The sequence below is a fragment of the Streptomyces sp. NPDC086554 genome (assembly GCF_040686095.1).
Taxonomy (GTDB): Bacteria; Actinomycetota; Actinomycetes; order Streptomycetales; family Streptomycetaceae; genus Streptomyces.
In genome coordinates this window covers 1-57,671 of record NZ_JBFBJK010000026.1, presented here as the reverse complement: position 1 = coordinate 57,671, position 57,671 = coordinate 1, and the positions used below count along the sequence as shown (strand labels likewise).

The 57,671-nt window shown below is 67.7% G+C and carries 43 protein-coding genes and 6 pseudogenes (1 of these 49 running past the window's edge); 21 read left to right on the top strand and 28 right to left on the bottom strand.

The genetic code is table 11. The annotated features are described in order from the left end of the window. A protein-coding gene (locus AB0O76_RS34390; protein WP_365499568.1) for a putative Ig domain-containing protein crosses the window boundary here: on the top strand, positions 1-945 show its 3' portion. It extends 219 nt beyond the left edge of the window; only the last 945 of its 1,164 coding nucleotides appear in the window; its start codon lies off the left edge, out of view; its stop codon occupies positions 943-945. 380 nt (positions 946-1,325) lie between these two features. On the opposite strand, the pseudogene AB0O76_RS34385 reads toward AB0O76_RS34390, so the two are convergent. From AB0O76_RS34385 to AB0O76_RS34375, 3 genes and pseudogenes are all read right to left on the bottom strand, one after another. Then, positions 1,326-1,436: pseudogene (locus AB0O76_RS34385) on the bottom strand (pirin family protein); the annotation flags it as partial. Positions 1,437-1,982: 546 nt separating this feature from the next. After that, positions 1,983-3,614: a M4 family metallopeptidase gene (locus tag AB0O76_RS34380; protein WP_365499565.1), complete on the bottom strand. Its 1,632-nt coding sequence runs from the start codon at positions 3,612-3,614 to the stop codon at positions 1,983-1,985. A 311-nt stretch (positions 3,615-3,925) separates the two neighbouring features. After that, a pseudogene (locus AB0O76_RS34375) lies at positions 3,926-4,484 on the bottom strand (proprotein convertase P-domain-containing protein); the annotation flags it as partial. Between the two features lie 911 nt (positions 4,485-5,395). On the opposite strand from AB0O76_RS34375, the pseudogene AB0O76_RS34370 reads away from it, so the two are divergent. Further along, positions 5,396-6,166: pseudogene (locus AB0O76_RS34370) on the top strand (transposase). Between the two features lie 60 nt (positions 6,167-6,226). Here the strand turns inward: AB0O76_RS34370 and AB0O76_RS34365 are convergent. Continuing rightward, a pseudogene (locus AB0O76_RS34365) lies at positions 6,227-6,687 on the bottom strand (class I SAM-dependent methyltransferase); the annotation flags it as partial. A 341-nt stretch (positions 6,688-7,028) separates the two neighbouring features. After that, positions 7,029-10,313: a toxin glutamine deamidase domain-containing protein gene (locus AB0O76_RS34360; protein ID WP_365499709.1), complete on the bottom strand. Its 3,285-nt coding sequence runs from the start codon at positions 10,311-10,313 to the stop codon at positions 7,029-7,031. Between the two features lie 277 nt (positions 10,314-10,590). Between AB0O76_RS34360 and AB0O76_RS34355 the strand changes: the two genes are divergently transcribed. Further along, positions 10,591-10,962, top strand: coding sequence for a 4'-phosphopantetheinyl transferase superfamily protein (locus tag AB0O76_RS34355; RefSeq protein ID WP_365499562.1), 372 nt, complete (start codon positions 10,591-10,593; stop codon positions 10,960-10,962). A gap of 26 nt (positions 10,963-10,988) precedes the next feature. Here the strand turns inward: AB0O76_RS34355 and AB0O76_RS34350 are convergent, their stop codons facing one another. The 15 genes from AB0O76_RS34350 to AB0O76_RS34280 all read right to left on the bottom strand — a co-directional run bounded on the left by AB0O76_RS34350 (position 10,989) and on the right by AB0O76_RS34280 (position 28,190). Next, positions 10,989-12,881 (bottom strand): BTAD domain-containing putative transcriptional regulator, encoded by a 1,893-nt coding sequence (locus AB0O76_RS34350; RefSeq protein WP_365499559.1) that lies wholly within the window; start codon positions 12,879-12,881, stop codon positions 10,989-10,991. A 151-nt stretch (positions 12,882-13,032) separates the two neighbouring features. Next, positions 13,033-13,491: an NUDIX domain-containing protein gene (locus tag AB0O76_RS34345; RefSeq protein ID WP_365499556.1), complete on the bottom strand. Its 459-nt coding sequence runs from the start codon at positions 13,489-13,491 to the stop codon at positions 13,033-13,035. A 3-nt stretch (positions 13,492-13,494) separates the two neighbouring features. Continuing rightward, positions 13,495-14,094: a hypothetical protein gene (locus tag AB0O76_RS34340; protein WP_365499554.1), complete on the bottom strand. Its 600-nt coding sequence runs from the start codon at positions 14,092-14,094 to the stop codon at positions 13,495-13,497. Continuing rightward, positions 14,087-15,832, bottom strand: a complete 1,746-nt coding sequence (locus AB0O76_RS34335) for an asparagine synthetase B (RefSeq protein ID WP_365499551.1) — start codon at positions 15,830-15,832, stop codon at positions 14,087-14,089. The genes AB0O76_RS34340 and AB0O76_RS34335 overlap by 8 nt, the downstream gene beginning before the upstream one ends. 11 nt (positions 15,833-15,843) lie before the next feature. Next, a complete protein-coding gene (locus AB0O76_RS34330) occupies positions 15,844-17,244 on the bottom strand; it encodes a hypothetical protein (RefSeq protein ID WP_365499548.1) in 1,401 nt (466 codons plus the stop codon). Continuing rightward, complete coding sequence (locus AB0O76_RS34325; RefSeq protein ID WP_365499546.1) at positions 17,237-18,301, bottom strand: TauD/TfdA family dioxygenase; 1,065 nt, start codon at positions 18,299-18,301, stop codon at positions 17,237-17,239. The genes AB0O76_RS34330 and AB0O76_RS34325 overlap by 8 nt, the downstream gene beginning before the upstream one ends. Continuing rightward, positions 18,298-19,359, bottom strand: coding sequence for an SDR family oxidoreductase (locus AB0O76_RS34320; RefSeq protein WP_365499543.1), 1,062 nt, complete (start codon positions 19,357-19,359; stop codon positions 18,298-18,300). Before AB0O76_RS34320 ends, AB0O76_RS34325 begins: the two co-directional genes overlap by 4 nt. After that, the gene (locus tag AB0O76_RS34315; protein ID WP_365499540.1) at positions 19,356-20,957 is read right to left on the bottom strand and encodes a condensation domain-containing protein; all 1,602 of its coding nucleotides are present in this window, start codon (positions 20,955-20,957) and stop codon (positions 19,356-19,358) included. Before AB0O76_RS34315 ends, AB0O76_RS34320 begins: the two co-directional genes overlap by 4 nt. 49 nt (positions 20,958-21,006) lie before the next feature. Beyond that, positions 21,007-21,873, bottom strand: coding sequence for a hypothetical protein (locus AB0O76_RS34310; protein WP_365499537.1), 867 nt, complete (start codon positions 21,871-21,873; stop codon positions 21,007-21,009). 2 nt (positions 21,874-21,875) lie between these two features. Beyond that, complete coding sequence (locus tag AB0O76_RS34305) at positions 21,876-23,117, bottom strand: MFS transporter (protein WP_365499534.1); 1,242 nt, start codon at positions 23,115-23,117, stop codon at positions 21,876-21,878. Then, entirely contained in the window at positions 23,114-23,878 is a 765-nt protein-coding gene (locus AB0O76_RS34300; protein WP_365499531.1) for a phytanoyl-CoA dioxygenase family protein, read from the bottom strand. Before AB0O76_RS34300 ends, AB0O76_RS34305 begins: the two co-directional genes overlap by 4 nt. 2 nt (positions 23,879-23,880) lie before the next feature. Continuing rightward, complete coding sequence (locus tag AB0O76_RS34295; RefSeq protein WP_365499528.1) at positions 23,881-25,368, bottom strand: class I adenylate-forming enzyme family protein; 1,488 nt, start codon at positions 25,366-25,368, stop codon at positions 23,881-23,883. Next, positions 25,365-26,435: a DUF2332 domain-containing protein gene (locus tag AB0O76_RS34290; RefSeq protein WP_365499525.1), complete on the bottom strand. Its 1,071-nt coding sequence runs from the start codon at positions 26,433-26,435 to the stop codon at positions 25,365-25,367. Before AB0O76_RS34290 ends, AB0O76_RS34295 begins: the two co-directional genes overlap by 4 nt. Then, positions 26,432-26,674 (bottom strand): phosphopantetheine-binding protein, encoded by a 243-nt coding sequence (locus tag AB0O76_RS34285; RefSeq protein ID WP_365499522.1) that lies wholly within the window; start codon positions 26,672-26,674, stop codon positions 26,432-26,434. Before AB0O76_RS34285 ends, AB0O76_RS34290 begins: the two co-directional genes overlap by 4 nt. Before the next feature lie 322 nt (positions 26,675-26,996). Next, positions 26,997-28,190 carry an ATP-grasp domain-containing protein gene (locus AB0O76_RS34280; protein WP_365499519.1) on the bottom strand — a complete coding sequence of 398 codons (1,194 nt, stop codon included), beginning with the start codon at positions 28,188-28,190 and terminating at the stop codon, positions 26,997-26,999. 588 nt (positions 28,191-28,778) lie between these two features. On the opposite strand from AB0O76_RS34280, the gene AB0O76_RS34275 reads away from it, so the two are divergent. The 11 genes from AB0O76_RS34275 to AB0O76_RS34225 all read left to right on the top strand — a co-directional run bounded on the left by AB0O76_RS34275 (position 28,779) and on the right by AB0O76_RS34225 (position 40,381). Beyond that, the gene (locus AB0O76_RS34275) at positions 28,779-29,825 is read left to right on the top strand and encodes a hypothetical protein (protein ID WP_365499516.1); all 1,047 of its coding nucleotides are present in this window, start codon (positions 28,779-28,781) and stop codon (positions 29,823-29,825) included. A gap of 65 nt (positions 29,826-29,890) precedes the next feature. Further along, positions 29,891-30,706 carry a cupin domain-containing protein gene (locus AB0O76_RS34270; protein ID WP_365499513.1) on the top strand — a complete coding sequence of 272 codons (816 nt, stop codon included), beginning with the start codon at positions 29,891-29,893 and terminating at the stop codon, positions 30,704-30,706. 75 nt (positions 30,707-30,781) lie between these two features. After that, positions 30,782-30,967 carry a tautomerase family protein gene (locus tag AB0O76_RS34265; protein ID WP_365499510.1) on the top strand — a complete coding sequence of 62 codons (186 nt, stop codon included), beginning with the start codon at positions 30,782-30,784 and terminating at the stop codon, positions 30,965-30,967. A 63-nt stretch (positions 30,968-31,030) separates the two neighbouring features. Continuing rightward, positions 31,031-31,822: a cupin domain-containing protein gene (locus AB0O76_RS34260; RefSeq protein WP_365499507.1), complete on the top strand. Its 792-nt coding sequence runs from the start codon at positions 31,031-31,033 to the stop codon at positions 31,820-31,822. Positions 31,823-31,829: 7 nt separating this feature from the next. Beyond that, a complete protein-coding gene (gene asnB, locus AB0O76_RS34255; protein ID WP_365499504.1) occupies positions 31,830-33,656 on the top strand; it encodes an asparagine synthase (glutamine-hydrolyzing) in 1,827 nt (608 codons plus the stop codon). Positions 33,657-33,697: 41 nt separating this feature from the next. Next, positions 33,698-34,705 carry a PrpF domain-containing protein gene (locus tag AB0O76_RS34250; protein WP_365499501.1) on the top strand — a complete coding sequence of 336 codons (1,008 nt, stop codon included), beginning with the start codon at positions 33,698-33,700 and terminating at the stop codon, positions 34,703-34,705. A 59-nt stretch (positions 34,706-34,764) separates the two neighbouring features. After that, complete coding sequence (locus tag AB0O76_RS34245) at positions 34,765-35,916, top strand: acyl-CoA dehydrogenase family protein (protein WP_365499498.1); 1,152 nt, start codon at positions 34,765-34,767, stop codon at positions 35,914-35,916. Further along, on the top strand, positions 35,904-37,319 hold the full coding sequence (locus AB0O76_RS34240; protein ID WP_365499495.1) for a dihydroorotase family protein: 1,416 nt from the start codon (positions 35,904-35,906) through the stop codon (positions 37,317-37,319). The genes AB0O76_RS34245 and AB0O76_RS34240 overlap by 13 nt, the downstream gene beginning before the upstream one ends. Positions 37,320-37,368: 49 nt before the next feature. Beyond that, a complete protein-coding gene (locus tag AB0O76_RS34235) occupies positions 37,369-38,616 on the top strand; it encodes an MFS transporter (RefSeq protein ID WP_365499492.1) in 1,248 nt (415 codons plus the stop codon). A 629-nt stretch (positions 38,617-39,245) separates the two neighbouring features. Next, the gene (locus tag AB0O76_RS34230) at positions 39,246-39,794 is read left to right on the top strand and encodes a helix-turn-helix domain-containing protein (RefSeq protein WP_365499489.1); all 549 of its coding nucleotides are present in this window, start codon (positions 39,246-39,248) and stop codon (positions 39,792-39,794) included. Next, complete coding sequence (locus AB0O76_RS34225) at positions 39,758-40,381, top strand: transposase (protein ID WP_365499486.1); 624 nt, start codon at positions 39,758-39,760, stop codon at positions 40,379-40,381. Before AB0O76_RS34230 ends, AB0O76_RS34225 begins: the two co-directional genes overlap by 37 nt. A gap of 23 nt (positions 40,382-40,404) precedes the next feature. Here AB0O76_RS34225 and AB0O76_RS34220 read toward each other — a convergent pair whose 3' ends face one another. From AB0O76_RS34220 to AB0O76_RS34210, 3 genes and pseudogenes are all read right to left on the bottom strand, one after another. Next, the gene (locus AB0O76_RS34220) at positions 40,405-41,118 is read right to left on the bottom strand and encodes an AAA family ATPase (RefSeq protein WP_365499483.1); all 714 of its coding nucleotides are present in this window, start codon (positions 41,116-41,118) and stop codon (positions 40,405-40,407) included. 148 nt (positions 41,119-41,266) lie between these two features. Further along, positions 41,267-41,416 (bottom strand): annotated as a pseudogene (locus AB0O76_RS34215) (TIGR03842 family LLM class F420-dependent oxidoreductase); the annotation flags it as partial. A gap of 2 nt (positions 41,417-41,418) precedes the next feature. Continuing rightward, positions 41,419-41,760 (bottom strand): annotated as a pseudogene (locus AB0O76_RS34210) (dihydropyrimidinase); the annotation flags it as partial. Between the two features lie 1,213 nt (positions 41,761-42,973). Between AB0O76_RS34210 and AB0O76_RS34205 the strand changes: the two are divergent. Further along, positions 42,974-43,360 (top strand): hypothetical protein, encoded by a 387-nt coding sequence (locus tag AB0O76_RS34205; protein WP_365499480.1) that lies wholly within the window; start codon positions 42,974-42,976, stop codon positions 43,358-43,360. Between the two features lie 22 nt (positions 43,361-43,382). Here the strand turns inward: AB0O76_RS34205 and AB0O76_RS34200 are convergent, their stop codons facing one another. From AB0O76_RS34200 to AB0O76_RS34180, 5 genes are all read right to left on the bottom strand, one after another. Then, positions 43,383-44,528, bottom strand: coding sequence for a Wadjet anti-phage system protein JetD domain-containing protein (locus AB0O76_RS34200; RefSeq protein WP_365499477.1), 1,146 nt, complete (start codon positions 44,526-44,528; stop codon positions 43,383-43,385). Between the two features lie 115 nt (positions 44,529-44,643). Continuing rightward, the gene (locus tag AB0O76_RS34195) at positions 44,644-48,849 is read right to left on the bottom strand and encodes a TIGR02680 family protein (RefSeq protein WP_365499474.1); all 4,206 of its coding nucleotides are present in this window, start codon (positions 48,847-48,849) and stop codon (positions 44,644-44,646) included. Then, positions 48,846-50,060 (bottom strand): TIGR02678 family protein, encoded by a 1,215-nt coding sequence (locus tag AB0O76_RS34190; RefSeq protein ID WP_365499471.1) that lies wholly within the window; start codon positions 50,058-50,060, stop codon positions 48,846-48,848. Before AB0O76_RS34190 ends, AB0O76_RS34195 begins: the two co-directional genes overlap by 4 nt. After that, positions 50,057-51,661, bottom strand: coding sequence for a TIGR02677 family protein (locus tag AB0O76_RS34185; RefSeq protein ID WP_365499468.1), 1,605 nt, complete (start codon positions 51,659-51,661; stop codon positions 50,057-50,059). The genes AB0O76_RS34190 and AB0O76_RS34185 overlap by 4 nt, the downstream gene beginning before the upstream one ends. 232 nt (positions 51,662-51,893) lie before the next feature. After that, the gene (locus AB0O76_RS34180) at positions 51,894-52,256 is read right to left on the bottom strand and encodes a hypothetical protein (RefSeq protein WP_365499465.1); all 363 of its coding nucleotides are present in this window, start codon (positions 52,254-52,256) and stop codon (positions 51,894-51,896) included. 57 nt (positions 52,257-52,313) lie between these two features. On the opposite strand from AB0O76_RS34180, the gene AB0O76_RS34175 reads away from it, so the two are divergent. From AB0O76_RS34175 to AB0O76_RS34150, 6 genes are all read left to right on the top strand, one after another. Next, the gene (locus AB0O76_RS34175) at positions 52,314-53,474 is read left to right on the top strand and encodes a hypothetical protein (protein WP_365499706.1); all 1,161 of its coding nucleotides are present in this window, start codon (positions 52,314-52,316) and stop codon (positions 53,472-53,474) included. A gap of 151 nt (positions 53,475-53,625) precedes the next feature. After that, positions 53,626-54,033, top strand: coding sequence for a DUF6193 family natural product biosynthesis protein (locus tag AB0O76_RS34170; protein WP_365499462.1), 408 nt, complete (start codon positions 53,626-53,628; stop codon positions 54,031-54,033). Between the two features lie 162 nt (positions 54,034-54,195). Beyond that, a complete protein-coding gene (locus AB0O76_RS34165; protein ID WP_365499459.1) occupies positions 54,196-55,353 on the top strand; it encodes a site-specific integrase in 1,158 nt (385 codons plus the stop codon). A gap of 916 nt (positions 55,354-56,269) precedes the next feature. Further along, complete coding sequence (locus tag AB0O76_RS34160; protein ID WP_365499457.1) at positions 56,270-56,866, top strand: hypothetical protein; 597 nt, start codon at positions 56,270-56,272, stop codon at positions 56,864-56,866. Positions 56,867-56,870: 4 nt separating this feature from the next. Next, entirely contained in the window at positions 56,871-57,140 is a 270-nt protein-coding gene (locus tag AB0O76_RS34155) for a hypothetical protein (protein ID WP_365499454.1), read from the top strand. Then, positions 57,071-57,671 (top strand): hypothetical protein (locus AB0O76_RS34150; RefSeq protein WP_365499451.1); only part of this gene is annotated, 601 nt, incomplete at its 3' end. The genes AB0O76_RS34155 and AB0O76_RS34150, both read left to right, overlap by 70 nt.

The following is a 57,671-nucleotide window of genomic DNA, read 5'->3' as shown; positions in this document are numbered from 1 at the left end:
GTCTTCGCCGTCGACTGCAGTGGCGCCACCGGCGTCCTGAAGGCGACGTACAGCCTCAGCGGCGCGACCAACACCGACTGGGAGGGGCTGGCCGTCGGAAAGGACGCGCAGGGCCGCCCCGTGATCCAGGTCGGCGACATCGGCGACAATTTCAGCGGCCGCGCCGAGCTCACCGTCTACAGCTTCCCCGAGCCCGACCAGCTCGCGAATGCCACGGTGACGCCCACCGCCTTGCGCTTCGCCTACTCCGACGGCAGACACGACGCCGAGTCGCTCCTCGCCGATCCGACGACCGGTCAGCTGTACGTCGCCAGCAAGCTGATCGGAGCCGCCGGTCAGCTCTACAAGGCCCCGCTGCCACCCCAGCCCGGCCAGGTGAACACGCTCGCCCCGGTCCGTCCGGGGCCGGTCTTCACCACGGACGGCGCCTTCTCCCCCACCGGCAAGTCCTACGCACTGCGCAGCGGCGGCCCACTGGGTGCCAACACGGCGTACATCTACGACGCCACCGGCACGAAGCTCGCCGAGGTAGCGCTGCCCTCGCAGCCGCAGGGCGAGACCCTCACGTACGCCAACTGCTCGACGCTGCTGGTCGGTTCGGAGAACGACACCCAACTGTGGCGCGTCCCGCTGCCGCCGGAAGCCGCACCGGGCTGCGGCGGCACCACTCCCCCGCCGGGCGGGGACCTGAAGGTGCCCAACCCCGGTACGCAGACCTGCAAGTTCAACCAGAGCTGCACGATCCAGATCACCGCCACCGGCGGCAAACCACCCGTCAGCTATAGCGCTTCCGGGCTGCCCTTCGGCCTGAGCATCGACACCGCCACCGGCCGGATCACCGGCAAGCCCTGGCAGACCGGCACACTCCAGATAACCGCCAGGGCAACGGACTCCACAACAGCCTCCGCCACCACCGCGTTCCCCCTCACCATCAACTGGTTCTAGCGCCGCCGAGCCGGTCCGCCTCCCGGCCGCCGCCGCGAGAACGGCGTCGAGCAGGCCGAGCAGGGCCAGGACGGTGCGGGGCTTCGGCCTGGGCCTGGACTACGCACTCCTGTTTGGCCTGAGATGACCGCCAGACCCCGCGGAGAGCGGGCCAACGGCCCTACACAAGCAGCGCAGGATAGCCGTTGATCGTCGGGTTCACCCTTGGCGGACGTCGACCCGGGACGGCCCCTCCGGCGCCCGGGCAGGCGCGGCCACGGATCACTTCGAAGCACGGGGGACCCTCAGCATGACGGGCGGAGGGGCGCGAAGCCCAAGCAACGTCCATAACCGCAAGTAACGTACCCATCCGCGCAGGTTCAGGGGCACCGGCGGCGGTTCGGGGCGGGCAAGCGGACGCCTGTACAGCCGTGGACTTCGCCGAAGCGGGTGCCCTCCATCCAGTCCTTGCGTGCCACTTCGATTTCCTGCTGGGAACGGCCCACGAAGTTCCCTTGAACAGCAGGACACGGCTCACGATCTCGGCTTCGTGAGCAGGTTCGGGGCTGCCAGTGCGTTCGGCGATGAGGCCGGCGAGACAGCGGCCGGTGTAGCAAGCGCCCACGTCGAAGCCGCCTCAAGTCGGTTGCCTGGAGGATCTGTTCCACTCCAGGCCCCGCTGATCCCTGCCCGGGCGACGCACACAAGCTGGACAACACCGCGTCGTGCCGCTGTCCGATGCCTGGAATCCCTGCGCTTCGTCGCGGCTGGCAGACCAGCGGGACGCTATGCGAACGAACTCGGTGATCCGCGACCCCTGCAGGCGGTGTACCCCTCGTTCTCCGGTGACCGGTTCACCTACGTCGCAGACCGTGCAGCGAAGAAGATGCGCTGGCCGGTACGGATCCTCCCGGTGCACCGACTCCTGGCCGACGGAGTCGAGTTGAGGCTGGTGGCGGTGCCTTTCGAGGGCACGGGAAAGCAGGGGGGCTGATGCGGTGAACGCGACAGGGGCGGCGTCCGTTTCGGACGCCGCCCCTTACGTGACTGACCGCGGGTTACTTGACGTTGACGCCGGTCCAGGCAGCGGCCACGCGCTTGTACTCGGTGGAATTTGCGCCGTACAGGTCCTTCGCGGCGCGCAGCGTGCCCTTGCGGGCCGCCTTGTAGTCGGTGGTCGACGTGAAGTACGTCGTCAAGGCCTTGAACCAGATCTTCTCGGCCTTGCCGCGCCCGATGCCCAGCACCTTGGAGCCGTCGGCGGTCGGCGAGTCGTACTGGACGCCGTTGATCCGCTTCTTGCCGCTGCCCTCGGACAGCAGGTAGAAGAAGTGGTTGGCGATGCCCGAGGAGTAGTGGACGTCGACGTTGCCGGCGTTCGCGTTCCACTTGTCCAGGGAGCCGCCGTCCTTGCTCGGCTTGTCCATGTAACGCAGCGGGGTGCCGTCGCCGTTGATGTCGATCTTCTCGCCGATGAGGTAGTCGCCGACGTCCTTGGGGTTCTTGGCCTTGAACTCCACGGCAGTGGCGAAGATGTCGGAGGTGGCCTCGTTCAGACCGCCGGACTCGCCGCTGTACTCCATGTTGCCGGTCGCCGAGGTGACACCGTGCGTCATCTCGTGGGCCGCGACATCGATCGAGGTGAGGGGCTTCTTGTTGCCCTCGCCGTCGCCGTACGTCATGCAGAAGCAGCTGTCGTCCCAGAAGGCGTTGACGTAGTTGTTGCTGAAGTGGACCCGCGAGCTCGCGCCCTTGCCGTCACCGTTGATGCCGCTGCGGCCGTGCACCGACTTGTAGTAGTCCCAGGTGAGCTGGGCGCCGTAGGCGGCGTCGACGGCGGCGGTCTGCGCGCTCGAAGGCTTGCCGTTGCCCCAGACGTCGTTGGCGTCCTTGAAGAGCTTGCCGGCGCCGCTCTCCGCGTGCTTCAGGTCGAAGGTGCGGTGGCCGCCGCGGGCCTTGTCGGTCAGCTCATAGCCGCTCGTGCCCTTCTTGGAGCCGACCGTGACCTTGCCGCTGTACTGGCTGTTGCCGGTGCCGTTCTCGATGGCCTGGTACTGGTACAGCTTCTTCCCGCTCGCGGCGTCCGTGATGATGTGGAGCCTGCTGGGCGTGCCGTCCTTCTGCGTGCCGGTGACGACCGTTTCGTACGCGAGGACGGGCTTGCCGGTGGCGGCCCAGATCACCTTGCGCGGGGACTGCGCGTCGGCCTTGGCGGTCTTCGCCTTGGCGGCGGTGGACTCGGCGGACTTGGCGACGGAGCCCTCGGTGAGCTTCGCGTCGGTGGAAGCGACCTTCACGGAGGCCTCGGTGGCCTTGGTGACGCTCTTCACCTCGCCGCTCTCGGCGGTGTGCACCACGAGGTCGCCGCCGAGGACGGGCAGGCCGTCGTAGGTGCGCTCATAGCGGGTGTGGGTGGTGCCGTCGGCGTCCCTGACGACGTCGCGGACGACGAGCTTCTCCTTGGCGCCGAGGCCGATCCGCTCGGCGGTCGCCGATCTCTCGACGCTCGCGTCCTGGAGGAGGTCCGCGCGGGCCGACACCGAGAGGGTGATGGGTGAGCCGGACGGCTCGGTGTCCTTGTCCGGCTGGGCGGAGGCGCCGGTGGTCAGTCCGGCGGTGAGCAGCGCTCCGGCGGCGACGGCGGTGGCGATCGCGAGCGTCGAACGCTTACGGGATATATCAGAGGTCACGCGGGCTCCATCTGTGGGGGCCCGGGAGGCATGGAGGGCCGCCCGGAGCAGAAAAAGACGCGATGCGGGCGTGCAGCGTGTTGCTGTACGTGCAGCGTGTTGCGGGGAAGGGTGTCATTTCAACCAGGTACATGTCAGCATTTTGGCTGGATGTTGGCCGGATATGGTCCGTTGAGCGATGGTCGACATACGCAATGCGAACAGATCGTGAACGCGGTCGGCATCGGCAACGCGCATGCCACGCCGAAGAGTTGATTACCCGCGGCGGCGATGTACCTCGGTGAAGGCGGAGCCTCTGTGCAGGGTGAGGCTTACGGGTAGGTCACGTCTCGACTGTTGATGTAGCCCGTGTCCTGCGCGGTCCTGTCCTGCACCTTCAGCTTCCAGGTGCCATTGGCGGCTTCGGACGAGGTGTTGACCGTGTAGGTCTCCTTGACGTTGTCCGCGGAGTCCGAACTGCCGGTCGGCTTCAGCGGTTAGACCGTGCCGTCGGGGGCCCCAGGTCGACCTGGAGGTCACCGCGCCAGGTGTGCACGATGTCGACGCCGGCCTTGAGGACGCTCGGCGCGTTGCCGGTGCGGCCCGTGTCGTTGACCGCCGAGGCGACCGCGGCGCTGGCGTCCAGAATGGCGAGGTCCGCGGCAACCTCGAAGGTCTTGCCGCCGGGCTCCTCCCCGCCGGGGCGGGCACCGACGTTCACGGCGGCCCAGGCGTGCGAGACCGCCTTGCCTTCGGTGCTGGGCGTTCCGTACAGCTCACCGGCCAACGCGAGCGTCCCGGTGCGGGCCGCCGCGTAGTGGTCGTGGTGGTGAACTTCGTGGTGAACGCCTTGAATTAGATCAGCAACGCCTTGTCCCTACCGATGCCGGTGCTTTCAAGGGAGGCTCCTTGCGGAGAGCCCGCTTGTCATGCACCAGGGCAGTCACGCTTCCGGTCTGGGCCGTACAGGATCTCCTCAACCTCCTCCAGCCTCGTGACGAAGCGACAGCGGCCCCGGAGCTGTGGTGAGTGAGCCAGCGGACATGTGCGCCGACCCGTTGCCGCCAGACCATTTCCTGGTCGCGACCGCCGCCGCAACACAGATCATTCTGAGGATCGTCGGAGCTGGATGCTCGTACAACGTGTCAACAGCCCTCTATCAATAAGGTCGTCCCAAAACACCAGGACGGTGGGGCTACTTGCCACGGGAACGGCACCGGCCTGCGTCTGCGGGATCCCCGGTCCGGAGTGCCGATGGGCTCCTGCATGTGAGGGGGCTCGGTGGGCACGCACGACTCCGCTGGTCACATGGGCAGTGACACTGCAATCGCCGGTAGCGGTCCACACCTGCCGTTGCCGATGAAGGCGTCGCTGCATTCCAGGGACCCGGGTCGTCTGCCTAACGATCGGTGCCCCTGACGCCGCTGGTTGGACGTGGAGCCAAACAGCCGTCCCGGGGCCACACCCGACGGTCGCACGCTGCTCATGTGCAGCACGGCGGCTCGCCCGATAGCCAGCCCGGTCTCGATCATTCCCAGAACCTCCCAGCCCATCCCATGACTGACCGGACCAAGATCCGGACCATTTTCGGATCAGCCCAGGCAAAGTATCCGCACCAACTACCGTTTCCGCTGGTCAGCATGGGTGCAACTGGTGTACCACCAGCAGACGAAGAACGTTCTGGTTTCATACAGCCCAAAGAAACTTGGGTTCTTCTAGAGACTCAAGTCGGCTGCCTGGAGGCACCGTTACGCTCTAAGAGTTGTCCCGTAACTGCTGGTCACAGATGAGATGATCTTGATGTGGCTGGTGTGATCACGGCGTCGGAGCCGTCCTGGATAGCCCCGTTCACCGGGCTGAGCCCGCGTCAGTTCAACAAGTTGATCAGCGCGTTGCGGCGCGAGGGCGCGGACCCGGTCCGCAAGGGCCGGCCGTGGAGCCTGCCGCTGGAGGACCGGGTCCTGCTGGTCGCCGCGTACTGGCGCACCAACCTCACCCTGCGCCAGCTCGCCCCGCTGTTCGGGGTGTCGAAGTCGGCCGCCGACCGCATCATCGGCCACTTCGGGCCGTTACTCGCGCTCCAGCCCCGCAAGCGATTCCGCAAGGACACCGTGCTGATCGTGGACGGAACCCTGGTGCCCACCCGCGACCACGCCATCGCCGAGCAGTCGAAGAACTACCGGTATTCCACCAACCACCAGGTCGTCATCGACGCCGACACCCGGCTCGTCGTCGCCGTCGGCCGGCCGCTGCCCGGCAACCGCAACGACTGCAAGGCTTGGGAACTGTCCGGCGCCAAGGACGCCGTCGGCAAACCCACGGTGATCGCGGACGGCGGCTACCGCGGCACCGGCCTGGTCATCCCGCACCGCCGCGAACGCGGCCAGACCGAACTCCCGGCCTGAAAGGAGGAGCACAACGCTTCCCACCGCAAGGTCCGCGCCCGCGTCGAGCACGCCTTCGCCCGCATGAAGAGCTGGAAGATCCTGCGCGACTGCCGCCTGAAAGGCGACGGCGTCCACCACGCCATGCTCGGCATCGCCCGCCTGCACAACCTCGTTCTCGCCGGGTGACGGGGAAACGAACAGGACATCCACCACGTCAAAGATCATTTACGGGACATCCCTTAGGGATCAGACTGGGCGGCGCGCGAGGAGGATTCCACCGAGCGTGCTCTCGGCTGAGGTGAGCGTTCTGCGGGTCCCGACGGTGAAGCCGGCGTCGTTGAGCCAGGTGGTCATTTGGGCGAGCCGACGGCGGTGGACGTAGACCTCATCGGATGACCTCCGTAGCCGTGCGTCTTCAGCCGCGACTCGTCGCCGACGTGGAAGCCGAGGAGCAGCGGGCCACCAGGTCGCAGCACTCGCCGGAAGTGTGCAAGCACCATACCGATCTCGTCGTCCGGGATGTGGATCAGCGAGTACCAGGCGACCAGGCCGGCCATCGAGCCATCGGGCAGGTCAAGGTCCGTCATCGAGCCGAGCTCGAACCCCAGGCCGGGATGTTTCCGCCGAGCAGCGTCCAGCATCCCGGGCGACAGGTCGATCCCGAACGCCTCCATGCCCAGTTCCCGCAAGTGGACCGTGATCCTCCCCTACATTGAAGAGGCTTACCTGAACCCGAGAAAGCCACAAAGACTGACTGGTCTCAGTTTTCGCGAAACACTTCAGGTTCAAATATCCAGTTCAATAACTTCACCAAGTGAAAGGAATCGGCACTCACCCGTCTCGAGGTCCACCCTTACCGGAGTACAACCGATAACCATGGCTTCCAACTTCCCCGCGCGAATAAACTCCTCACTATTACACGGAGCGATAAGGCATCCATCCCGAGAAACCACATTCCTCACATCGATGACCAGCGGGACCTCTGACCCGCCATCCATTTCGAGAAATTCTTCGGCCAAGCGAAGCGCCTCAGAGTGGTTAATCATATTTACCTCGTCCTCATGAACTGAAAATTTCGCCATTTCTTAATATGCGATCCGGCGTGGCCGGTTTGACCATCCAGGAAGACCACATCTCCGCCCACATTTGCAATGTTGAAAGCGTGGCCATTTGCACCTCTAATCCCGATCAAAATCCCTCGCGCACCGGGGCCACCTCTAGCTATTTCCTCGACTATCGAACTCAAGTTAGAGGTCTTAAAGCGCTTTCCAGGATAGAACTTCTCTAGCGGAGCTAGCCCGCCAGCCGGAATGAGTCTGGCCGACGCCGGAGCTCCCGACAGTGTCGAGTCCACCGCGAGGGCACAGGCGCGGCAGTTCGTAGGTCCCTTCAGCGGATTGATGAGCTTGACGAGCTCGGGGGTCTCCGGCGTCTTGTAGGACAGTCCTCTAAGCGTGACCCCTCCGCCGCCTGCACCCCAGCGCAGGTTTCCGACTGCCGCAGCCAGGCTCTCGGAACTTGCTGCAGGAACCTTCGGGCCGGGCATAAGGAAGAGCCCGAACTGCCCGATCCCACCGAGACATTGGAACGTTCCGTCTGCGATGTCCCCATGCTGGTAGGAGGTGACACCCCGCCGCATCGGGCCCACACCAGTGAACTCGTCGATGCATCCGCTCCAGCCGGAACGGCCATTTGACTGTGCGTAGTTGGAGCCGCTCTCGCAGGAGTCCACCCACGAGTCTCCGATCTTATCGAAGACCGGGGAGAGCGGAATCCATTCAGTGCCTGGGATGTCTGTGGTCCAGCAGCTCTTGTCGCCACTGCCCGGGATCCACCAGCAGGTGCCAGCGGGGTCGTATCGGTGTGTCGGCCCGTTCCCGGTGTAGGTGTACGAGGAGTCGGCTGGCGCCTCCTGACCAGGCGTGAGCGGGTCCCGGCCGGTGAATCGTCCCTGTGCGGGATCGTACGTTCGCGCCCGCATGTTGTAGCCAAGGGCATCGGCCAGACCAGCGTCTTCGCCACCGACTGGTTCCTTGTACTGGCCGGCGTAGCCGAAGTTGTTGTTCGGCTGGTTGGTGTCAACGCCCGGCCCTCCGGTACCGAAGGCGCTCGTGTAGTCGTATGTCTTGGCCGAGGCACCGGTGGCCGTGGTCAAGTCGGTGATGGAGCCGACGAGGTCGCGGTGGTAGTAGTACGCCGCGTCCGCTCCGGCGACCGTGCGGTGCTCGGATTCGATCTCGTCGTACGGGTTGTACTGGTAGTCGGCGTACAGGGCTCCGGTGGAGGTGTACTCGGCCGCGAGCTGCGGGAGTTCACCGTTGATGTCCCAAGCGAGAGTGACGCCAGTCTTGGTGCGCTTGGTTCGGTTGCCGTCCGCGTCGTAGGTGAAGCCCCATGTCTTGCCGGACGCGGTCATGGTGCTGAGGCGGTTGTTGGCGTCGTAGGCGTAGGTGCGGGCGCCAGCCTTGGTCTGGTTGCCGTCCGCGTCGTAGCCGTAGTCGGTGGTGGTGGAGCCGGTGACCGACTTGGTCAGCTGATCGGCATCGTCGTAGCTGTAGGTGGTGGTGCCTTTGGTGTTTGTGCGGCTCTTCCGGTTTCCGACCTTGTCGTAGGTGTACTTGGTGGTCGAGGCGTCTGTCGGGCAGGTGTCTGCCTTCGTGGGTGACGTGCATTCCGTGTCGAGGCGGCCGGCTTTGTCGTAGGTGTAGTACTGCGATTCGGCGGTGGACTTCCGCTGGGAGTCGATCCGCTTGGGCTGGCCGGCGGGGTCGAGGACGGCGCGCCAGCCTGTCAGCGTGGTGTCGCCCTTGACGCTGGCGATGTCGGTCAGGCGCCCTGCCGCGTCAAAGGAGCGCGTTTCGGTGTAGCCGTTGCTGCCGGGCAGTTGAGTACTCGTGAGTCTGCCGGCCGGGTCGTACTTGTACGTGCTGGTCGCTCCGGCGGTGACGGCCGTCTGGCGATTGCCTTCGTCGTCGTATGTGAACGTCGTGGCACGGCCGTGCGGAAGGGTCCGGTTCGTGAGTTGGCCCGCGTCGTCGTAGCTGTAGGCGAACCCCTTCGCCTGGCCGGGAACCGAGGCGGTCTTGAGGCGGTTGGCCGCGTCGTAGGTGAAGGTCCGGGTACCTGTGCCGTCGGTGACTTCCTTGCGGTTGCCGACGCTGTCGAAGACGGTGGTCACGTCCGGGGTGTCGTCGGAGTAGGTCGTCTTCGTCGGCCGTCCGAGGGCGTCGTGCGTGGTGGTGGAGACGGTGCCGCGCGCGTTGGTGGCCGTCTCCCGGTTGCCGTCTGCGTCGTAGCCATAGCTGACGGAGCGGTTCAGCGGGTCGGTTACTGACTTCAGCCGTTGTGCCGCGTCGTAGTCGTACGTGGTCGTGTGCTGGTTGTCGTCGACGCGTGTCTTGATGTTGCCCGCGGTGTCGTATGTGTATGACGTCGCTCCATCGTCTGGAGCGGTCACGGATTTGATGCGGCCCAGCGAGTTGTACTCGGTCTTGGTTGTCTCGTTGTTCTGGTTGGTGGCGGCGATTTGCTGCCCGAGTGCGTTGTACTCGAACTTCTGCGTGTTCCCGAGCGGATCAGTGGTCTGCTTGAGGTTTCCGGCGACGTCGTACGCGTGCTTGGTGGTGTACTTTGCCGGGTCGGATCCGGCCTCGTTGCCGCGGGCGTCAACCTCAGTCTCTACGCGGCCGTCCTCGTCGTAGGTCCAGGTCAGCTTGTGCCCCAGGGGCGATGTGACGCTGGCGCGGTTGCCGTCGGCGTCGTAGCCGTAGGTGGTGATCTTGCCCAGCGGGTTCTTGACCGTCTTGACGAGGTCGGCCGGCGTGTAGGTGAACGACGTGACCTTCTGCAGCGGGTCGGTCATCTCGCTGACGTTTCCGTTGCTGTCGTACTTGGTCGTGGTGGTCCGCTTGAGGGGGTCGGTGACCAGCGTCGGCCTGTTGAGCGAGTCGTACTCGGTGGTCGTCAACGCGCCTGTGGGACCGACCGTCTTGGTCAGGTTTCCGTTCTTGTCGTAGCCATAAGTCGTGGTGTGCTTCGCCGGATCCGCACCCGCGACGTTGCCTCGCGGGCTCGTCGTCGACGCCAGTCGATCGGCAGCGTCGTAGGCGTATGTGGTCTTGCCGCCGGACGGGTCGGTCACGGACTTGATGTTTCCGACGGCGTCATACTCCGTGAGCGCGACAGCGCCCCCAGGGAAGGTGCTCTCGGTGACGCGGTTGAACTTGTCGTACTTGTAGCTGCTCACGCGCCCCGCGGCGTCGGTGACCTTCGTCTGGTTGCCGTTGTCGTACTCGTAGGTCGTCGTCTTGCTGGCAGGGTGTGACCCTCGCAGGTCAAGGGGCGTTTCGCCGCTTCCCCTGCGGCCTCACGCCCTATCGCGATACTGCCCGGACGTGCACGTATCCGCGGTTCAGGTGCCATGCTCCAGCGGCTCGCGCCCCCTGGGCCGTTGCCGTCGTTCGAGGGCTGCTCCGGTGCGGTGGCGAGCGTGTCCTTGAAGCGGCGGAACGCCCCCGAGCCCTGGATCGCGGTGCGGAGGAAGCGGGCGAGGTCCTGGTCCTGGTCCTGGAGAGCGTGGATGAAGTCCTGCATGTCACGGTAGGCCTCGCGTGATCCTGTGGCCGGGACCGACAGCCAGCGATTGTCGTGCTGCGGTGAGCGCGTCGCCGCACCGCTGCAGTACTTGGGATGAAAGTGCTCTGTGTGGGAGTCGATCTGGTCGATGTGGCGGAGATGCGGCAGGTCCTCGCCCGCCAGCCGCGTTTCGCGGGCCGGGTCTTCACCCCCGCCGAGCGCGCATACTGCGACATCCCCAGGATTCCGCGGAACGCTACGCCGTACGGTTCGCCGCAAAGGAAGCGGTGCTGAAAGCGCTCGGTGTGGGCCTTTCCGGTGCGGCTCTGACGAAAATCGAGGTGGTGCGCGCCCCGTCCGGCAGCCCGGCCCTCCGGCTGACCGGGCGTGCCGCGCCCTCAACGTAGGTCATCTCCACACTGCGAGGGGATCCTCACCTGGCGAGTTCCTCGTCGCCGCGCAGCTGGGCGCGTCGACTCAGCGAATGGACCAGGCCGTAGGCGCGCTTGGCCGCCTCTTGCAGGATGTCGTGGGAGTCTTCGGCGGCGGCGCGTTCCAGACCGAAAGCGAGCGTGAGTTTGTGCACGCGAAACCATGCTTGGTCACCGGCGACGCGAGCGACGGTGACGAAGTGCGTATCGAGGAGGGGGTCGAGGCGGTCTTCCGCCTCGGCCAGGCTGAGATCCTCGAGCGCTGCGACGGCCTGGAGCGGGAACTCGGCGATACCCAGATAGCAGAGCTTGCGCAGGGTGGCCCGCGCCCCAGCGGGGAGCTGGACATAGCTGAGCGCCAGGGTGTCGCGCACGCCGCGTCCGCCGACCTCGAACTCATCGAGGCGGATGCCGTCATGGGCGAGCCGTTCTGCGACCTGGGAGAAGCGCTGGTTCGGCCGGGCGGCCATCCGTGCGCCGAGCGTGTCCAGAGCGAGCATGGAGCCGGCACACATCTGCAGGACCCGCCGCACCTCCTCTGGTTCGGTCCGCACCCGGGAGCGGCCCACATGGGATTCAAGCAAGGAGAGTGACTCACCGGCCGAGATCTGCTGTATGGGGATCCGGTGCGTCGCCTGCGGGAGCCCACACAGGGCGGTGCGGGCCGTGATGAGCACGGCGCACCGCGGTTCCGAGGGAAGCAGCAACTCGACCTGGGTCGCGGCGCTAACGTTGTCAAGGACGATGAGTAGGCGCCTGCCGGCGGTCCACGAGCGGAAGCGGACGGCTCGCTCCTGCGGCGTGCCCGGGATCTCCGCAGCACCGAGACCGAGGTCGCCGAGGAACCGGCCGAGGATCTCATGCGTGGTGGCCGCCCCGGACCCGGCTGCGTGGAAGGCGGCGAAGAGCTGCCCGTCGGGGTAGTCGACGGCTGCCCGGTGCGCCGCCTCCACCGCGATGGTGGACTTCCCGAAGCCCGGCGGTCCTGTCATGACGACAATGGGCGGGCAATCCCGTGGCCCGTTTCCGGCGAGTGCGGCTGCCGTCGCCGCGACGTCTGCCTGCCGCGCGGTGCCCGAGGGGCGGGCGGGGAGCTGGCGAGGGGCGAGTGCCGGGGATGGCCGCGCCTCGGCGGCCGGGGCGAGTGCGGGATCGTGGTTGAGAATCTGTTCGTGGAGTCGCTCCAGCTCGGGGCTCGGAGACAGGCCCATCTCATCGGCCAGGAGAGTACGCAGCCGAGTGAACTCCGCAAGTGCCCGGTCGATTCGGCCCGCCCGGTAGAGCGCGAGCAGCTGCAGGCGGCGGAACCGCTCGGCGAGGGGATCACTCTCCAGGGCGGCCTCGATGACGGGGATGGCCAGGGCCGCCTGCCCCAGCTGCAGCTGGGACTCGACCCAATCCTCCAACGCGCAGCGATGCAGCCCCTCATACCAGTTGATGACGCTGTGGATCCCGGCGACCACCGGGTCGGGAACGGTGAGGTCCCCCCATAACCTCACGGCGCGGCTGAGCGTCCGTTCGCCCTCCCGCCATCGGCCGTCCTGTATCTCAGTGCGCCCTGCATGGCAGCCCTGCTCGAACTCGGCGAGGTCCAGGGCTGCCGTGGCAGAGAGCGTGAGCCGGTAGCCGCCGTTGACGCTGTCGACTGCCGCTGCGCCTGGCTTGAGCGCCTTGCGGATCACGCTGACGTGGGCGCGTAGCTGCGCGCCTGCGCTCCGGGGTGGAGTTCCTTCGTAGATACCGTTGATCAACTGGTCCTTGGGGACGACCTCGCCCCGCCGCAGGGCCAGGATGCGCAGCACGTAGCCCGGCAGTTTGCAGGACAGGTCGAGGCTGCGGTCTGGTCGGTCGATGCGGACGGCCCCCAACACTGCAAGCCGAAGATCCCCCGTCACGTGCAATACCTCCGTCCCCAGTGGTGTTGCTGGGGACAAAGATAGTTGAACTAGCAAGCCAGGACCAGGAGTTGTGGATCAGTACATAGTCGAGCTGGTCGGTGAGCAGGACGACGCCGGTCGGCGCCTGGTGGTGCGCAACGGCCGCCATCTACCCTGCCGCACGCGACTTGGCGTACGCCTCGATAATGGTGCGCTCTTGGTCGAAGAGGTCGCCGGGCAGGCGGCTGACGTCGAAGTAGGAGAGTTCCAGAACCTCGCCGCGATCGGGGCGGACCTCACTCGGCAGGAGTGGCGCCGAATAGACGATCGTGACCTTGAAGATTTCGTCTCCGTTGGGGTACTTGTAGTAGAAATCCTTCCCGGAGAAGATGCCGACCAGTTCCAGCTCGCCAACCTCGATATTGGTCTCCTCGCGGACCTCTCGCCGTGCCGTGTCCGTGATGGTCTCACCAGGCTCCATGTGGCCGCCGGGCAGACTCCACTCACCCGTGTCGGTGCGCCGGGTGAGGAGGATCTTCCCGTCGTCCCTTTCCACGATGACGAGTGCGCCGGGAAGAAGCAGCGGCCTGGTTCCCACCAGGCCGCGCATTTCCTTGATGTAGTCCATGGCTCAACTCTCTTTGTTCGTAACGTAGGCCAAGGCGATTCGCGCAACTTCTTCGGTGAACTCGTGCCCCAGTTCGGGCAGCACGATATGGCGGGCGAGCCGACCATATCCCGCGTCCAGATCCGCGCGGACCGCGTCGTGCCGCACGAACCGGTCGCGCCCTCCGGTCACGACCAGGACGTCAGGTACCGCGTGCCCGGTATCCGGAGCCGGTATCCGGCCGCAGACCAGCACGGCTCGCCCGCAGAGCGACGAGCCGGCCACCGCCATGGCGGCCACCGAGGCTCCCTGAGAGAACCCCACGACACCGGTATGCCGCGCCGACACCCGGTGGCGCTGCTGCATCCGCGCGATGTACTCGGCCACGGCAGGGGCGGCCCGGCGGGACCGCTCCGCGATCACCGAGGGCTGCGAGGAGATTTCGAACCAGGCCCGCCCCTCCCGGGCGAACCTGGGTGTGCACGGCCCGTCCGGGCCGGCGACCACCGTTCGGGTGTCCTGGCCCTCGCTGCCGCCTGCGGCCGCGGTCAGGACTCCGGCGATCCCCGCCCCCGTCCCGCCGTATCCGTGCAGCGCGACGATCAGTCGGCGGTGCCTAGGCACTGACCGCCACCTCGCTCCTGTCCGCGGAGTCGTCCAGCCAGTTGAGCCACTCCACGGTGGACAACAGCGCGAACGCCAGGGTGCAGGCCGCCGCGTCACCGGCGGCCAGGCGCTCACGCAACTGCAGCATTCCTGAAGGCCGTACGCCCAGGCGCTGGTGCAGCGACTCGGTGGCGTCGGCCAGAGTCCGGTCCACCCGCGGCAGCAGGCCGCCCCGCAGCCACTGGCGGACGGGGGCGCGGAAGGGCAGCTTCGGCTGCGCGCGGTAGGACGGCGGGAGCAGGTCCGCGAACGCCTCGCGCAGCACTGCCTTCGTCTGGCTGCCGCGCACCAGCGAACGCGCCGGGTACCGCCTGGAGAGTTCGGCGACTCCACCGTGCAGGAAGGGCGTTCTGCCTTCGATGCCCTCAGCCATCAACAGATGGTCGGTGCGGCGCAGCAGCGGTTCGAGGCTGTGTTCGTACTCGTGCTCCCGTACCACATCGACGACGGTGGGCTCGATGCCGTGGCGTTGGGCGGCGGCCTCCTGCGATCGGCCTATCGCTCTCCTCAGTTCTCCGGTGGCGGCGGCACACGCGTCTCTTCCGAGCAGTGCGGTGACGAGCTCAAGGCGCTCGTACGGGAGGTAGAAGTCGACGGGATCGGTGAACTCACCGGCGTAGAGCGCCCGGTAGCGGTGGTAGCCGGCGAACAGCTCGTCTGCTCCTTCGCCGACCAGCAGCACCGTGATCCCCTGGGCTCTGGCCAGTTTCGCCAGCGCCCGGTACATCGGCAGACTCGACATGGCCACCGGTTCGCCGAGCGACCGGACCGCGGCCGGCAGCCCGGTGAGCAGGTCGGCCGGGCCGAACGAGATCGAGCGGTGCTGCCAGGTTCCGATGACGCCATCGGAGAGACCCAGGTCGCTGAGGTCGCGGACCCCGTCACCGGTGTCCTCGGGCAGGACGCTGACCGTGGGCAGATCGCGGATGCCGCGCCGCGCGAGCAGCCGGGCCACCAGGGTGGAGTCCAAGCCACCGCTGACGGCGAGGCCCACCCGGCGATCGGTCAGCAGCATCCGGTCGACAGCCGTCTCAAGGGCGGTCCGCAGCTCCGCCGCCTCGGGTACGCCGGGGGCACAGGGCGTCGGACGGGTCAGGACCGACTGGGTGATCCGCCCGTCGCGCAGCGTCAGCCGCTCTCCTGGCCTGACCGCTCTGATCCCCTCGAAGAACGATCCGCCGTCGACGACTCGGCGCCCACTGAGCAGGAACTGCGCGAACGCCGCGAGCCTGACCGGAGCCCGGCCGAAGACATCCACCAGTGGCCCCACCTCGGAAGCGAGCGCAACGCCGTCCGGTGATTCGCGCAGGTAGAGAGGTTTGATGCCCAGCGGGTCGCGCACGGCCCACAGCGTCCCGTCAGGGAGCCCGCCGACCACCGCGTACATCCCGTCCACCGCCGCTGCCGCGTCCGGCTCGCCGGCACGCCGCGCCTCTTCGAAACCGCCCTCTGGCACCAGGCCGTCGGCACGGTAGACCTCCCCGTTGAACGCGAAGACGACACCTGGCCCGGCGAAGGGCACGGAATCCCGCTGTCTGCTCCGTACCCGGAGCCGGGCCATCCCCAAGGCCGCGGTTCCGTGGCCGACGAGGCCGAGGCCGTCCGGTCCGCGATGCCGTAGCTGCTCGAGGACCCCGGCGGCGACTTCGCTTGCCGACCACTCCCCCGCGTGCGGTCTCAGCGAGACACCCACCACGCCGCACACGGTCAGTCCCCGCTGCCGAAGGACGGCGGGTCGAGGAGACTGCTGTTGTAGTCGCCGGCCAGCACATGGTTGAGGTAGGTGCCGGAACCGGCGACCACTTGGTAGCTGTGCCGCACGCCCGCGGGGATGAACACCGAGGCCGGACTGAGCACTCGGAACGACTCCTCACCCAGGTGCACGTCCACTTCGAGCCCCTGGTAGTTCTCCTGGGTGCCGAGGAAGACGAACAGGCTGTCGCAGTGGTGCACATGGCCATCGACATGCCCGGCGCCATAGCTGTCGAGTTCGGGGATGCGGCGGGCGATGCAGTACTGGCCGGCGCCGGAGACGAACCTCTCGTCCACCAGGACGAACCTGTCGCCGGGTCCCGCGCGGTGGTGCCGCAGTTCCGTCGCGGACACGATCGGCGGCTTGACGATCCACTCGGCCGGAGTCCTCGGCAGTTCGTCACCGCCGATGACCCGTTCGGCTCCGAACAGTTCAGGAGCGATCCACTCGTAGGAGGCAGGATCGCGATCCACCGCCATGAGATGGAGTCTGGATACGTGGCGGAATACGTTCTTGCCCACGACGGGCCGTCGGTCATCCGGCGCCGACCGGGAGTAGGCGCCGACGCGACGGCTGAGGTCGCGCAGCCGCTGACCGTTCGCACACGTGCGGGTGCCCCGGTGGTCCAGGTTGGCGAGGAGCGCGCCCAGATCAACGATTCCGGCCCGCTCTCCGAGCCCGTTGACCGAGGTGGAAATCCAGGTGGCGCCGGCGTCGATGGCTGCGAGTGCGTTGGCGAGGGCGAGACCTCTGTCATCGTGCAGATGCACCTCGATCTCGGCGTCAAGGCCGCTCGACAGCAGCCTCCGCACGAGTTCGCCGGTTCTCCCCGGTTCCAGCACCCCTATGGTGTCGGCGATACCGATCCGGTCAGCGCCCGCTTTGATCGCTCTGGTGTACGTCTCCACCAGTAGGTCGAAGTCGGTACGGCTGCTGTCCTCGACGGTGAACCGCACCTGCAGGCCCAATTGACGTGCGTATCCGACGGACTCGTCGATTTTGCGGTGCACGTCGTCTCTGCTGTAGCCGGGGAGCCTGCTGTTGAGTGAAATGTCGTTGACCCCGAGGAAAATACCCACCCAGTCGGCACCGGTCTTGGCCACCGCATCGACGTCGTTGTTGTTCGCCCTGGCGTGTGCGAGAACAGGCACCGCACCGCTGGCTTCCACTACCGCTGCCACCCGAAGCTGCTCATGGTGGCCGATCGCGGGGTGCCCGCATTCCACCGTGTCGACGCCGCACGCTATGAGAGATCGAGCCACTTCCACGCTCTGCTCTGTGGTGAAGGTGCCGTTGGCAGCCTGCATTCCTTCACGCAGCGTGGCGTCGATGATGCGCACCGGCCGGTCATTCATGGTCGCCCCTCTCCGTTACCCAAGTCAGACCAGCACCCGTTGCACACACCCCGCCCCGGTACGCGCCGCCGGTGGTACTGCCGTACATGTCGGCGTATTCGGGCGGCAGGGCAGGACTGCCCGCAAAAGCGAGCCACAACCGCAGAAGCAACCTGCCCTCGTCAGGGCCGGCGGCATCACGGAACGCACTCCTGGCGTGCAGGATGTGGAAGTTGTTGATCCATTGAATGTCACCTGGCTGCAGTTCCATCTGCAGCGCCACTCCCTGCCGGTGGAGCAGTTCGTCCATGAAATCCATGGCAGCAACCTGCTCGGCGGTCAGCCGCGGTGCCCGCGCATGACGCTGGGAACCCTCGACGAAACGCCGCACATAGCGGGCTGAGAAATCCCCTGCGAACTGGCTGAACACCGGAAGTTCACACCAGTCGGGACGACCGGCAGGTGCCTCGCCTCGCTGGTCGTGCGGGAACGCCTGATACAGCACCGCCAGCAGGTCGGGACGTTCGCGCAGTATGAGGTTGTGGAGGGCTTTGCTCGACACCAGTTGACTGTGTCCGCCCTCGACGGCGGCACGGATGCACAGCAGCCCGATGACGTCCGTACGGTCGGCGTGGAAGGCGAGGGCGCTGGAACTGTGGTGGCCACGCTGGGTGGGAACTGCGATCTTCGCCCCTTGATCCTCGACCCGGGCGATGAAATTCCCCGCGCGTGTCTGCGAAACGGGCGCGCCGATCAACCTGCCGAACAGCCAGTACGCCGCTTCCACCAGTTCGAACTCGGCATCCACCGGGAAACCGGTGAGCTGGACGAAGCCGGGGAAACCGGCGAGACGCCGGTGTACCTGCCCGACCAGGGAACGCGTTGCGGGACCGGCCAGGGGAGGCGATGCGTCGGGGTTCTTCTCCGCCGCCTTGTCAACGAAATCGCGGGCCAGCACGAGCAGTTCGTCCGCGACTTGCCGCGGAATGGGAAGGCGCCACTGTTCGGGGTCAGCGGAGAGGTCCGCTCCGAGCCAGTCGCCCGCTACTGCTGTCGGTGCGGTGCGTATGTCGGTCATACGCCACTTCCCGCACGGCAATCAGTCGTGACGCCCGGATACCGGCGGCCGGACCGGCACTGTCCAGCCGGATCACCGCGCTGGACGGATGCGGAAACGGACAGAAGGTCGCTGTAGCGCTCATGGGCGTAATCGGCGTACTCGCCTGCGGTGAGTGAATCTCTTATCTCTCTGATGCCATCGACGACCCTCAGGTCCGCGTGAAACCCGATGCGCTTCTCCATGCGGTCGAAGCTGACCCGGTAATCACGTACGTCGGTGACGCCATCCAGCGTGACGAGTTCGGATCCCGGCACCTCGGCCGCGATCTGCCGACCGATGTCACCGAGTTGGTAGCAGTCCGCGGCGGAGCCGCAGTTGTACACGTGCGGTACGGAGGGTGTGTCGCCTGCTTCCACGGCCATCTGCAGCGCCTTCGCCGCGTCGTTGACGTGGAGGAATGGCCGCCATTGCTTTCCGCCATGGACTTCGATCTTGCCGTTGCGGACCGCGTTCGCCGTCATCACGTTCACCGCGAGGTCGAATCTCATGCGGGGCGCCAACCCATACAGCGTGGCGAGCCGCACAATGACGGGCGTGAATCCGACATCCTGACTCACCAGGAGATGGTGTTCGGCGCGGACCTTCGATTCCGCGTAGTCCGAGTGCGGTTGCAGAGGCGAGTCCACCTCCGCCACCTCGTCGACGACACCGTAGTTGCTGCAGGTCGAGGAGAAGACGAAACGGGCCACCCCGGCCTTGCGGCACTCCGTGACCAGCCGCACGGTGGCAAGGTAGTTGACCTCCCAGGTCAACTCGGTGTTGATGCTGCTGGCCGGATCGCCTACGACTGCTGCCAGATGAACCACGCAGTCCACGTTCTTCAGCACCGCTGACCAGTCGGCGATGTCGCGCACATCGCCTTCGATATAGTCAACGGGGCCTGACTCCATGCGCCAGCCCGGAATCAGGCCGTTGTCGAGAACGGTGACGTGATATCCCCCGTCTCGAACCAGCCTTTTCACCAGGGCAGATCCGACGTACCCGCAGCCTCCGGTAATCAGAACCCTTCGTCTCACGCGCCCTCCTTGGATTCTCCGGCTCCCTCGCCGTGCGGCTCGATGACAAGCACGTCAGGAACAATGGAACCCGCGTACCACGGCTGCGCTCGGCGCAACTGTGCCCGCAGTTCCTTCTCGTCCGGCGCACCGCGCATGGTCAGCCGCGCGTGCAGCACGATCGAGCCGTCTTCGGTGTGCCGGGGAGTCAGTTCGCAACTCGTGACACCGGGCGCGGAAAGCATCAGCCGCCTGGTCATCTCCGGATCAACGGCGACCTCACTTCGGTGCCCGTACAGCAGCGAGCCACGCGCGCCGAGTTCCGGAATCCCCAACTCTGAGATGGGCAGGTCGGGATGGTCGGCCAGCGTCTCAAGGAACGTGAGTCCGTGGTCCAGGATCTTCCGCGCGTCCCGCTCCGCGCACAGCGGGCCGCGCACGGTGAGCAGGAGGAGCGGCTCCGGCAAGTGGCGAATGGTGAGGGCGAGATCCGGCTTGCCCGCGGCCGGGTCGTACCGCATCGTCACGTTCCGCAGCCGCTCCGGAGCCGGTCCGTAGAGAAACGACGCGTGTGCGCGACGGATCGTCGGTACGTAGTTCACTTCGAAGGCGGGCTGGAACACCGAGCCGTTGGAGCGCTCCTCGGAATTGAGCCAGTCAAGGAGTGCGTTCGCGTCGTACATGGTGTTTCCGGTGGCTGCGTCGAGTACCTTGCCCGACTTCTCCACTCTCCCGCGGAGGGTGTCCTCACGGTCACCGTCCACGACACAGAAGAAGGGCTGTGCGATCTGCGCGACGGCCCGGAAGTCCGCCGGCAGCACACGATTCCCATGGGTGGTCTTGAACGTGTGACGGTGCTGGCCCGACAACAGGCCGACCACCGTGCTGAGCGCGGCCACCCACGCCGTCTGCGGAGAGACCCGCAATTTGCGGCAGGTCACCGTGATGCGGTCCGCCGTCTGCCGGTCCAACGGCACCTGACTCACCTGGGCCTGCTCGGTCTCCGGCCGCTCTCCCGCGCCGTACGTGCAGGACCGCGGGGCGTTCGCGAGCACCGATTTCCAGTAGGCGGTGCTCTCTTGGACATCCGGGTGCTCGTTGCCCTTCGCATAGGTGCTCGCCTGCGGTGTGATGCTGGGTGCGGCGCTGCCGCTCTTCCGCAGCAACTCGGCCAGGTGCGCCGTCACCGCCTGCTTGCCGAGCGAATCGACGAAGACATGCGAAAGGCTCAGCTTGATCGCCGCTACGCGGTCCCGCTCGAGGTAGAACACCGCTTTGACCGACGACTCCCGTGGCTGGACCGGAACCGTGCCCCAAAGGTCCTCGTCGGGCTCGTAGGGCCGCGTCTCGATGCAGTCGTGGATCTCGGCGAGGGCCTCAGGTGCTGATACCACCCGCTGCCGCGGGATTCCGTCGTCGTCGTGGCACAGGCGGCTGCGGAGTCCCTCGTGCGCGCTGATCAGTTGGCTCAGAGCCTGCGTCGCGGCGTCCAGGGAAATGTCCTCGACCGGCGAGAGGACGAGCGTCTGCACGCGTATCGGCAGCTCGGCGTCGGTCCAATTGCGGTGGTTGCGCAGCTGGGATGGATTGAGTTCCAGCAGGTTGTCGTCTTGCTTCATATCTCATCCAACTTTCCTGCAGTACGGCGGCCACTCAGCGAAACGGCGCTTACTCAGAGAACTCGATCAGGATTGCGGTCGCATCATCCGAGGCCTTCCTGCGGGGAAATCTGGTAGCTGACTCATCGGCCAGCTCCAGCGCCCTTGTCTTGTCGATTACCTCCTGGCAACTGGTCGCTCTGAGCGATCGGTAGATTTCGTGGCGGTCGATGTGGCCGAATATGTCGGTAAGTTGCGTCACGCCGTCCGTTACCAGCGCGGCACCAGCGACCTCGGCCATCGAGAAGCGTCCGTTCACTGCCTCCGCGGCCACACCCGGATCGGCGGCCACCGTAAAGAAGCCCTCCTTGGAATTGCGGAAGGCGTCCCCAAATACCTGATATTCCTTGGTGGTGCGCTCCCACTCCTCGGATCCGATGGGAAGGGCATCGAGCCGAGCCCGCCAGGCCCGCATGTCCGGTCGTTCCCTGACGGCCTCCACGCGAATGTCGCGGAGGAAGTGCACCTCCGCCGTGGCTGGCACCGTGGTCTCCAGCATCGCCTCGCTGTCGCCGAGAACCAGGTACTCGAGGTGGTCCGCGTCCCAGCGGACCGCCGCCAGCGTCGCCTGCGGTGTGCGCGGATGCCCGAGATCGCATACTCCGGAATGCTGCTCGGTCGTCCTGGAGATCGCATCGGCCAGACACTGGGCGAAGGGCCGGTCCATCCTGGCGGCGAGCTCCACCAGGCTTCCGCCGACCGCGGTGGTGAACCACGGTGTGCCGTGTGAGCATCCCGTTCCAGGGGCGACGGGCGCGCTGACGCCATCGAGTACGACGGCTACGCCACCGCGTCCCATGGCCGGCAGTGCGGCAGCGGCAAAATCCTCGTTCTGCACGGCTCCGAGGGAAGCCCTGCTGGCGATGTCAATGCGCATGTTTATCCCACACACTCGTTCCGGGAGAGGTTACGGACCGCGGGCAGCGACAGCAGAATGAGACAGACCACGATGCCTATGCCGGTCGCGAAATGGAGTAGCTGAACAGCACCTACGACTCCGGCCACGGGACCGGCCAGCGCCTGCCCCACCGGTTTCATCATCAGCGAGCCTGCCGCGTCATAGGCGTGCACTCGACCAAGGAACTCGACCGGTACATGCGTTTGTACGCTGGTGTGGAACATGACGCCCCAGAACGCCATGCTCGCCCCGCCGACGCAATAGCAGGCGCCGAGCATCGGAGCCGACAGGTCGAATGTCGAACCCAGTGGAATCAGCACGTAGAAGAACATCGCGATGGTGGCCGCACGAATCGGTCGCATCGGACGCAGTTTGATCGCGATCACTCCACCCAGGACGCTGCCGAGTCCCATGGCGGACATGACCAAGCCGAAGGTCGAAGCGCCAAGCCGATCGACCAGGATGCCGTTGGTGAGGGTCAGGGTCGGCCCCCAGGAGCCCAGCTGAAACAGCATCCAGACCGCTACGACTTGCCACAGCCACCGCCGCGCCACGAACTCGCGCCAGCCCACGAAGAGATCGCCGCGCAGCGAGGTCTTCGGCCCGTCGCGCGCGGGCAGGGGCGCCAGGCGCAGCAGCAGCAGGCAGCAGCCGCTGGCGCCGAACGTCAGGGCGTCGAAGGCGATCACGGCGGCGGGCTGCATCAGCGCCAGCAGCCCACCGGCGACAGCCGGACCGAAGACGATGGTGGACGACTCCGCGATGCGCAGGACGGCGTTGGCCCGCTGCACATCGGACGCGAGCCTGGGGGTCACGCTGGCCACGCCCGGCTGGAACAGCGCACCGCCGGTGCCGAGCATGGCCAGCAGGGCGAGGATCACCCAGAGCTGCGGTCGTCCGGCCAGCAGCAGGCCCGCCAGGGTGAGTTGGACGGCCAGGCGCACGAAGTCCGCGAAGATCATCAGTCGCCGCGCGCCGAGCCGGTCCGACAGCACCCCGCCGAAGATCATGAACCCCGCGAACGGCGCCAGATGCGCGGCAAGGCCGTATCCCACGCCCGAGATGCCGTAGCCGGACTCCAGCATGGCGGCAGTGATCGCTACCGGGAGTGCGGCGTCCCCGAGCAGTGACGTGGTCCTGGCCGTGAAGAAGAGTCGGAAATCCGGAACCCAGAGTGTGGGCTTGGCGTTCCGCTCTTCGACCTGGACCCCGTCGTTGGTCACCCGGACTCCGTCGTGGCCTCAGCTGCGGCGAGAGAACGTATCTGCTCGAGCGTCATGACGTCACGCTCGTGGAAGTTCGCCGCGGAGCTGTCCGCGAAGACCACGACCATGCCCCGGCGGTCCTCGTCGGACGTGTTCGGCTCACTCCCGTGCACGAAGGTGGATTCCCACATCGCGGATTCGCCGGGCTTGAGCAGGAAGTCGTGCCGCTCGGCGAGTTCGGGCACTTTGTAGCTCAGGGTTTCGTGCCACGGGTGGTCGGGGTCGTCGCGGTGTTCGATCACGCCGTGGACGTGCGAGCCCGGATAGCCGTGCAGGCCGCCGTTGGCGGGCGACACGTCGGTCAGGGCGGTCCACATGTTGAAGGAGCCGGGCAGGTGGCGGTCCCACAGTGCCTGGTCCTGATGGGGCGCGACGTGGGTGCCGATGCGGGCCGGCTTGAGGAAGGCCGCGTGGAGGATCGCCACGGCACTGGGACCGATGAGCGTCTCCGCCAGGTCAAGTGCCCCCATCCGGTGGAGGATCGGCGCGTAGAGTTTCTTGTCGCACCACAGGAGGCGACGCAGTTTGCGCAGCCTGCGTGTTTCGCCCTGCTCGTCGTACTGCGCCTGATAGCCCGGAGGAATCCGGTCCGATGCATCCAGCTTGTCGAAGTGCTCGAGTACTGCCAGCCGGTCACTTTCACTCAGGCGAGGTCCGAGTTCGAGGAAGCCGTTCCGTCGGAACTTTGCCCAGTCCAGGTCGAAGCCTGCTGCAGTCATGTTCACTCCTTGGCGTTAGGCGTGTTCAGCGCATGCCATCGCGCGTGGGCGGCGCGACGGTCGATCTTGTGCTGTGCCAGTCGGGGAAGTGGTTCCGTCGTCTTGACGATGCGGCGCGGTGTCCGCTGGCTCCCCAACTCCAGAGAGAGGTGCTTGCGTAGGTCTGCGGTGCTGGTTTCCGCATCCGGTCCTGGTGCCACTCGCACGAGCAGCCCCACGTCTTCGCCGGTGGGCAGTTGAAGCCGAATGGCCGCCGATTCCAGCACGCCGGGATGGCCGTTGGCGGCCTCTTCGATCTCGTGCAGGTAGACGGTGAATGCCCCTCTGAGCACCACGTCCTTGTGCCGACCGGTGATGCTGTAGCAGCCGTTCGCGTCCCTGCGGGCGAGGTCGCCGGTGCTGACCCAGCCCTCCCGGAACACGTCCTTGTTCGCGGTGTCGTTCGCGTAATAGCCGTGGCTCACCGCTGCCCCGGCCACTTCGAGTTCGCCTTCGCCCGGGCCGGCGACGATGCTGCCGTCCGCTGCCCGCAGCCTCGCTTCCACGGTCGCGGGCCGGCCAATGGAGTGGGTCGCTCGCCCGTCAGGTCCGATGTCTCCGAAGAAGGCGGCGAAGGAGACTTCGGTGAGGCCGTAGACGTTCAGGAGTACGGCGCCGCAGTTCTGCTGGATGGCCCGCTGTGACTGCTCGAAGAGGGGTGCGCCACCCGACAGACAGGCGATGGTGTCCCCGTGTTCGGCTCCGGGATCCACCGACATCTTGGTGAGGAGATCGACGAGCGGCGGGACCAGATAGGTGACGTCGACGTCATGTTCTCTGAGCCTCGCCCAATAGCCTTTCGCCGATGCGAGGGAGAGCTCGGGAAGGACCGTGACAGGTAGTCCCATGACAGCGGGCCACAGGTAGTTCATGCCGAGGATGCCAAGACCTGACAGACGCATGGTGACGCCGAAGCGGCGCCGTCTCTGCCCCAGGAGCGCGGTCAGCGCGGCACCGCCGGCCCGATAGGCATGGAGCAGCTGGCTGTGCGACAGCACCACTCCCCTCGGGTCACTGGTGGAGCCCGAGGTGTAGCTGAGCAGCGCGGTGTCGCTCGGCAACGGTGGAGCGTCCGCGTCGACGTCCGGAGCTCTCTCGCAGGTGCCGCGGGCCGGGTCGAAGAGCGTCTCGACGGCGCTCAGCCGCAGCACCGAGCGAGTGGTGGTACGCCCCCACTGGCTGTCCAGGAGGACCGGCACGCCGCCCACCTGCCAGACGGCGAGCACACCGGGAAGCACGTCCGGGTGGTCGATCATGACCACGGCGCAGCGGCCGCCCGGGCCAAGTCCGGCCTCCCGCAGCTTCGGTGCGAGCTCCAGGCTGCGTTCAAGGAGATCACGCCAGGTCAGCGTGGTCCCTTCGTAGGGAGCGCGGGCGTAGACGAGCGCCTCGCCGTCCGGCGTACTCGCCGCCTGATGCTCGTAGATCTCAAGCAGCGTGTCCGCGCTCATGCCGGGATCTCCGCCGGGGCCCACCGCACCTCGCCGCCGTGCGGCGTGCACCGGGCGAGCAGCAGGCGCCGCCCGTCGGGCCACAGCTCGCAACGGACCTCGACCACGGCCGAGTCGTCCTCGCTCGGCTCCATGGAAATCCAGGCCAGCGGCCGGTCGGCGCTGGTACCGGCGCCGTGCGCACGCACGACGTCCGCGAACTTGGCACGTTCGGCGTCATCGAAGTACGTGAGGACCATGGAGTGGTAGAGCACGGTGGCCTGGCCTGCCGGGCGGGTGGCGAGCTGCCGGGAAGCCCACGAGCAGGCGTCGTCCGCATCGATCGGGACAGCGGGAGCGGACCGTGCGATCTCGAGCGCCGCGTTGAGCCGGGTCATGCGCTCGACGTGTTCAGGCCACACGAACGATCTCAAGAGGTCCATGCGCCTCGGGTCGCGCACGTCGATCGGGTTGAGGTCGCAGCCCCTGCGTTCGACGACCTCTGGGGCTCCGGTCGGCGGATCGCCCTCCTTGAACTGCCCGGTCAGCCGCAAGGCCGAGCTCGCGGGCCCCCAGCTCCGCTCGCCTGCGGCGACGAAGTACCGGTCGACGAGGAGGTTGAGGCCGGCGCTGGCACCGACCTCGAGCAGCCGGACCGGCATTCCTGTCGCCTCGGCCACGTAATTGATCGCTGCGGACAGCGGAGCCGCTCGTCCCACCTCATTGGTCTGCACACCGGCCGACAGCTCCCGCCGCACCGCCGGCAACCGGTCCTGGAGAAAGGCCAGAAATGCCGGAACGAGTCGATCGACATCGCACCGCCCGCCGAAAACCGGGTAGTAGACCGTGATCCAGGAAGCGTTCTCCGCCAGGGCCACCCGGTTGACCGCGCCAAGCAGCCTGAGGCATTGGGCGGACTGGACGGGGTCCTGCACGTCCGAGGTGAGCAGCTCGGTAAGCCCAGGGTCGCGACCGAGCTGGTCCATCACCCCGGTGATCACCCCTACATAGCCGACCGACCCGGCCTGCCTGCAGATTTCCCGCTGCCAGGCCCAGCCCGCGAGCACCTGCCCCACGGTGAGCGTCATGCCGGCTGCACCAGCTTGTAGGCGTTGCGCAGCGTGGAGACCGACTCCGGACCGGCCTCCTCCGGATCGATCGGCGCGCCTCTGACTTCCTCTATGAAGAAGAAGAACTCCAGGACCGACAGTGAGTCGAGCAAGCCGGAGTCCAGAAGTTCGGTATCCGAGGCGAGTTCCAGGTCGGCCTCGCCCAGAATCTCGCGCAGATACTTCTTGCTCTCCTCGTAAAAGGTCTCTTCATCCATCGCTGTTCTCCTCCCCGCGTCAGCTGCCTACCGGCCTCAGGGACGGTACGGAGTACCCACGCCGCGTCCCGCCGATCCGCCCGGGTCGCCTGCTCGCCGACCGGCTGAGGCACTGTATAGGCGGGGCGCATGGCCGTTGAATGATCGTTATCGTGAGGCCGCGAGCGCGTGGCCAGGTCGGGCAACGAGGCGAGGTAGAGCCAGCCCTGGCGGCGCAGTTCAGCGGTGACGCGAGGGACGCCGTAATTGCGCCGGGACGCGGGCGACCGCCGTCACCGTCCGGCCCGACGACCGCACGAGCTCGATCGCGTCCCGCTTGTACTCAGTCAGTCGGCCCTTCCACCTCGACCCGGCCGGCGAACCAGTCGGCCAGATCCCGCATCCGGTCCGCGACCTCCCGGTCGTCCGCACCCCGGACGACCGCGAGCCCGGCCCGCAGGTGGGAGGCAGCCGTGACGTCCGGCATGACCTGGCCGGGAGAGATGTCGAAGGTGGCCCGGACGACGCCGGGCCGCGTCAACACCTCTTCCAGGGACGGCATTGCGCGGACCCGGCCGGCCGGACCCGGCAGGTTCATCCCGCCGAATACCGCGTCGGCCGAGTGCTCCGGCCGGGAGGCGATCTCCGTGGGGCTGCCGAGCACGGCACGCGCCCACTCGTCGCGCAGGTTGACCCCAAAGGTCAGCTCTACGACGTCGTCGGTGCGTCCGCCGCCCACGCGGGCCGCGCACTCGCCGAAGACGACCCGCCCTCCCGGCTCCTGGAACACCTCCAGATGGAAAGGGCCATCGAGGTATTCCAGAGACTTGAGCGAAGTTTCGGCAAGCGCGTGGACATCCGCGTAAAGATCCAGGTATTCGGTGGGCGGCAATGCGACGTGAGCGACCATCCCACCTTCGTGTATTTCGATCAGATTCTGCAGGTAGCGAGCAATGGAAAGAATCTTGATTTCGCCGTCACGGATCAGTCCGTCGACCTTGAATTCAACACCGGCAATGAATTCTTCAACCAGCCACGGACCCTTACCTCCGGCGGCAGCCCGGTCCAGGCATTCCTGGGTCGAGTTCGCGTCGCGGAGCACGTATGTATGCCGGGCGCCACCCCCGTCGAGTGGCTTGAGTACGCTCGGGTACGCCACGGCCGACGCATCCAGGGCGCCCAGGGACTCCAGCACCGAGCATGCCGCCGTCGCCACCCCCGCGTTCCGGACCAATCGCTTCTGCAGGTACTTGTCACGCATCGCCAGGGTGGCGCGTGCCGAGGCCCGGGAACGGCCCGCGAGCTCGGCCAGTACGGCAGCTGGAACCAGGCAGAACTCCAGCACGCTACAGATCACGTCATAGTCATCCAGAGCCAGCCCGTCCCGCGCGAGGCCGGCCAGCACGTCCTCGACGTTCGAGGGCCGTGGCACCACGATGGCGCTGCCCGCCGCGCGGGCCGCGACCGCGTCCGGCGGGGCCACAACGGAGGTGATCCGGGCTCCCGCCCGTTCCAGCGCGGCGACAGCGCGCGGCATCCATCCAATGTGGAGTACGGCAGGTCCGATCTGCATGCACTTCCCCCCATTAATAATAGGCTTGCCTATTTCGCGTAAAATCGCGAAGGGATTCAGAGCTATCCGCCGTGGACTTTAGCTCCGAATTCCCTATAGCGTCCATGTGATTTATATCACACAAACAAGCTTGCGTACTTCACTCGGTCTGGATATACAGTCTGCCGAATTAATTCTTCTCGGCTTTCTGCGCGTAATCCTGTCCCCTGGCGGAACGGAGGGCCGCGTGCCCGATGAATTCACCCCGGACTTATGGCTAATCGCTGAGGGCTACGATCGACGCCGCATCGGCGTCTTACCCATGCCGGACCGCGCTTGGTCGGCCGTGGCCGTCAAGCCCGCAGCGAGCACCGCCCGATGACCGCCCCGGCGGAACACACCCTGACTGAGCGAACTGCCGCCCCGGGCCCGCCCCTCAGCCAACTTGTCGGCGCGTTCCGCCCGGCGGGACCGCCCGACGCGGACACTCGGGAGCGTCGGCAGCGACTCGCGGACTTCGTACGGCAAGTCGAGCCCCGTGTCCACCGCGCACCCTCGGCCGACCGTGAGGCCGTGCGCACTCTGCTCGGCTGGAACGACGAGGCCCTGCACCGGTTCGTCAACTCGCCGATGATCGTGCATAGTTCGACGCACGTCAGCATGAACGCCTTCGCACCCATGGTGGCCTTCCCATGGTTCTGCCTGCGCCTGCTGACCCATGCGACGGGCGATCCGCAGGGCGGCGGGGGAACCCACCTGCGCACCCAGCTCACCCACAACAACCTGACGGACAACCGCTGGAAGCCGCACGTGTGGTGGCGTCTCGGCGCGCACGGCAGACTGGCCCGCACCCAGCTGTTCAGTCGTCAGCCGCGCTACGCCCACCAAGTGCTCGTGGCCCTGGGCGTCCCCGACACACCGCGCGACGATCTGGCCCCGAGCGATGCGCGGGCGCTGCGCCTGGCCCGGCACGCCACCACCTTCGCGTATTTCGCGATGATGTACCGGATGGGTCTGGAGCGGGAGGTCGGACTGCACCTCGCGGACGGCACCGTCGAGATCCCCGTCGATCTCATGAACGCCTTCTCGCTGCGCGAGGGCGAGTTTCTCCGCTGGCACCGCGCGATCTACCGGCAGGGTCTGTTCCTGCGCCGTATCGGCGAGGACCGACGACTCCACCCGCTGTCCGCCGACGAGGCCGCCACGTTGGGCCCGGGCGACCCCCTGCGGCCCGAGACCACGCTCATCTGCCCCAACCATGTCAACCTGGGCCACGCCCACCGCATGGGCGTTTCTGCGACCATCGGTGCCGACCGGATGGCTTCGTACGAGCAAGAGATGACCGGCGTTCTCGCCGCCTTCCTCGCCGAACTTGGCGAGTCGCACGCACCGCCGCAGTTCCTGGGCGTGGCCGGCCTCGACCTCGACCGGCTCCTGCCGCTCCCCGAGCGGCTGCGGGACGAACTCGCCGCCGAGGGTGGCAAAGCGTCCCTGCCGCTGTACGCGGCATTCCATGGCGGGCAACTCGTGCCCTTGCTCGACGTCGCGTTCGACCACCCGACGGGCGGGCTCGCCTCGGTCGTCACCCGCCGCGTACCAGAGCCCTGGGCCCGTACGTGAACCACCGGGGACGGACACCCGCCGCCCGCGGAACCGAACCGGCACGACCTTCGGAGAGGAACCCGATGTCGCAGCACACAGATTTCGGCTTGATCATCCGTCGTAAGGAGCTTGAGTTCACCGAGGAGGAAGGCTGCCTGGTCAGCCGGCCCGTCGGTCCGCACGTCGGCGCCGAGTATGTCTCGGTCGACATCGTGCGGATCCCGCACGGCGCGAGCTGGAAGCCGGACCTCTACACCGTGGAGGAGGTCACTGCCATCGTCTTCGACGGGCGCGGCAGCGCCCATATCGGCGGTGAGAGCACCGAGGTCCGCAAGGGCTCCACCGCGTACGCGCCGGCCGGGCACACCGTCACCTTCACCGCTGACTGTGACGCCGAAGCCGAAGCCGACGAGATGACGGTCTACTTCTGGCGGGCGCCGTTGCCGCAGGGGCGGCCCAAGGGCTCCGCCCCCACACTCTTCAACACTGTGTACGACGAGTCCGCCGCCATCCGCAGGTTCGCCGGCACGGGCGAGATCGCCCCCGTGGGCGACGAGCGCCGCGCGTTCATGAACTTCCCGCACTGGCCCGGAAATGGCTGCGCCTACCTGTGCATCAACAGCGGCATGGCTGGTCCGGGCAACACCTTCAACATCCACGGTCATCCGGGGGCCGAGGACGCCCTCTTCGCCCTCGATGGCAGAGGTCAGTTCTTCCTCGGCGACACCTGGCTCGACATGGACCCCGGCGACGGCGTCTACGCCCGCTCCGGGGTCCTGCACGGCACACGCAACCCGGAAGGCCCGGACGCGGCCGACCTTTTCGTCTCGGTGGGTGGCCCTGTGCCGTACGACGCCGCCCTCTACCGGGCCGCCGGCCTCTCGCCCGAGGTCGTCTGACGCTCCGGGCGTCCCATACCCCGTACCCCGTACCCCGTACGTCCTGCACTCCGCCACCCCAAGGAGGGCCCCGTCATGCCCGTCATCACCGTCGACTGGTGGGCTGGATACGACCACGAGCGGCGTCGCGCTCTCATCAAGGAGCTCACAGCCACGGTCTCCCAAGTCGCCGACTGCCCGGCCGAAGCCGTCACCGTGATCGTCCGTGACGTGGAGAAGACCCACTGGGGCAAAGGCGGGCGTCCCGCTTCCGACGGCTGACCCGGCCCTCGCTGACCCAGCCCTCGCCGACCGCCCGAGCGCAATCCCGGAAAGGTGTGACCCATGACCGTCACAGCAGTACCCGGAGCCATCGTCCGAGCGAACGAGCTGCGCTTCCGCGTCCAGGACGGGTGCTCTGTGGCCACCGCGGTGGGCCCTTCGCTCGGAGCGCGGATCGTGCGTCTCGACGTTGTCCGCGTACCGGCGGGAGCGACCTGGCGCCCCGCCGACGCGCCGGAGGAGGAGAACGTGGTCGTCGTCTTCGACGGCTCGGGCACCGCCACCTCCGGTGTCGAGCGAATGGACGTGGAGAGGGCGAGCACCGTGTACGCGCCCACCGGCGACGCGTACGCGCTGATCGCGGGGGACAGCGGGCTCGTCGCCTACGTGTGGCGCAGCCGTCTCCTCGACGGTCGCCGACCCGGCTCCGCGCCGCGCCGGTTCAACTCGTTGTGGAACGGGGAAACCCAGCTGCGGGGTTTCACCGGAACCGGCCAGGCAACCGCCTCGGACCGGGCCGCCACGATGAACTTCCTGTTCTGGCCGGGCACCGGATCCCCTCAACTCTGCCTGCACTGCGGGGTGATGAGCCCGGGCGAGTACTTCAATGTGCACGTCCACCCCGAGAGCGAAGAGGCCTTCATCGTCATCGAGGGCACCGGTCAGCTGTACCTGGCCGACCGTTGGCACGACGCCGCCCCCGGCGACGTGTTGTACGCAGCGCCGGGCGTGCCGCACGGCACCCGGCACAACGGCCAGGACCCGGACGGCCCCCGGTTCGCCACCTGTGGTGGACCGACCCCATTCGACCCCGTGCTCTACCAGCGGGCTGGTGTCCCGACCGAAGTAAAGTGAGACCCGCATGTGCAGAATCTTCGGGCACTTCGACGCCCGGGTCACTTGGCACGAATTACGCACCGTGGCCGCCGTTCAGCAGCACGGCGGGCCCGACGCCCAGACCTTCGCAACCGGTGAGGGCTGGGCCCTTGGCAGCAACCGCCTCGCCGTGATGGATCCCTCCGGCGGATCACAGCCCTACCGCCTGGGCGAGCACATCACCGTCGTCTTCAACGGCGAGATCTACAACCACGCCGAACTGCGCACCCGCCTCACCGCGCTGGGTCACCGTTTCTCCGGTACCTGCGACGGACTGGTGCTGCCCGCGCTGTACGCGGAGTTCGGCCCCGACTTCACGGAGCACCTCGACGGCATGTACTCCATCGCCGTCATGGACCTGCGTGGTGAGCCCACCCTGCTGCTGGTCGGCGACGAGTCGGGGATGAAGCCCCTCTACTACCACTGGGACGAGCGGGCCGGGCAGCTGCGGTTCGCCTCCGAGCTGCCCGCCCTGCTCGCCTTCCCCGGGGTGCGGGCCGCCGTCTGGGAGCCGGGCCTGGACGAGTATCTGTCCACAAAGACCCCCCTCGGCGAGCAGACCATGTTCGAGGGGATACGGGTGCTGCCGCCCGCCACCACCCTGACCGTCAATCGCTCCGGAGGGCTGCGCGCAGTCCGGCGCCACCCGAGGTCCTGCGACGAGGTCCCCGCCGGTCCCGCCGAGGCTGCCGACCGCGTACGCGAGCTGCTGCACACCGAGACGGCTCGCCTGGTCCGCGCCGACGCACCGCTGTCGGTGATCACCAGCGGTGGCCTTGACTCCAGCCTGGTGTCGGCCTTGGCCGTGCGCGAGGTGCCGGGCCTGCACAGCTTCAACATCGCCTACACCGGCGAATGGCCGCATGACGAGCGCCACTTCGCCCGCGAGGCGGCCTTGCGCAACGGCACCCGCCACCACCAGGTGGAGGTCGACCCGGCCGACTTCCACCACCTGCTCCCGCAGGTCGTGTGGCACCTCGGTCAGCCCAATGCCGACCCGATCACGCTCTCGACCTACGTCCTGTTCGGCGCGGTGCGGGACGCCGGCTTCCGCGTCGCGCTCACCGGCGACGCCGCCGACGAACTCTTCGGCGGCTACGACCGTATCCGTTCGGCCCTGGACGCGCCCGCCGGCAACGGCTGGGTGGCAGGTTACGTCGAGTCGCTGGCGGCGGTACCGCGCGCGCTGCGCGAGACCCTGTACACCTCCGCGTACCGCGACTTCGTCCGGACGCGAGGGTCCGCCGCCGACAGCATCGCCCGCGACCTCACCTCGTCACGGGCGGGCCGGCTGGCGACGATCACTGAGTTCGAGACCCGTTTCCGCATGCCCGCCTACCACCTGCGCCGGGTCGACCACCTCAGCATGGCCTCCTCGGTCGAGGTCCGGCTGCCTTTCTGCCAACCCTCGCTGGTGCGGTACGCCAAGGCCTTGCCGGACGAACTGAAGGTGTCCGGCGGCCGGGGGAAGCGGACATTGTACGGAGCGGCTGCCGGATTGCTGCCCGAGTCGGTGCTCACGCGCCCCAAGCAGCCCTTTACCCTGCCGATCGCCGCGATGCTGGTCCCGGGCACCGTGCTGTACACCTACGCCCGGGATGTCCTGGATCCGGTGCGGTTGCGCAGGCGCGGCATGCTCGACGCCGCGGCGGTGGATCGGCTCTTTGCCGAGCAGGCGGTATGGCCGTCGGAGCGCGCCGCACTGGCCCTGTGGTCCCTGCTCGTCCACGAGCTGTGGCTGGAGCAGTTCATGCCCTCGTTCGGGTCGGCGCACGGGCCGGCAGCCGTCACGGACCGGGAGTACGCAGCGTGAGGGGGTCCATCGCGGAAGTGACGGGCGCGCCCTGTCCGACCTTGGTCCTGGAGGTCGACGAGGCCGCGAATGTGGAGCACGAGTTGCGGCCACTCCTGACCGAGGCCCGCCGCTGGCTGGTCCGCAACGGCCACAGGGACGTTCTCAAAGTCGCACTGGTATCGGCTTCGCCGCATCCGCTGTTCGACCTCGACTACCGGTTTGTCCAGTGCCTGCCCGAGGCCCTCGATGCCTTCGATTTCAGGGGTAGTTGCGGTCACTCGATCCTGGCCACTGTGTTGGTCGCCAGTGACCTGCGGCTGGTGCCGAGGCTGGCGCCGGGGGACCGGGTGCGCCTGCGCATCCTCAACAACGGGGACCACATCGTGTGTGAGGCCGACGAAACCCGCCGTCTCGGCGGTGACTTCACCCTGCACTTTGTCCAGCAGGAGGGCACCAGGCTCAGTCGGCTTTTGATGACCGGGCAGCCGGTGGTCAAGTTATCCACGCCCTCCGGGATATACGAGGTGTCTCTGGCCTCCCTGGGAAATCCGTACGTCTTCGTTGACGCGCGGGACCTGGGGATTGCGAAGCAGGCCGAGCTCTTCGCGGCCGGCGCAGAGGTCTTCGACGAACTCCAGCAGATCCGGCGGGCCGCCGCGGAATTTCTGGGGATGCCCGCCACCGGTGTGTTCCCGAAGGTCGCCGCAGTCACTTCACACCGCCAGGGTCGACTGGCCGCCCGCTCCATCTCGGTGCCCACCTGGCATCCGACCCTGGCCTTGACCGGCGCTGTCTGCCTTGCTGCCACAGCGAGTTGCCCGGGCACGATACCGGCCCGCCTGCTGGCCGGGCACGCGGACGGCACTATGCGCGTCGAGATCGACACGGCGGGCGGATCCACGGCGGCGCTCGTCAAGGTCGAGCAGGAACCCGCCGGAGCACTTCTGCAGTGGGTGAGCGTCAGCCGGAAGCAGGCCCGGCTGTTGTCCGGCCCGCTCGACCTGAGCACGCTCTGCTCCCATGCGGCCCACGCGTCGGCCGCCGCCCACCTCCCCCTGACGGTGTGACCGCTCCGTCGAGCCCATGACTGCGGCACGCCCTGACCCGTCACGATCGAGGACAACAGATGACCGCACCCGCCCCGTCACCCCTCTTCACCCGGGATCCGCTGCCGGAACCCCTGAACACCGAGATGCGCACGCTGCTCGCCGCTTCCGCCGCGGCCGCCGACCGCAGCGGCCTGCCCGACCTGGACGCCGTGGACGCGCTGCGCCGAACGGGCCTGCTGGGCCTCTCCGTTCCCTATGAGTACGGTGGCGCCGGCGCCGGACCCGTTGAGCTCAACCGCTGCGTCGCTCAGATCGCCTCGGTCAACGCCTCCGCTGCGATCATTCTCTTCCAGCACTACGCGGTGAGCAGCCGGATCGTCGAGCAGGGCACCCCGGAGCAGCATGCGGAGCTGCTCCCCAGGCTCGCCTCGGGCGAGTGGCTCGCGGCCTCCGCGTGGAGCGAGACGGGGGCCGGAGCCGACAAAAAGCGCCTGTCCACGACTGGCCACCGCACCGAAGACGGCGGCTGGGTGCTCGACGGTGCCAAGTCGTTCACCACCAGCGCGGGCCTGGCCGGCATCTACCTCGTCCTGGTCCGGACCGGGGAGGCCTCGGCCCTCGAAGCGGGCGAGCCGGGCTACGGAGCAGCGGGCCAGACCTTCTTTCTCGTACGCGGCGACAACCCGGGCCTGTTCCCGGACACGTCCCTGCCGCTCGTCGGCATGCGTGGATCCGCCACCGGTTTCGTCTCGCTGCGGAACTGCCAGGTGGCGGACACGGACCGGCTCGGCCCGGCCGGCGCGGCGGCCTCGATCATCGCCAAGGTACGGGAGAGCGGCGCGACCCTGGGCGCCGTGGCCCTGGGCGTGGCCCAGGCCGCCCTGGAGTGTGCCCACGAACACGCCACTGCCCATGACTTGTTGGAGCACCAGGCGGTACGACACCGACTGGTGGACCTCGCCACTGAGGTCGAGTCGGCGCGCGCGATGGTCGAACGGGCAGGCCGCAAGGACTCCGCCGACCCGGGCACGACCACCCTTCATTCCAAGCTCTGCGCTACCGCCGTGGCCGAACGGGTTATCACCGGAGCCGAACAGATACTTGGCTCCGCCGGCTATGCCGAGGCACACCCCGTCAACCGCTACCGGCGCGACGCGCGTGCCGTCGCGCTGATGGGCCCGACCAACGATCTCTGCAGGGAACTGGTGGGCACGCCGTGGACGCAATAAACACCGCCGATGTCTCTGCCGGTGGCGCGGACCTGGTCGTTGCGGGTGGCCGCCTGGTCACCCCCGACGGAGTCCGCGAGGGCACTGTCGTCATCAGGGACAGCCGGATAGACGCCCTCCTCGCGGCCGAGGACGAGGTCCCGGCCGGCCCTCGGCTCGATGCCGAGGGCCGTTACATTCTGCCCGGATTGATCGACTCGCACGTCCACTTCCGCACCCCGGGCCTGGAGTACAAGGAGGACTGGGAGCACGGTAGCCGGGCCGCGATCGCGGGCGGCGTCACCACCGTCCTCGACATGCCCAACACCAGACCGCCGGCACTCGACGAGGCCACCCTTCTCGACAAAGCCCGTAATGTGCAGGGCCGTTCTTGGGTGGACCACCGCTTCCATATTGGTGCCGACCCGGAGAACCCCGGCCTGCTCGCCACCCTCGACCCGGAGGCGGCCACCTCCGCGAAGGTGTTCATGGCGGGCCACCACACCGCCCCGGTCGTCTTCCGCGAGGCCCGGCAGCTGGCTGCGGTCTTCGAAGCGGCTGCTTGCGGCGGCGTCCAACTCGTCCTGCACGCCGAGGCCCAGCATGTCTTCGACCTCCTGGACGGCTGGCGGGGCGAACCCCACTCGTACGCGGGCTACGAGTCGCACCGCCCGCGCACGGGCGCGATCGTCGCGGTTGCCCAAGTCATCGACCTGGTACGCACGCACGGCACCCGGGCCCACGTCCTGCATGCCTCCACTGCCGAAGAGGTCGACATGCTCACGGCGGCGGCCGCCGAAGGGCTGCCCGTCACCTTTGAAGTCACCGGCCACCACTTGTCGTTCACAGACACCGACACCTGCCGCCGTGGTCCCCGCACCCGACTGTCCCCGGCCATCCGTGCCCAGCGGGACCAGGACCGGCTGTGGGAGGCGGTACTGGCGGGCCACGCCACCACGGCCGGCAGCGACCACGCCCCGCACACCGTCGAGGAGAAGAACCGCCGGCCGGCCGAGGCCCCGCCGGGACTGCCGGGTGTACAGGAACTGCCCGCGGCGCTGTGGACGGGCCTGATGGCTCGGGCATCTCACGGTGATCCCGATGAGTCGGCTCGTCATGTGGCACGCCTTATGGGCTCCGGCCCGGCGGACCTGTTCGGACTGCCGGGGAAGGGCCGGTTGGCCGTGGGCGCGGACGCGGACCTGCTGCTCCTTGACCCCGAGCACCGCTGGCAACTGTCCTCAGCCACCATCGAGTCGAAGTGCGGCTGGTCGGCCTACGAAGGCTGGGTCTTCACGGGCAGGGTCACGACGACCGTGAAGAACGGCCACCTGGTGTGGGACGTGAACACGGGCTTCAAAGGAATGCCGTCGGGCCGCTTGCTGCCCTCTGCCGTCCGCCCATCGTCGGTGACGACGCGATGACGGACTGGACACTGCCAGGAAGGCGCCTTCGATGCGAAGGAAGCAACAGATGAGGTTCACCCGCTCCTTGATGCCGCGTTCACGCCCTGTCTGGGTGCTTGCGCTGAGCACGCTGGCGCGCAGTACCGGCCACGGCATCGTGGTCACGATCGCCGTTCTCTACTTCACCCGCTCCGTGGACATCGCCTCGACCCAGGTGGGTCTGGGGCTCACCATCGCGGCGGTGGCGGGCATGGCGGCGAGTGTTCCTGCCGGCCATGTCTCTGACCTTCTCGGGGCGCGGTTCACCGCCATGATCTTCGTCGTTGCGCAGGGTGTAACGCTCTGGGGATACGTCCTCGTCGGCGGGTTCACCAGTCTGCTCGTGGCGGCCAGTCTGGTGGCGCTGGCCGACTCCGCGTCCAACGCCTCCCGGGGCGCGCTGGTGGCGTTTGCCGTGCCGGTGCGGGACAGGGTATACACCCGCGCCTATCTGCGGTCGGTCACCAACGTCGGATTCTCGATGGGTGCCTTGGTGGGCGGCCTGGCGCTGAGCCGTGATTCGCCGGCCTTCTACACCGCCGAAATTGCCTTTGCCGGCGTTCTGTTCATCGTTGCGGGGCTTGTCTTCCTCGCCCTGGAGAAGATCCCGCCGGTGCCGCGTCCGGCTGAGGCGTCCCGCTGGGAGGTGCTGCGGGACCGGCCCTTCGCCGCTGTCGGCCTGATCAATTCCGTCCTGGTGATGAACGGGGGCATCCTCAATGTGGCGCTGCCTATATGGATCGCGGAGGAGACCGACGCACCGACCTCTATCTTTGCGCCCCTGCTACTGATCAACACGATCATGGTGGTGTTTCTCCAGGTCCCTGTCAGCAAGGGCGCCGAAGACATCCGCGGCGGTGCGCGGGCGTTTCTCCGCTCCGGGCTGTGGCTGGCCGCTTGTTGCATGATAATTGCCCTCGCCGCCGACCGTACGCCCTGGTTCGCCGTGGCCCTGCTGGCGCTCGGCGTCATCGTCCACACCATGGGCGAACTCCTCTACAGTGCGGGCTCGTGGGCGCTCTCGTACGAACTCGCCCCGGAGCACGCCCAAGGCCAGTACCAGGGCATGTTCGGCCTGACCACCCAGCTTGGTAGCGCGATCACTCCTGCGGTCACCACGGTCCTGATCGTCCGGCATGGCTGGCTCGGCTGGTTGGTGCTGGGCGTTCTGCTTGCAGCGACGGGGCTGGCGGCGCCGATGGTGGCACGATGGGCGGAGCGTACCCGTCCTCAGGTCAAGGAGGAGCCCACCGCGGTCGACGGCTTCCGGCAGTGACCACGCTCTACCAGGTCGCGGTCACCACCAACACCCCGCCCCCGACCGACGAGGATTCGGCTTCCCATGTTTTGCGGCTCCCGCCCAGGACTCGAACCTGCGGCCAAGCGCCATCGGTCTACCGTTTCAACCGGACGGTCGTCTGGATCACGAGCCACCTGCTCTCGACCAGCGGTTTCCCCTGTTCCCATGTTCCGGGTCCCCCGCCGGGGGTTCGAACCTATGCAAGACCGTTTCCGGGCTCCGCCACGCCACCTCCGCGCTGCCAGCCGACGCCTGGTGCCGGGTTCCCGCGTGCACACCCCCGGGAACTCCCGGGAACTCCCCAGGTCAGCCGGGCACACCCCACCCAACGCTTCGAGCCCTCCGTCCACTCGGTGGCGGCCACGCGTTGGGGCACATGCCCGCTTCACAGCGTGGTGCACCTGCCTCTGGTCGGCGGCGGAAGTCGCGGGCCATGGCCGGCTGACAGGATCGACTCCCCTGGCAGGAAGGTCATTGCCTACAGAGGAGCGCCAGAAGCGCCGCGCCCTGCATCTGAACGAACACCCCGTAGACACCGCGTGAGCATCTAAGCGGTCTGGGTGATGTCAGCTGCGTAGGGGTAGGCGTCCTGCGGGAGGGACGCGATGCCGAAGAACCTCTATCTCGAACTGACCGATGATCAGCATCGTGACCTGCGTGAACTATTGGGCCGACGCGTTCTGGCTCGGCATACCCGTCTGCGTGCGGAGTGTGTCCGCCTGCTCGACCGGGGAAGGACGGTGACCGAGGTCGCGGACCTGCTGGAGTGCAATGCGGTCACCGTCCGCGCCGCCGTCCACCGTTTCGAGAAGGTCGGGCTTGATGCGCTGGCGGATGCGCCCCGGCCCGGCCGGCCCGCCAGGATCCTGGGTCCCCAGGACCGCGCCGAGCTGGCCGACCTGCTGGACGGCTCGGCCGCCGCGGGGATCACCTGGACCGCCCCTGCACTGCGTGACTGGCTCCACGACGAGCGGGGCGTGGAGATCTCCGCGTACTGGCTGTGGGAACTCCTGCGCCGCGACGGATTCCGCTGGAAACGCACCCGCGACAGCGTCCGGCACCAGGCCGACCCCGTCCTCCAGCAAGCCGCCCGGGCTGAGCTGGAGGACTTGCGGCCTTGCGGCAGGCCGCCGATGCCGGACGGCGCGAACTGATCTTCCTGGACGAGTCCGGGTTCGCTCCGACCATGCCCACCGGCTACACCTGGTCGAGGATCGGGCAGCGGGCCGTGGTCCCCCGTCGGGACACCAGAAACCGCCGGGTCAACGTGCTCGGCGCCCAAGTCGTCGGCACCGCCTCGGACCTGGTCTGGCAGCGCACCTGCGGCAAGATCGATGCCGAGGTACTGCTGGAGTTCGTCTGCGTGCGGCTGGCGGGCCTGAGCGGCGGCGCGGCCGTGCTGATCCTGGCCGCCGACGGCCTCGGCGTTGATGTCATGCCCCTCTGGGAGCGCTGCAAGCCGTGCACGGTCGTGCTCGACAACGCCTCGGCGCACGTGGCCAAAATGTTCAAGGGCCACCGACGCCGGCTGGCGAAAATCGGGGTGGACCTGTTCTATCTGCCGCCATACAGCCCGGAGTTGAACAACATCGAGCTGGTCTGGCGCCAGGCAAAGTACCAGGACTACCCGCAGCGCGCCCAGACCAGCATCGAGGCCATCGGCGCCGCCGTCGACCGGGCGATGCAGCGGCAACGCAACCGGATCCGGCAAGCAGCAGCGAACTTCATCCAAACCGCTTAGAACCGTCGCTTCTTCCGGAACCGTCAGCCGATGATGTGTCGCAGATACGCCCGCGGATCCGCCAGGTACCGCCGCCAGTGGTCCACCAGCTCCAGCTCGTCCCAGGTCACCCGCCGCATCCCGTGCTCACCCACCTCGATGATGTCCGCGCCCGGCAGCGCGGTGAGCAGCGGGGAGTGGGTGGCGCACACGATCTGGCCGCCGCTTTGGACGAGCTGGTCGATATGGCCGATCAGTTCCAGGCACGAGCCGAAGGAGAGCGCGGCCTCGGGCTCGTCCATGACGTAGAGGCCCGGCTTCAGGAACTTGCCGCGGAAGGCCGCGAGGAAGCCCTCGCCGTGGCTCTTGGAGTCGGGGGCGAAGCCCTCCCGGTCGAGCGCGTCAAGGGCCGTCTCGGCGCGCAGGAAGAAGCCCTTGCGCGCCGACCAGCTGCGCGCCATGCGCCGGCCTCCGGCGGTCGCCGCCGCGTCGAAGCGGAGCCGCTCGCCCAGCGTGGACTTCTCGCGGTGCGAGGCGTACTTCCAGTCGTGCGAGCCGCCGTACGGGTCGAGCCCGAACCCCTCGGCGAGGGCCTCCACCAGGGTGGACTTGCCCGAGCCGTTCTCGCCGACGAGGAAGGTCACGGGCGCGGCGAAGCGCAGCCCTTCCGCCAGGAGCTGCCGCACACACGGCACGGACCAGGGCCATTCGCCCTCGTCCAGACCCAGCCCATTGGCGTACGCACGTTCGACAATCACAGGTCGAGTGTCCGCGATTCCGCCGCACCCGGCAAACCCCGCGAGGGCGCGGAAACAACACAGCGAGGGTGCGTGCCGGGCGGCGTGGAAACGGGCCTTACTCCCCCGAGGCCGCTTAGCGCTCGGAAATCACGGGCGGCCAAGTCGGTCATTCCTGCAGCGCAGGAATGACCGACGCCCCATACCCGTCGATCACCCGCTCCCGAGCGTCATGCATGTCGTACACCGCGAACTGATCGACTCCGAGAGCCTTCAACTCCCCCAGCTTCGCGACCTGTTGCTCCACCGTGCCGATAACGCGCCGTGGTAGCGCGGGTCCGTCTCGCCACGCGCCAGCGCCTGCTGCACCAGAACATCGATCGCGATGCCCTTCTCGGCGTGCATCATGATCAGCCCGCCGTTGTCGGACGCCTTCTGCATGGCCCTCAGAATCTGCCCGTCGTCGCTGTAGAACACCCCCGGGTAGGCAGTGAACAGCTTGAACGAGCTGATTCCTTCCTCGACTAGAAGATCCATCTCCCTCAGCGTTCGCTCGTTCACATCGGAGAGGATCATGTGGAAGCCGTAGTCGATGGCGCACTTCCCATCCGCCTTCGCATACCAGGCGTCCAGGCCCGCGCGCAGCGAATGCCCCTGGCTCTGTCGAACCAGTCGAACTGGTCGAGCTAGTGGTGTCCGGGCCCCGCGTACGCCGTCGGACGCGGCACCCCAGACGCGGCCGCGCTGCTCTATGACGCCTCCAACTGCACCAATCTGGTGGGTGATTGGGCCTACGGAGCATGGCGCCACAGCGGCTCACCCTCGCGCCGTCAGGCCGCAGCCGCCGTCTGCCTCGCCCTCGCATGCCTCCCGCGCGCCGTCCTCACCCAGGCATTCACCTGGGGCAACTCCGCAACCGCGGCAGGATCAGCGGGCGCCACGGCGATCACGGGTGGACGTAGGCGGGCACACGGCGGTTTCGTTGTGGCGGCGGGGGCCGCCGCGCTGATGATGCTTCTGGCGCTCGGCGGTATGCGGGCCTCATCGCCGGATGATCCGAAGTCGTCCGCGCCCGCAGAAGCCGTGGTGCCACTGGATCTTTCACACCCAGAAGCAACGCGAACGGCTCCACCACCGGTCTGACCAGCCATCTCACTCAGGAAGAGCTGCGCCCCGTCGGCTCCCCACCGGCTGGCAACTACGTTCAACATCTCCATGCAACCAGCAACCGCCACCGACGAAAACCGGCATACCACCCAACCGGAATCGGACATGGGGTCAACCATTCGCATGGCCCCATACCCCGACTTCCGGATATGGGGCCACCGCTCCCGACCCCACTCCCAGTGGGAGCACGCCCGACCAGCGGCAAGAGCGCAAGCACATACCCCCGAAGCCACCCGATCGACGGGGAGCCGCAGGCATCAAAACGGACACCGACGTGAACGTACGCGCAAGAAACCGAATATGCGGACAGTCGCCCCAGTGGGAGCAAACAGCCAAGGGGACACGTGGGAGCGCACTCCCGCTCCCACGCTCCCACCCGGGAGCGCCCGGAAAACAGAAAGGGGCCGTTCGAAAACGGCCTCTTACCTGCGACGTTCGAAAGTTCGAACTGTCGGGACGACAGGATTTGAACCTGCGACCCCTTGACCCCCAGCGGTGGGGTCGCTCCACACCCAAGCTCTCACAGGTCACAGCTCGCCATTGAAGGTTTCAACACCACCCACGAGGTGGCTCGCAGAACTACCGACCCGCCCATCACGGTTCGGACGACGATGGCGGCAACTCGAGGCCTTTCCCGGCCGTACGCCAACGCTGAGGCACTCAACTCGCCTCGACGCTTGCTGGACCGGGCCTGCCAATCCGCTGGATCGTGACGCTGCGACTGACCTACCTCGCCCTGTCGAGCGCGCTCGCCGTCATGCGGCTGCTCCCGATGAGCAAGGTCGACAAGGAGATCAAGGTACTGACGCTGCGCCACCAACTGACCGTCCTGCAGCGCCAGATCAACAGACCGCGTATCACCACTGCGACCGCAACCTTCCTGGCTGCAATCCTCCACTGGCCGCCCGGCCCAGGCTGCAGCTGGGTCCGATCATCTTCACCGGACACCGTCCCGCGGTGGCACCGCGACTTCATGCGCCGCCGCCACGACGCCGCGCCCCTGCCACCTCTGCGGGACCGAGGTATCCGCCTCATCAGCGCCGCACTCATCGCGCGCGCCTCCCGTGTCACGCCTACGGTCATGGCCACTGTCTAGAATCCGGCGGCAGGCACGCGAATTACGGAATGGACCTGTGCACCCTGGTTACGACAGCAGATAGCAGCTCCCCCAGCCTCGGCAGCACATCTTCGTGGAGTCCCTCCTGCTCACACCGCCGCCCGTCGTTGGCCGCGATCGCCGCCGCGAGCGGGCGCAGTGCCTGCGGACCGGTCATGGCCTGCTCCTGGGCCTGTCGCTGCCAGCCGCGCCGCTTCTCAGGGGACTCGTCGAGCATGAATCCCCGGGCGTATGTGGCCGAATCCATAGCGACAGGGTGCAGCGGACGGTCGACGCGCTGGGCGAGGTCGGCCACGATGCCGATGCCCGGCGGGTCGAGGTCCGTCCAGATGGCGAGGGGGACGTCGGGCAGCGCGCCGAGAAGACGGACGAGGGCGTCCGACACGAAACCTTCGAGCCAGATACGCAGCCAGCGTTCGCGCACGTCCGTGCGGTGCACCGCCTCAAACGTCTCCTGGTTCTCGATGAGGAGGATGCCCTCAGCGCGGTCAGTGAAGCGGCCGTTGCGCGCCGCGGTCCGGCCGGGGATCTCCAGGAACGGGATGTCGTGGTCGAAGTCGGCGACGAGCCGGTCGAGGTACCAGACACCCGGACCCTGGATACGCACACCGGTGTCCGAGGTGTGCAGGGCCGTCGCGAAGTCCCTGCCGATCAGCTCGCAGAAGGCCTCCTTGGAGGCGTCGGTCCAGCGCTTGCTGCCGCCCAGCGCCCGGACGGAGAGCTCACGTTCCGCGAAGGTCCAACCGCGATCCTGCCCCTTCCACCACTCGGCGGCCGCCCTGGTCGCGGAGGCGTATACGCTCCACGCCGTCGTGCCGGTGCGGCTTCCGTCGGGGACCCGCTTGACGCCTACCGGGAGGGCCGCCAACAGGGCTCGTTCCGCGTCCAGTTGGTCCACGTCGTCCATCATCGTGAGGAGTTCCCGGCGGGCGGTCTCCGCCTCGTAGCGCTTCGTGATGCGCTCGTGGCGGACGCGGCCCTTTCCGGTGCGCAACGGTCCCCCGGCACCGATGAGGAGGGCGCGCAGGGTCATGGCGTAGCGGCTGCCGAGCAGAGCCCGTTCCGCGCCGACCGGGTCGACGGAGTTGCGGCGCACCGCATTGTGTCCGAAGAGCTGGATGAGGTCACCGCGCTCTCTGGGGGTCATCGCCAATTTGAGAGGGCGGCGCAGTTTGCCGCCTTTGTATATGTGGTCGCGAACGGCGCGACAGAAGAGTGTCCCACCCGGCGTGCGGGTCCACTCCTCTAGGTCGGCGGGTAGGTCAGTCGGTGTCGCCCTCTTCGTTGCCGTAGCCATCGTCTCCGTCGTACGGATCATCGTCCTGCCCGACGAAGACAACGTCGGTCGCCGCGTCCCCGTACAGTGCCGCGTCAGTCATCTCGTGCTGTCGCTGCTCGGCGCCGTCCCACAGAAGCGGGGTGGCGAGGACGCCGCTGATCTCGGGATCCCGGAAGAGATGATAGGTGGCGACGCCGGGGACCTGACGGTGGAATCCGTTCTCGTCGTGGCTGGCCATGACGACGTCGAGGTCCAGGTCAGTGAGCAGCCCCATGCAGTCGCCGCGCATCTCCGTGTCGATGCCCGCGAACGCCTCGTCGAGGTAGACGGGGCGCGGGGCATGCCGGGCCGCGGCCCGGTAGTGCGCGGCGGCCGCGATGAACAGGGGCAGTTGCAGCATCACCGCCTTCTCACCGCCGGATCCCTTCTGGTGCTTCTTGTCCGTGAGTTTGCTCCACATGCGCGCGCCGTCCTTCTTGAACTTGATTGTGAAGCGAGACCAGCGCCGGTAGTCGAGGGCCTGGGAGAGGTGGCTCTTCCAGTCCCCCGCGCCGTCCTGTTCACGGGCCGCCCTGACCCGGTCGGCGAGGAAGTCGATGAGCCGGTCGCGCTCCCTGTCGGCGAGGGTTTGAGTGAAGCGGCCGTCGAGGGCGGTGATGGCGTCGTGCACGTCCTGGCTCTGCTCCGGGTCCGGATCCCAGTCCAGTTCCATGAGCAGGTTGGTCGCGGTGGGGCGGGCGGCGAGGAGTTCGTTCATGCGGTCGACTAGGTTGGTGGCCTCCGCCCGGCGCTGGCTGAGGTGATTGCCGATGCGACCCAGCAGGACCTCCGAGAAGAGCTTGTGCTCCTCCTCGTCGACGAGGCTGTGGCGGGTGTCGATCTCGTGGTCCATGGTGGCCAGGGTCTGCACCACGCCGAGGGGCGTGCCGTTATGCAGGACAGTGACGTGCAGGATGTTGGCGCGGGTCTCCTGGACGGGACGCCAGTCGGGTCCGGCGATGCCCGCTTCGAGAGTGCGGAACGCCCTGTGGAGCGCGGTCTGCGCCTGGTCATGATTCCTCTCCGCGTCGCTGAGGCCGGAAAGGTGCTGGCGGGCCGTGCCCGCGTGAGCGTCCAGGACTTCGTCGGTCACCGCGGTCTGCGGCGCCGCGTCCGGCAGGCTGGCGAGTTCCAGGAGGCCCAGGGTGTGCAGGGCCTGGAACTGCGCGCGCGACGTGGCGTGTTCACCTATTGCTACGGTCACGTCGCCCTCGGCGCGTTGCTGGTCGCCTTCCGCCAGGCCACGGTTGCCGACGACCTTCTCGCGGGTGTCCAGCAGTGTGGTGAGCGCGTCGTCGGTGGCCTGCAAGTCGGTCCGTGCCCGGGCGAGGTCCTCCAGGACGGTCTTGGCCCCGGGGCCGACGGCGGCCCGCTCCGTGGTGAGGCGGGTCTCCTTGTCCTGGGCGTCGTCCTCGAGCCGCTGGTGCTCCTCGCGGCGCCGCGCGAGGTCGCTCTCCCGCTCGTCGAGCAGCTTGCGGGCCTTCGTCTCCGCCTCCTGCCGCTGCTGCCACCGGTCGGCGGCGGAAGTGAGATTGACGACAGCGGTCCGGTAGTCGTGCAGCGCGGTCTCCTGGACGCGGAGTTCGGCGCGTCGGGGACTGGTGCGATGGGTACGGGCGAAGTGCCTCAGAGCACGATCGGCGTTCTCGTACTCCACCAGACGGTCGTGCAGCCGCTCCTGCGCGACCTTCACCTCGGCGTCGATCCCCTTCAACACACCCTGTGCAGTGGCCAGTCGAGCACCCGCCTCGATGAGCGGCTGCTGCGACGGCAGCCGGTTCCGCTCGTCCGTCATGCGGTCCAGACGGGCGGTGGCCTCGGTGCGGGCCGCGTCGACGGCCGCGATCTGCTCGTCCTGCGCGCGGAGCCGGTCGTCGAGCAGGGTCAGTCGACGCCGGCGTTCGGCTTGGCGTGCCGCGACGCCGATGTAGGAGGCGTGGTCGGCCTCGGTCCGGCCGTGCAGGGGGCCGTTGCGCCAGGATCCGTCGGTGCCGATCCAGGTGCCGGCACAGTCGGCGTCGCCGGGCGTGTGCAGGCCGACCCCGCCGAGCAGCGAGCGGACGGTGTCCTCGCCAATACTGGGGTGTGCCACCGGGGTCAGGGTGTCGGCCAGGGTGGGTGCGGGCGCAACGGACCCTGCCACCAGCACGGTCTCCAGGGTGTCGGCCGCCAGGAGACGTCCGCCGGGGGTGACCCAGGCGTCCAGCATGCCCGAAGCGTACAACGCGGCCTCCAGCAGGGCGCGGACGTGCTGCGGTGTGTCCTCGGCGAAATCGACGAGTCGCCACAGCGGCGCGCCGTCCTCACGCGCCTCCAGGTCGCGGGGCCTGCGCCGCACCGCGGGTGCGGGCGGCTCCGGGTCGTTCTCGGCCACGACGCGCTCCCGGTCCTCGCGGAGCCGGTCGCGCTCCTCGGTCAGAACCGCTCGGCGGGCCTTGAGATTGGCCCGGCGCTCCTCGATGCTGGTCCGCTGCGACTGAGCGGCGGCGTCGGCCGCGGCGGGCAGCGTCGGGCCCCGGTCGGATGCGTAGCCGTCCATGGCTGCGACCAAGGCTCCCAACTGCCTCTCGTCGACGACGAGTTCCTCCAGGCTGTCGGCCCAGTCAATGACGGCCTGGCGCAGCAGTTCGGCCTCGTCCTTCAGTGCCTTCTGCCGGTCGTGACCTTCCTTCTCGGCATCGTCGCGGCGGGCCTCAAGGGTCTTGTGGTGGTCGTGTGCGGTGTCGTGGCGGAGCCTGGCGCCCTCGGTGGCGTCGATGAGCCGGTGAGTATCAAGGACGGCTTTCTGCCGCGCGTGGATCGTGGCGTCGAGGAGTTCGGCCGCGCCGTCGGGCGTGCCGCGCAGTCGGGCACGTTGGCGGGCGTGGTCGTCGCGCAGGCCCGAGCTCTCGGCGAGGGCCTCGGCGTGCCGTTCCCGTTCGTGGAGTGCCTCGGTGGCCTCCGCGACCCTGATCTGTTCGTGCGTCCAGTCCTGCCGTGCTTCGTCGTGGGAGGCCTCGGCGGCTCTGGCGTGGCCCGCGGCCTCGTCGGCGTACCGGCGGGCCTGTTCGGCGGCACGTCCGAGCAGGTCAAGCACCGCGGCTTGCTTCACCTCGGGTCGCGCACCGAGCGTCGTGACGCGGGCCTGGTGACGGATGCGCCGGGTGGTGAGCTCCCGCTGCCGGTCGGTGAGGTCCGCGAGCTGCTCGTGGATGTTCTCCAGTGCGGTCCCGGCCTCGGTGCGCCGGGCTCGGGCGCGGTCGAGTGCCCTCCGGGTCGCGCCCATCACGTCTGCGCCGTGGGCCACCATCGTGCGGGCGTAGCTCTGGTAGGCGGTATGGAACTGGCGCAGCGCCTCACGGTTCGCGGTGTGTCGCTGCATCTCCTCGCGCTCCCGGGCCAGTTCGTCGAACCGGCGGGCCAGGTCGTCGAGCAGCCGCGGGTCCACGGGCGGCAAGCCGTCGGTGAGCAGGCCGGTGAGTTTGTCGACGCTGAAGTCCTCGCTGAGCTTGGGACGGCGCAGCGTCAGCAGGAGGTTCACGAGCGAGCGCAACTGGGCGACAGAGGCGAAGCCGAAGAGGTGCTTGCTCAAGTGCTGCTGGTAGTCGGTGGCGGACTCGAAGACGCAGGCCTGCCCGAGGACCTCCTTCAGGCGCTTCATGCTGTGAGGCTGTCGTCGGGTGTTGTAGAGCGCGAAGTCGTCGCCTATACGCTGGGATGTAGCGAAGAACCAGCGGTCGGGCGCTCCCTTCTTGGTCTCGAGCGCTTTGAGGCCGGCGCCGATGGTGACGTACTCGAAGGTGCCGTCGTCGGCGACGCGCCCGTACTCGCACCAGATGTAGCCCAGGCGCTGGCCGCGCCCGTCGTACAGAAGGTTGTCCCGCATGGTGCGCCCTGAGGTGCCGAACGGGTCGAGGCGGCGTGGGGTGAGGTTGGCGTCCAGGAGGAAGGGACTGCTGACCTCGAGGACCTTGCTTTTGCCGCTGCCGTTGCGTCCGGTGAGGATGAGTCGGCCATCGTGGAAGAGAAACTCGTCCTCCTCGTACTGCCAGATGCCGATCAGGCCCATGCGCAGCGGCTGGAAGCGGGTCCGCCCAGGTATCGGCAGCTGTCCGTCGAGAAGCCGCTGAAGACGTGCGTGTGCCGTGGGCAGGGCGGGGGGTGTGGTCATGGGGTGGGCTCCCGCGGCTCTTCGGGCTCGGCCGGTGTTCCGTACACGAGGCCCATGTCGGCGTCGACGCGGCTGGGTGCCGTGGTCGAGCGGTAGCGGGCAAGCGCGGGCAACAGGCGTATGCCGGTGGGAAGTTCGTCGATCAGGTCGAGCCGGGCGAGCAGGAGCTGAGCCTCGTGCAGGACGGTGTCGGCGGTCAGCGGACGTTGCTTGATGTTCTTGACGACGCGGGTCAGTTGGTCGGCCACGTCCTGGGCGAGTTCGAGCAGGCGGGCCGTGGGGACGGTGCGCCGTCGGAAGGTGCTGTTCTCCTCGTGCCACAGGGCGTCGGCCAGGAGGAGAGCCGCGTACGGAACGGTCGTGTCGTGCGGGAAGCGGAGGTCACCGAGTTCGTCGTCGACGACGGCGGCGCCCTCGGCCCGCACTTCCACCTGGGTGCCCAGCCCGTTCTGCACGGCGGCGACCAGTTCCCGGCGGTGGTGGGCGTAGTACTCCTGCTCCTCGCCGGTGAGACGGTCGACGTACAGGACGGGCTCGTCGACAAGGCGGCGCATCAGGTGCTGTCGGATACGCCGCTGCACGGCTTCGTCCGTGCGGGGCTCTCCGGTCTCAAGCAGCCCGTCGGGTCCGCCCGCCTGGCTGGGCGCGGTGGGGCCGGACAGCAGGAGGGTCGCGGTCCGGTGGTGGACGGTGTAGAGCGCGTCGCCGTCACCGGCCATGTAGCCGCGCTCCTGGGTGGTGTGCTCAGCGCGTTCGACGGGGGTGAGTACGCCGTGGTCGCACAGCAGACGGATGGCGGCGACGAGGTTGGCGCGCTCGCGGTACTGGGTGGGGTCGAAGGTACGGACGCCGGGTTCGGCGGTGGTGCTGGTGACAATGCGCTCGGCGAGTTCTGTGATGACGGTCTGCGGGCCGCAGTCGTCCACGGCCGCGAGCAGCAGGCAGTACAGCGCGCACTGACGCCCCGTCGGCGCGTCGGCGGGGTGGCGGGTGCCCGGGGTGGGGACCTTGTGGAGACGCGCCAGGTCGCGCTCGACGTGCAGCCGCCAGCCTAGCTGGTGCTCGAACCACTCCTGTAGCACGGCCTGGTGGCCGCGGACCAGCGCGAGGGCGCTGTCGTTGCCGTGCCCCCTGCGCAGGAGCGGGCGGTCCAGCAGGATGCGGACCGCGTCCTGCAGCTCGGCGGCCTCGGGGCCGTGCCAGCGGGTCATGCCGACGCTCCGGCCAGGGAGGAGACGGTGATCTCGAAGTCCTGCAGCGCCAGTTGGCCGTCCGGCGTGCCGATGCGGGCGCTGTCGGCCGGGCGCGCGGGCGGTGCCAGGACGACGAGAAGACGCCCGTCGCTGGTACGTGCACGGCGCAGACCGTCCTCTCCGCGCCTGGCGGACAGGGCGATGGTCAGGCAGCGCAGCAGCAGGGCGGCCTCGCCCGCGGGCAGGGTAACCAGGGCGGACAGCCGGGTCGGCCCCCGTGCGATGAGGGCGTCCTCGGCGGTGGCCCGGGCCTCGTGGTGTCTCGCCTGGCGGTCGGCGAGGCTGCGCTTGGCGGCCCTGGTGTCGGCGATGGCGGGCGGGGCGCCGGTGCTCGCGCGCGGGCCGTGTTGGCGCAGCCGCGCCGATACGGGGGCTGGGCTGTCGTTCCACCAGGTGGCGTCGGGCAGGTGGTCGGCGTCGTCGTCGAGGGGGTGCGGGTGACCGAGGTGGCGGGCGGGGTTCATGCCGAACGCGGCCCGCCACAGACCGCTGACCGCGCGCTGGTCAGGGGCGTTCTCGAACCACCGGGCCAGCGTGGTGAGGTCGGCAATGCGGTTTACACGGCGGAAGCGACGGTCGTTCAGCTGCTGGACGATCTGCATGATCTGGCTGACGGCCTCGGCGGCCCGCTCCTGCAGGATGTCCGTGACCGGCGGCCGGTCCTCGTCACCGTGGAACCAACTGCGCAGCCCGGACCACTGCTCGACCATGCGCCGCCGCTCCCGCTCGACGACGTCCTCGCGGCTGCGCCCGAGCACCGGGCCCGCGTCGACGGCCGCGAGATCACCGAACCACGCGAACAATCCGGCCTGTTCGGCCTGTCCGATGCCATGCGCGATACGGGGTGTGTGGCGTTCCAGGGACACGATGAAGGTCCGCAGGTAGCTCACGACGACGTCCTTGTAGGCGAGAAACGCCTCGACCTGCAGCTCACCGTCGACCTCCAGGGACCGGTTCAGTCCCTGCACGAACAGCTTCGCGTTCTCGGAGAGGTCGAAGAAGCCCCTGGTGAGCCGGTGGTACGCCGCGTAGGCAACCGCCGGATCGAAGTGCGGGCGGTCGAGCAGGGCGGTGAGTTCATCAAGCGCTTGGAGCACGGCCGGCAGCATGGACGCCTGCAGGGAGCCCGTCGTCCCCATCTCCCGGTCGATACGGACCACTTCGCGGTGGATCTGCGCGCCCTGCGGCGTCAGCTGGTAGAGGTGGTCCCTGCGCAGGTACTCCTGGACCGTGTCCTTGCGGCGGGTGTTCTGGATGCGGTCGACGTTGCCGTTCCTGTAGAGCTCCGCGAGAAGGTTCTCCATCAGCGGGATGTCTCCGCCGCGCCCGGACGCGGCGTGGGCGGCCGCGACGCGGGCAGCTATCTCCCCGACGGGCAGGTGGATACCCAGCCGCGCTTCCTCGTCCATGAGGACGTCCAGGGCGAGCCGGAGGAAGACAGCATGTTTGTCCACCAGGTACTCCACGATGGGCATCCGGCCACCGCCAGAGCCCAGGGATCCTGACCAGTCACCGGCACCCTCGGACTCGTCGCCGGTGTCACTGGTCTCGGACGACACGAGTGCCTCCTTCTCATGCACCGCAGAAGACCCGGAGGTGTGCACCGGATCGCTCATGTCACTGCGGCACCGTAAACGAGGAACCCGGCCTTCCCCTCACGCTGGAAGACTTTGTGTCCCTTCTCACCCGTTAGCACACTTTGCCCAATGTTCGACGCGATAGAACTGCCGTGTCGAATATGGAGGCAGAGACATGAGGAGGGCTTCAACCATCCGAGGCAGACAGCGGGCATCAGAGGGAAAGGACCGGGCCTTGTGGTGCGGCCAATCCGTGGAGGTCAGAGCGGCGAACAGCAGCAAGAGCAGGCCGGGGACGGCCAGCCCGATCATTACGGCGAGGCTGTATCTGGGGAATCACGGCATGCAGGCAGCGGATCCAGGACGCCGAACTGGCAGGCAGGGTCTCGTAGTCGCGGGTCAGGCGGCAGTGCAGCATGAGCGTGCCGAAGGTCTGCTCGGCGATCCACCGCTTCGGTGACGGGGCGAACTCCTTCGTCTGCGGATCGCGCGAGATCAACTCGACGGCGATGCCCAGCGCTCTGCCGTGCTCGATGACGGCGTTCTTAAACCCGGCATCGACCCAGCTCCTCTTCACGTTGCTTCGGACAATCGCTCCCGCAGCCAGCCGCCCTACTGCAAAGCTTGCCGCGTGATGTATGTCGTGACAGTGGACGCCGAGATAGCCGAAGGCGCTCCGGAGATGGACGAGTTGCACCGCGTTGGGGCCATCACGCTCCTGGAGCAGGGGCTCGACGCTGTGGAAAGTATCGAAGGCCCGGACGGGATGGAGGTGGAGCTTGGCGAGTCCGTCGTCGCTGCCCACCCGGGCGGCGCGCTCCTGAAGATCTTCGCCCACGCTCCCACCCTGGAGATCGCCGAGGAGGCCGTTCGTGCCCTCGTCGAAGAACTGCTGGAACGTACCGAGTTGCTGGCCGCGTGGAGCGTTGAGAAGTGCGAGGTACAACTCCGTCCAGATCTCGCACAGGAAAGCCTGGACGCCGCCTCAGGCCCCGACGCCCCACCAATGGATCCAGCGGTACGCCGGGCACACCTGGCCCCACCTCAAGCATCTGCGCCGAGCCCGGAGGAGATCGCCGCGGACTCCGCGAAGGTTCGCCGACAGATGCTGTCCCTCGCGCACCAGCTCAAAGCCTTCGGGCCACAGATGTTCGGCGTGATCACCGAAGAGGACCGGAAAGACGAGGAATTCGGTACCTACGAGGGCACCTTGGACGAGGACGCGCAGCTGGCCGCCGGAGCCCTGATCTGGGCCACGGACGTGATGGTGGACCAGCTGTTCATGGACGTGCACACCCTGACGGAAGGCGACACCAACGCTGCCGAGTGCGAGGACGTGCTATGGCACCTGGAAGACCTGCCCAGCCGCTACGCCCTGCGCTATGACGAACAGTTCGCGCGCCGCTTCCTGGTCACGGTGATCGCCATGACCACGCGGTTCACCCACGGCACATTCACGCAGCTCAGCTGTGTCGCCGAGGAGTTGGCGCTGCGCCTCCTCCTCGATGAGGCCAAGGTCTGCCTGGAGACGTTCGGCCTCCTCGACGACGGCGTCGAGCAGGCCCTCGACTGCCTCGCCGACCTTGTGTATGAGGATATGGATCACGAATGGCTCTACGACGACGCCACCGACGGCATCGACGACAGTCCCGTCGGCGAGATACTGAGGATCGCCCCCATGGGGCTCGCTGACTGGTTCAGGCCCTTCAACGAAGGCCGTTGCGTGCACCCTTACGCTCTGGAGACACCGGCTGGAGACGACGAACCGAGCAAGGGGGAAGCCGAGCCGAGTTGATCTCCTGCTCCAGTGCAGGCCCAAGACGCATCCGCGCGAGCGGACCTATAGATCTAACTCCTGGTCGCTGGGTTCTTGCGGGCGCATCAGGCCATGAACTGCCTGTAGGTGCCCTTTGATGACAGGGCGACAGGGCCCGCACAATCACGGCATGACCAATACCGTCGAAGCAGCCTGGCAACAGGTCCTGACCACTGTGTGCGAACCTCGCCGACCGGAAGAATCGCCGCTCTGCGCCCCGTTTGCCGAGCTGGCGCTGGTGGCGCATGCCGAGCCGCTGCTTCGTCAGCTCTTCCCCTGGACCGGTATGTGGGAGTTGCACTTCAGCAGGTGCACCCAGGCCCGCTACACCTGGGACATCCCGTTCATCGGCGCACTGGGAGACGGCCGGTACTACGTTGAAGGGCCGAGCCGGACCAGCCCGCGCATCGCCGAGACTGACAGCGCACCATCTGCAGTAGCGATGGTCGTCGATCGCCTGCCACCGCACTGCGGCCCGGCCTTCATCGGCCATGCCGAGGAACTGGCCGCCTATGAGAGAGCGCAGGACAGCAGGTAGAAACGACCGGTCGGCGCCGCTGAAACCACTCCATAAACGATCTTGAAGCCGGGGTCCAGGCGCCGCCCTCAGGCCCTGAGGCCCTCAGCAACGAGCCCTGCGCTTCCGCGAGCCGCCGCCACGCCAGATGCCGCAACACTGTGCACTACCGACGCTGCGCCCATGACCTCACCTCTGCAGCCGCCCTCCCACTCCAAGCCGACGACTCCCGAACCTGCCCTCCCCCAGCTGTCGCCTCCGTGCCAGCATCCCGCCGCCGCACTGCCGGACCTCGCCAGCGTCCTGCTGTCCGCGCTGGCCCAACTCGCCAACCGCCCCACACCCGGCCTGCCCGATGCACCCACCGTCGCGGGCTACGGCGCCCGCGTCATGGACGTCGCGCTCACCGGCCTGCAACCCACCACCCGCGGCGCCTACCTCGCCGCCTGGCACCAACGCATCCTGCCCACTCTCGGCACCCTCCCCATCGATGACCTCACCCCCGGCATCATCGACCGCGCCATCCGCACCTGGGCCGACGCCGGACACCACCACTCCGCCATCAAGAACACCCTGGCCATGCTCGCCCGCATCACCCGCCAGGCCACCCGCGACGGCTGGCTCACCCAACCCCCACAACCCCTCAAAGGCTGGCAACACCTCTACCTCGACACTCAGGACACCGAGACCGAGCCCCGAGGTCTCGCCCTGCCCGACTTCACCACACTCTGCCAACTCGCCGACGCCCTCACCGACGCCTCACACCACCACTACGCCGGCTGGGGCCATGCCGTCATCTTCGCCGCCTGCACCGGCGCCCGCATCGGCGAAATCTCCGGAGTCCGCGACATCGACTCCCACCTCTGGCTGTGGAACGCCCGACGACAGACCACACCAGCGCCAGGCGGCCTCGTCGACAAGACAACCAAAGGCCGACGACGCGCCCGCCTCATCCCCCTCGTCGAACCCATCCGACCACTTATCGCCGCCCGCATCACAGCAGCACAGGCCACGCCCGACGCGCGCCTATTTACCGGGCCTGCCGGTGGCCGCATCACCACAGCAGGCCTGCGTCGCGCCACCCACTGGGACGACGTCACCGCCTGCCTCGGCCTCCCCCACCTACGCCGCCACGACCTCCGCCACACCGCCCTCACCTGGATGGCCGATGCTGGCGTCCCCCTCCACGTCCTCCAGCAAATCGCCGGACACCGCAGCATCACCACCACCCAGCGCTACCTCCACCCCAGCATCCGCTACCTCACCACCGCCGGACACACCCTCACCGACTACCTCAGCGGCAATTGCCAGCCCATCCCCGGCATCCCACGACACTGGTAGCGCTCCGCACGGCGAACACCACAGGGGCTTCAAAGGATCGAACGCCGAAATCGGACACCTGGGAGCACAGGCTCCCAGCACTCATCGGGATTACTCCCAGGAAAAGAGGACCCATCGGGCAATTTCACGCATTTAACAATGCCGATCCCCGACGCACCACTGGACATCCACGTCTTTCTGCAGCCGTAAGCGCCCATTCAGCCCACCGGGCCCTTACCCGCCAGACATGCCGACCGTCGAACGGCCACCACACCACACCACTGCGGCGACCTGAGCAGAAGCACCCCGCGACCACCCCCCGCATGCTGAACTTGTTCGGTTTCGGGAGCGCCGATCAGTAAAGTTGCTTTCAGCCGGTCAAACAGACAATGGCCGGTTCGAGAAACCTCGAACCGGCCGTTGACCTGCATATTTAACCGACTAAAACAGTCGGGACGACAGGATTTGAACCTGCGACCCCTTGACCCCCAGCGCTGCGGTCGCTCCCGCGTTAGCCCTTAGAGTCTCCAGTGCGCCGTTGAAGGTTGCTCGCGGCGACCGCACGGAAGTTATGGAACTACACGCCCAGGGTCCACAGTTCAGTGCCTCCGACAGAGCTTCCTGGCTCCTTCCTGCGGTGCGCGCCTTTAGCAAGCCGTCAGTTCTCATCTCGTTCCGCGGCGCCGTGGACTGCCGGCCGATAGCACGCCTACTGCGCGCCGTTGCGCCACGCCAGGCGCTGTTGCAGGAAACTGCCAGCAATACAACACCTCCAAGCCTCGCTCTCTTCTGCTTACGCAACACTGCGGCTCGAAAAGCAAGCCAAGGCCCAGCGGGGCCGTTTGCACCGGATCGTTCCGTGCGATCGTCCTCTCAGTGGAGTGCGGTCCTGCAAAGCTGGCAGCGTGATGTATGTCGTGACAGTAGACGCCCGGCCATGGCTCACTGGTCCTCGATCGAGAGCGAGATCGACCGGCTCGCCCGACAGGCACGCGCCTCCCTCAAGGCCATCAGGGACTGGCCCGTCGAACGGCGGGAGCTCTGGCTGGAGTTGAGCGTTCTGTCGGAGTCCGTGCGCATCGCACGTGCGCAACCTGACGCGGTAGCGCGGGAGGTGCGGACGATGGCGGCACGTCCGAAGCTCTTCCAGAGGTTCCGCGCGGAGCTACGTCCCCTCCTGGAGCTCGTGGGGGATCTGGAGACCCGTGAGATGAGAGCAGCGCGTCTGACCAGGAGCGCCCACGCCCTTCGGGACACCTCGGACCCCGAGCGAATCGAGTGTCTCCTGAGAAGGGTGCTGCGCAAGCGACCGCGAGGAATCTCGGCCGTCTCCGTCAAGAAAATCAAGGCCGTCCCCGGCCTCCACGCTGGCCCCCAGCCGGTCGCTCCCGAGCAGGAACTCGTCCGCTGGCTGCGCAGTACGCCGGATTCCGGCGGCCTCGAAGCCCGTGTTCCGCCAGTTCCAGCAGGGATGGCGGACGTTACACGCGGGCAAACGCCGGGACTTCGACGTACTCCTGACGGCTCTCGGTGACTGCTTGCTCTCGGCAGACGCCGAGTACACCGCCGACCATGCACTCGGCCGACTCGCACAGCACTACAGGGCCGCCCCCTCCGGGACCGCGTGGAGGACGGCGACAGCGAACCTGCGCCGCCACATCGCCGACGACCTGCGCTGCGTCCTAGAAGGCGCACCACCCTGGCTCCTGAGCCTGGCGCCGCCCCTGCTCCTGCGTGAATGCCTGTTCACCAAGGGCCGCAGGGACGAGGAGGGCCTCAAGGAGTTCCTCTCCTCATCCCCCGCCTGATCGGCGCTGCGCGTGAACTCGCCGACGACCTGGAGGGGTTCGAGAGGTATGCCAGGGAAAGGCGTGCCGCGCTCCTGCGGCACCGGAACGCCGTCGCGGACTCGCTCCTCGACGACGCGCGCAGGACAGCCTCGACCCCCGTGAGCCGGGTCGAAGCCTCTCGGGACATCGCAGCCGCGCTCGACGCAATGTGGTCCGCGCTCCGGTCCGAGATGGAGAACAACGCGGGCGCAGGCGGCGAGAATCCGCAGATCGCGCACCTGGAGATCGACCTCGACTTCGTCCGGCGACTGGACACGGCCCTGCGGGATTACGACGCCGCGGTCCGCGCCGTGGTCCACCCGCACGCGAACGACCCGTACGTCATTACGCTCACGGGCAGCTCGCCCCTCGCCGCGGCGGTCGAGCGCGCCACCGGTCCGTACTGTCTGCCGGGCAAGGGGCACCGCGAGTCGCTCCAGAAGCTGCGTGACGACACTCAAGAAGGTGTGTCCCAGAGTGACTCCGCACGGCAGGAGGGCGCCCGCTGGT

What these genes read in the sequence shown, in the direction of transcription:
- AB0O76_RS34165 (WP_365499459.1), top strand. Translation starts at nt 54,196, where the DNA reads ATGACCTCACCTCTGCAGCCGCCCTCCCACTCCAAGCCGACGACTCCC.
- AB0O76_RS34290 (WP_365499525.1), bottom strand. Translation starts at nt 26,435, where the DNA reads ATGACGCTCACCGTGGGGCAGGTGCTCGCGGGCTGGGCCTGGCAGCGG.
- AB0O76_RS34310 (WP_365499537.1), bottom strand. Translation starts at nt 21,873, where the DNA reads ATGCGCATTGACATCGCCAGCAGGGCTTCCCTCGGAGCCGTGCAGAAC.
- AB0O76_RS34190 (WP_365499471.1), bottom strand. Translation starts at nt 50,060, where the DNA reads ATGACCCGCTGGCACGGCCCCGAGGCCGCCGAGCTGCAGGACGCGGTC.
- AB0O76_RS34325 (WP_365499546.1), bottom strand. Translation starts at nt 18,301, where the DNA reads ATGACCGACATACGCACCGCACCGACAGCAGTAGCGGGCGACTGGCTC.
- AB0O76_RS34245 (WP_365499498.1), top strand. Translation starts at nt 34,765, where the DNA reads ATGACCGCACCCGCCCCGTCACCCCTCTTCACCCGGGATCCGCTGCCG.
- AB0O76_RS34345 (WP_365499556.1), bottom strand. Translation starts at nt 13,491, where the DNA reads ATGGACTACATCAAGGAAATGCGCGGCCTGGTGGGAACCAGGCCGCTG.
- AB0O76_RS34160 (WP_365499457.1), top strand. Translation starts at nt 56,270, where the DNA reads ATGGCTCACTGGTCCTCGATCGAGAGCGAGATCGACCGGCTCGCCCGA.
- AB0O76_RS34235 (WP_365499492.1), top strand. Translation starts at nt 37,369, where the DNA reads ATGAGGTTCACCCGCTCCTTGATGCCGCGTTCACGCCCTGTCTGGGTG.
- AB0O76_RS34230 (WP_365499489.1), top strand. Translation starts at nt 39,246, where the DNA reads ATGCCGAAGAACCTCTATCTCGAACTGACCGATGATCAGCATCGTGAC.
- AB0O76_RS34200 (WP_365499477.1), bottom strand. Translation starts at nt 44,528, where the DNA reads ATGACCCCCAGAGAGCGCGGTGACCTCATCCAGCTCTTCGGACACAAT.
- AB0O76_RS34265 (WP_365499510.1), top strand. Translation starts at nt 30,782, where the DNA reads ATGCCCGTCATCACCGTCGACTGGTGGGCTGGATACGACCACGAGCGG.
- AB0O76_RS34195 (WP_365499474.1), bottom strand. Translation starts at nt 48,849, where the DNA reads ATGACCACACCCCCCGCCCTGCCCACGGCACACGCACGTCTTCAGCGG.
- AB0O76_RS34170 (WP_365499462.1), top strand. Translation starts at nt 53,626, where the DNA reads ATGACCAATACCGTCGAAGCAGCCTGGCAACAGGTCCTGACCACTGTG.
- AB0O76_RS34280 (WP_365499519.1), bottom strand. Translation starts at nt 28,190, where the DNA reads ATGCCGCGCGCTGTCGCCGCGCTGGAACGGGCGGGAGCCCGGATCACC.
- AB0O76_RS34270 (WP_365499513.1), top strand. Translation starts at nt 29,891, where the DNA reads ATGTCGCAGCACACAGATTTCGGCTTGATCATCCGTCGTAAGGAGCTT.
- AB0O76_RS34175 (WP_365499706.1), top strand. Translation starts at nt 52,314, where the DNA reads ATGTATGTCGTGACAGTGGACGCCGAGATAGCCGAAGGCGCTCCGGAG.
- asnB (WP_365499504.1), top strand. Translation starts at nt 31,830, where the DNA reads ATGTGCAGAATCTTCGGGCACTTCGACGCCCGGGTCACTTGGCACGAA.
- AB0O76_RS34300 (WP_365499531.1), bottom strand. Translation starts at nt 23,878, where the DNA reads ATGACTGCAGCAGGCTTCGACCTGGACTGGGCAAAGTTCCGACGGAAC.
- AB0O76_RS34315 (WP_365499540.1), bottom strand. Translation starts at nt 20,957, where the DNA reads ATGAAGCAAGACGACAACCTGCTGGAACTCAATCCATCCCAGCTGCGC.
- AB0O76_RS34285 (WP_365499522.1), bottom strand. Translation starts at nt 26,674, where the DNA reads ATGGATGAAGAGACCTTTTACGAGGAGAGCAAGAAGTATCTGCGCGAG.
- AB0O76_RS34295 (WP_365499528.1), bottom strand. Translation starts at nt 25,368, where the DNA reads ATGAGCGCGGACACGCTGCTTGAGATCTACGAGCATCAGGCGGCGAGT.
- AB0O76_RS34330 (WP_365499548.1), bottom strand. Translation starts at nt 17,244, where the DNA reads ATGAATGACCGGCCGGTGCGCATCATCGACGCCACGCTGCGTGAAGGA.
- AB0O76_RS34260 (WP_365499507.1), top strand. Translation starts at nt 31,031, where the DNA reads ATGACCGTCACAGCAGTACCCGGAGCCATCGTCCGAGCGAACGAGCTG.